Origin of the sequence: Micromonospora qiuiae, assembly GCF_016863555.1 — a bacterium.
Lineage (GTDB): Bacteria > Actinomycetota > Actinomycetes > Mycobacteriales > Micromonosporaceae > Micromonospora > Micromonospora qiuiae.
This window is the reverse complement of sequence record NZ_BOPC01000050.1, coordinates 1-57,671: the sequence shown is the minus strand read 5'-3', so window position 1 is coordinate 57,671 and position 57,671 is coordinate 1. Positions and strand designations below refer to the sequence as shown.

49 protein-coding genes and 2 pseudogenes (1 of these 51 running past the window's edge) are annotated in these 57,671 nt (G+C 70.7%); 33 read left to right on the top strand and 18 right to left on the bottom strand.

What is annotated here, in order from left to right; genetic code table 11:
• The 6 genes from Vqi01_RS18590 to Vqi01_RS18565 all read left to right on the top strand — a co-directional run.
• A protein-coding gene (locus tag Vqi01_RS18590; RefSeq protein ID WP_204036075.1) for a DUF885 domain-containing protein crosses the window boundary here: on the top strand, window positions 1-1,296 show its 3' portion. It extends 378 nt beyond the left edge of the window; the window shows 1,296 of its 1,674 coding nt (coding positions 379-1,674); its start codon lies off the left edge, out of view; the stop codon is at window positions 1,294-1,296.
• Between the two features lie 5 nt (window positions 1,297-1,301).
• The gene (locus Vqi01_RS18585; RefSeq protein WP_204036074.1) at window positions 1,302-1,676 is read left to right on the top strand and encodes a nuclear transport factor 2 family protein; all 375 of its coding nucleotides are present in this window, start codon (window positions 1,302-1,304) and stop codon (window positions 1,674-1,676) included.
• Window positions 1,673-2,008, top strand: a complete 336-nt coding sequence (locus Vqi01_RS18580) for a TIGR04076 family protein (RefSeq protein WP_204036073.1) — start codon at window positions 1,673-1,675, stop codon at window positions 2,006-2,008. Before Vqi01_RS18585 ends, Vqi01_RS18580 begins: the two co-directional genes overlap by 4 nt.
• A complete protein-coding gene (locus Vqi01_RS18575; RefSeq protein WP_204036072.1) occupies window positions 2,005-2,988 on the top strand; it encodes an LLM class flavin-dependent oxidoreductase in 984 nt (327 codons plus the stop codon). Before Vqi01_RS18580 ends, Vqi01_RS18575 begins: the two co-directional genes overlap by 4 nt.
• Window positions 2,989-3,112: 124 nt before the next feature.
• On the top strand, window positions 3,113-3,583 hold the full coding sequence (locus Vqi01_RS18570) for an SRPBCC family protein (protein WP_239098486.1): 471 nt from the start codon (window positions 3,113-3,115) through the stop codon (window positions 3,581-3,583).
• A 265-nt stretch (window positions 3,584-3,848) separates the two neighbouring features.
• Entirely contained in the window at window positions 3,849-4,454 is a 606-nt protein-coding gene (locus Vqi01_RS18565) for a hypothetical protein (RefSeq protein ID WP_239098485.1), read from the top strand.
• 511 nt (window positions 4,455-4,965) lie between these two features.
• Here Vqi01_RS18565 and Vqi01_RS31840 read toward each other — a convergent pair.
• The 4 genes and pseudogenes from Vqi01_RS31840 to Vqi01_RS18550 form a co-directional block, all read right to left on the bottom strand.
• Window positions 4,966-5,352: pseudogene (locus Vqi01_RS31840) on the bottom strand (cellulose binding domain-containing protein); the annotation flags it as partial.
• Window positions 5,353-5,382: 30 nt separating this feature from the next.
• Window positions 5,383-6,834, bottom strand: a pseudogene (locus Vqi01_RS31335) (CotH kinase family protein); the annotation flags it as partial.
• Window positions 6,835-7,064: 230 nt separating this feature from the next.
• Window positions 7,065-7,895: a polyphosphate polymerase domain-containing protein gene (locus tag Vqi01_RS18555; RefSeq protein ID WP_204036068.1), complete on the bottom strand. Its 831-nt coding sequence runs from the start codon at window positions 7,893-7,895 to the stop codon at window positions 7,065-7,067.
• A complete protein-coding gene (locus Vqi01_RS18550; RefSeq protein ID WP_204036067.1) occupies window positions 7,892-8,494 on the bottom strand; it encodes a DUF4956 domain-containing protein in 603 nt (200 codons plus the stop codon). The genes Vqi01_RS18555 and Vqi01_RS18550 overlap by 4 nt, the downstream gene beginning before the upstream one ends.
• A 414-nt stretch (window positions 8,495-8,908) precedes the next feature.
• Between Vqi01_RS18550 and Vqi01_RS18545 the strand changes: the two genes are divergently transcribed.
• A complete protein-coding gene (locus Vqi01_RS18545; RefSeq protein WP_204036066.1) occupies window positions 8,909-10,585 on the top strand; it encodes a glucuronyl esterase domain-containing protein in 1,677 nt (558 codons plus the stop codon).
• A 281-nt stretch (window positions 10,586-10,866) separates the two neighbouring features.
• Here the strand turns inward: Vqi01_RS18545 and Vqi01_RS18540 are convergent, their stop codons facing one another.
• Both Vqi01_RS18540 and Vqi01_RS18535 read right to left on the bottom strand, forming a co-directional pair.
• On the bottom strand, window positions 10,867-12,429 hold the full coding sequence (locus tag Vqi01_RS18540) for a glycoside hydrolase family 43 protein (protein ID WP_204036065.1): 1,563 nt from the start codon (window positions 12,427-12,429) through the stop codon (window positions 10,867-10,869).
• Window positions 12,430-12,485: 56 nt separating this feature from the next.
• On the bottom strand, window positions 12,486-14,312 hold the full coding sequence (locus Vqi01_RS18535) for an RICIN domain-containing protein (protein WP_204036064.1): 1,827 nt from the start codon (window positions 14,310-14,312) through the stop codon (window positions 12,486-12,488).
• A 238-nt stretch (window positions 14,313-14,550) separates the two neighbouring features.
• On the opposite strand from Vqi01_RS18535, the gene Vqi01_RS18530 reads away from it, so the two are divergent.
• Genes Vqi01_RS18530 through Vqi01_RS18515 form a run of 4 tightly spaced genes read left to right on the top strand, consistent with a single transcriptional unit; the run spans window position 14,551 to window position 19,361 of the window.
• Window positions 14,551-15,798, top strand: a complete 1,248-nt coding sequence (locus tag Vqi01_RS18530) for a sugar ABC transporter substrate-binding protein (RefSeq protein ID WP_204036063.1) — start codon at window positions 14,551-14,553, stop codon at window positions 15,796-15,798.
• 15 nt (window positions 15,799-15,813) lie between these two features.
• Window positions 15,814-16,794, top strand: coding sequence for a carbohydrate ABC transporter permease (locus tag Vqi01_RS18525; protein WP_204036062.1), 981 nt, complete (start codon window positions 15,814-15,816; stop codon window positions 16,792-16,794).
• Window positions 16,791-17,612 (top strand): carbohydrate ABC transporter permease, encoded by an 822-nt coding sequence (locus tag Vqi01_RS18520; protein ID WP_204036061.1) that lies wholly within the window; start codon window positions 16,791-16,793, stop codon window positions 17,610-17,612. The genes Vqi01_RS18525 and Vqi01_RS18520 overlap by 4 nt, the downstream gene beginning before the upstream one ends.
• Window positions 17,613-17,654: 42 nt before the next feature.
• Complete coding sequence (locus tag Vqi01_RS18515; protein ID WP_204036060.1) at window positions 17,655-19,361, top strand: amylo-alpha-1,6-glucosidase; 1,707 nt, start codon at window positions 17,655-17,657, stop codon at window positions 19,359-19,361.
• A 72-nt stretch (window positions 19,362-19,433) separates the two neighbouring features.
• On the opposite strand, the gene Vqi01_RS18510 is transcribed toward Vqi01_RS18515, so the two are convergent.
• Window positions 19,434-20,453: a LacI family DNA-binding transcriptional regulator gene (locus Vqi01_RS18510; RefSeq protein ID WP_204036059.1), complete on the bottom strand. Its 1,020-nt coding sequence runs from the start codon at window positions 20,451-20,453 to the stop codon at window positions 19,434-19,436.
• Between the two features lie 73 nt (window positions 20,454-20,526).
• A complete protein-coding gene (locus Vqi01_RS18505; protein WP_204036058.1) occupies window positions 20,527-21,303 on the bottom strand; it encodes an IclR family transcriptional regulator in 777 nt (258 codons plus the stop codon).
• A 73-nt stretch (window positions 21,304-21,376) separates the two neighbouring features.
• On the opposite strand from Vqi01_RS18505, the gene eda reads away from it, so the two are divergent.
• A complete protein-coding gene (gene eda, locus Vqi01_RS18500; protein WP_239098484.1) occupies window positions 21,377-21,988 on the top strand; it encodes a bifunctional 4-hydroxy-2-oxoglutarate aldolase/2-dehydro-3-deoxy-phosphogluconate aldolase in 612 nt (203 codons plus the stop codon).
• Window positions 21,985-23,091 carry a sugar kinase gene (locus Vqi01_RS18495; RefSeq protein ID WP_204036056.1) on the top strand — a complete coding sequence of 369 codons (1,107 nt, stop codon included), beginning with the start codon at window positions 21,985-21,987 and terminating at the stop codon, window positions 23,089-23,091. Before eda ends, Vqi01_RS18495 begins: the two co-directional genes overlap by 4 nt.
• Window positions 23,092-23,309: 218 nt before the next feature.
• On the opposite strand, the gene Vqi01_RS18490 is transcribed toward Vqi01_RS18495, so the two are convergent.
• Window positions 23,310-23,477, bottom strand: coding sequence for a hypothetical protein (locus Vqi01_RS18490; protein ID WP_204036055.1), 168 nt, complete (start codon window positions 23,475-23,477; stop codon window positions 23,310-23,312).
• Between the two features lie 145 nt (window positions 23,478-23,622).
• Here Vqi01_RS18490 and Vqi01_RS18485 point away from each other — a divergent pair, with 145 nt between their 5' ends.
• From Vqi01_RS18485 to Vqi01_RS18475, 3 genes are all read left to right on the top strand, one after another.
• A complete protein-coding gene (locus Vqi01_RS18485) occupies window positions 23,623-24,639 on the top strand; it encodes an alpha/beta hydrolase-fold protein (protein ID WP_204036054.1) in 1,017 nt (338 codons plus the stop codon).
• Window positions 24,640-24,865: 226 nt separating this feature from the next.
• Window positions 24,866-25,363 (top strand): DinB family protein, encoded by a 498-nt coding sequence (locus Vqi01_RS18480; protein WP_204036053.1) that lies wholly within the window; start codon window positions 24,866-24,868, stop codon window positions 25,361-25,363.
• A gap of 104 nt (window positions 25,364-25,467) precedes the next feature.
• Window positions 25,468-26,232 (top strand): SIR2 family NAD-dependent protein deacylase, encoded by a 765-nt coding sequence (locus Vqi01_RS18475; RefSeq protein WP_204036052.1) that lies wholly within the window; start codon window positions 25,468-25,470, stop codon window positions 26,230-26,232.
• Here the strand turns inward: Vqi01_RS18475 and prfH are convergent.
• Both prfH and Vqi01_RS18465 read right to left on the bottom strand, forming a co-directional pair.
• Entirely contained in the window at window positions 26,229-26,837 is a 609-nt protein-coding gene (gene prfH, locus Vqi01_RS18470; RefSeq protein WP_204036051.1) for a peptide chain release factor H, read from the bottom strand. The two genes, Vqi01_RS18475 and prfH, sit on opposite strands and share 4 nt — an antisense overlap.
• Window positions 26,834-28,003: an RNA ligase RtcB family protein gene (locus Vqi01_RS18465; protein ID WP_204036050.1), complete on the bottom strand. Its 1,170-nt coding sequence runs from the start codon at window positions 28,001-28,003 to the stop codon at window positions 26,834-26,836. Before Vqi01_RS18465 ends, prfH begins: the two co-directional genes overlap by 4 nt.
• A gap of 208 nt (window positions 28,004-28,211) precedes the next feature.
• Here Vqi01_RS18465 and Vqi01_RS18460 point away from each other — a divergent pair, with 208 nt between their 5' ends.
• The 10 genes from Vqi01_RS18460 to Vqi01_RS18415 all read left to right on the top strand — a co-directional run bounded on the left by Vqi01_RS18460 (window position 28,212) and on the right by Vqi01_RS18415 (window position 39,524).
• Window positions 28,212-29,063: a DUF4253 domain-containing protein gene (locus Vqi01_RS18460; protein WP_204036049.1), complete on the top strand. Its 852-nt coding sequence runs from the start codon at window positions 28,212-28,214 to the stop codon at window positions 29,061-29,063.
• Window positions 29,064-29,487: 424 nt separating this feature from the next.
• Entirely contained in the window at window positions 29,488-30,555 is a 1,068-nt protein-coding gene (locus Vqi01_RS18455; protein ID WP_204036048.1) for a sugar ABC transporter substrate-binding protein, read from the top strand.
• 109 nt (window positions 30,556-30,664) lie between these two features.
• Window positions 30,665-32,176: a sugar ABC transporter ATP-binding protein gene (locus Vqi01_RS18450; RefSeq protein WP_204036047.1), complete on the top strand. Its 1,512-nt coding sequence runs from the start codon at window positions 30,665-30,667 to the stop codon at window positions 32,174-32,176.
• Window positions 32,177-32,187: 11 nt separating this feature from the next.
• Window positions 32,188-33,198: an ABC transporter permease gene (locus Vqi01_RS18445; protein ID WP_204036046.1), complete on the top strand. Its 1,011-nt coding sequence runs from the start codon at window positions 32,188-32,190 to the stop codon at window positions 33,196-33,198.
• Window positions 33,199-33,347: 149 nt separating this feature from the next.
• Window positions 33,348-34,460, top strand: coding sequence for a glycerate kinase (locus Vqi01_RS18440; protein ID WP_204036045.1), 1,113 nt, complete (start codon window positions 33,348-33,350; stop codon window positions 34,458-34,460).
• Between the two features lie 114 nt (window positions 34,461-34,574).
• A complete protein-coding gene (locus Vqi01_RS18435) occupies window positions 34,575-35,657 on the top strand; it encodes a tartrate dehydrogenase (protein WP_204036044.1) in 1,083 nt (360 codons plus the stop codon).
• A gap of 50 nt (window positions 35,658-35,707) precedes the next feature.
• A complete protein-coding gene (locus tag Vqi01_RS18430; RefSeq protein WP_204036043.1) occupies window positions 35,708-36,382 on the top strand; it encodes a GntR family transcriptional regulator in 675 nt (224 codons plus the stop codon).
• Between the two features lie 12 nt (window positions 36,383-36,394).
• Complete coding sequence (locus tag Vqi01_RS18425) at window positions 36,395-37,765, top strand: amidase (RefSeq protein ID WP_204036042.1); 1,371 nt, start codon at window positions 36,395-36,397, stop codon at window positions 37,763-37,765.
• A 16-nt stretch (window positions 37,766-37,781) separates the two neighbouring features.
• Window positions 37,782-38,534 carry an SDR family oxidoreductase gene (locus tag Vqi01_RS18420; protein WP_204036041.1) on the top strand — a complete coding sequence of 251 codons (753 nt, stop codon included), beginning with the start codon at window positions 37,782-37,784 and terminating at the stop codon, window positions 38,532-38,534.
• A gap of 48 nt (window positions 38,535-38,582) precedes the next feature.
• Window positions 38,583-39,524: a polysaccharide deacetylase family protein gene (locus Vqi01_RS18415; RefSeq protein WP_204036040.1), complete on the top strand. Its 942-nt coding sequence runs from the start codon at window positions 38,583-38,585 to the stop codon at window positions 39,522-39,524.
• A 281-nt stretch (window positions 39,525-39,805) separates the two neighbouring features.
• On the opposite strand, the gene Vqi01_RS18410 is transcribed toward Vqi01_RS18415, so the two are convergent.
• Window positions 39,806-41,215, bottom strand: coding sequence for a short-chain fatty acyl-CoA regulator family protein (locus tag Vqi01_RS18410; RefSeq protein ID WP_239098482.1), 1,410 nt, complete (start codon window positions 41,213-41,215; stop codon window positions 39,806-39,808).
• Window positions 41,216-41,409: 194 nt separating this feature from the next.
• On the opposite strand from Vqi01_RS18410, the gene aceA reads away from it, so the two are divergent.
• The 4 genes from aceA to Vqi01_RS18390 all read left to right on the top strand — a co-directional run bounded on the left by aceA (window position 41,410) and on the right by Vqi01_RS18390 (window position 45,087).
• On the top strand, window positions 41,410-42,681 hold the full coding sequence (aceA, locus tag Vqi01_RS18405; protein WP_204036039.1) for an isocitrate lyase: 1,272 nt from the start codon (window positions 41,410-41,412) through the stop codon (window positions 42,679-42,681).
• Entirely contained in the window at window positions 42,678-44,288 is a 1,611-nt protein-coding gene (gene aceB, locus Vqi01_RS18400) for a malate synthase A (protein WP_204036038.1), read from the top strand. Before aceA ends, aceB begins: the two co-directional genes overlap by 4 nt.
• Window positions 44,289-44,431: 143 nt before the next feature.
• Entirely contained in the window at window positions 44,432-44,716 is a 285-nt protein-coding gene (locus Vqi01_RS18395; protein ID WP_204036037.1) for an ArsR/SmtB family transcription factor, read from the top strand.
• A complete protein-coding gene (locus Vqi01_RS18390; RefSeq protein WP_204036036.1) occupies window positions 44,698-45,087 on the top strand; it encodes a VOC family protein in 390 nt (129 codons plus the stop codon). Before Vqi01_RS18395 ends, Vqi01_RS18390 begins: the two co-directional genes overlap by 19 nt.
• 106 nt (window positions 45,088-45,193) lie before the next feature.
• On the opposite strand, the gene Vqi01_RS18385 is transcribed toward Vqi01_RS18390, so the two are convergent.
• Entirely contained in the window at window positions 45,194-45,586 is a 393-nt protein-coding gene (locus tag Vqi01_RS18385; protein WP_204036035.1) for an SCO5389 family protein, read from the bottom strand.
• 335 nt (window positions 45,587-45,921) lie between these two features.
• Between Vqi01_RS18385 and Vqi01_RS18380 the strand changes: the two genes are divergently transcribed.
• Complete coding sequence (locus Vqi01_RS18380; RefSeq protein WP_204036034.1) at window positions 45,922-46,080, top strand: hypothetical protein; 159 nt, start codon at window positions 45,922-45,924, stop codon at window positions 46,078-46,080.
• A gap of 195 nt (window positions 46,081-46,275) precedes the next feature.
• A complete protein-coding gene (locus tag Vqi01_RS18375; protein WP_204036085.1) occupies window positions 46,276-48,534 on the top strand; it encodes a catalase in 2,259 nt (752 codons plus the stop codon).
• A 65-nt stretch (window positions 48,535-48,599) separates the two neighbouring features.
• Here Vqi01_RS18375 and Vqi01_RS18370 read toward each other — a convergent pair whose 3' ends face one another.
• Window positions 48,600-49,343, bottom strand: a complete 744-nt coding sequence (locus Vqi01_RS18370) for an alpha/beta fold hydrolase (RefSeq protein WP_204036033.1) — start codon at window positions 49,341-49,343, stop codon at window positions 48,600-48,602.
• 57 nt (window positions 49,344-49,400) lie between these two features.
• Between Vqi01_RS18370 and Vqi01_RS18365 the strand changes: the two genes are divergently transcribed.
• Entirely contained in the window at window positions 49,401-50,357 is a 957-nt protein-coding gene (locus Vqi01_RS18365) for a helix-turn-helix transcriptional regulator (RefSeq protein ID WP_204036032.1), read from the top strand.
• A gap of 68 nt (window positions 50,358-50,425) precedes the next feature.
• Here Vqi01_RS18365 and Vqi01_RS18360 read toward each other — a convergent pair whose 3' ends face one another.
• The 4 genes from Vqi01_RS18360 to Vqi01_RS18345 form a co-directional block, all read right to left on the bottom strand.
• Window positions 50,426-53,092 carry a DUF6493 family protein gene (locus tag Vqi01_RS18360; RefSeq protein ID WP_239098481.1) on the bottom strand — a complete coding sequence of 889 codons (2,667 nt, stop codon included), beginning with the start codon at window positions 53,090-53,092 and terminating at the stop codon, window positions 50,426-50,428.
• Window positions 53,089-54,426, bottom strand: a complete 1,338-nt coding sequence (locus Vqi01_RS18355; protein WP_204036031.1) for an SWIM zinc finger family protein — start codon at window positions 54,424-54,426, stop codon at window positions 53,089-53,091. The genes Vqi01_RS18360 and Vqi01_RS18355 overlap by 4 nt, the downstream gene beginning before the upstream one ends.
• Window positions 54,427-54,470: 44 nt before the next feature.
• Window positions 54,471-55,694, bottom strand: a complete 1,224-nt coding sequence (locus Vqi01_RS18350; protein ID WP_204036083.1) for a multidrug effflux MFS transporter — start codon at window positions 55,692-55,694, stop codon at window positions 54,471-54,473.
• Between the two features lie 261 nt (window positions 55,695-55,955).
• On the bottom strand, window positions 55,956-57,548 hold the full coding sequence (locus tag Vqi01_RS18345; RefSeq protein WP_204036030.1) for a GMC family oxidoreductase: 1,593 nt from the start codon (window positions 57,546-57,548) through the stop codon (window positions 55,956-55,958).
• Window positions 57,549-57,671 lie beyond the last annotated feature (123 nt).

The window sequence follows — 57,671 nt, the reverse complement described above, 5'->3', positions numbered from 1 at the left end:
CAGCTTCCCGCCACCCTCGACCAGTACGCCGCCACGCTGCGCCGCTCCGCGCAGCGCGGGCAGCTGGTCGCCCGCCGGCAGGTGCTGGTCGTCGCCGCGCAGTGCGCGAGCTGGGCCGACACGGACTTCTATGGTCGGCTCGTCGCCGGCTACCCGAACGGGCCGCTCGCCGACCGGCTGGCGCAGGGCGCCCGGCTGGCCACCGCCGCCACCGCGAACTTCGCCGCTTTCCTGCGTACCGAACTGGCTCCCGCCGCGTCCGAGGTGGACGGCGTCGGCCGTGAGCTGTACGAGATCACCTCCCGCGCCTTCCTCGGCGCCACCGTCGACCTCGACGAGCTGTACGTCTACGGCTGGGCCGAGCTGGCCCGCACCGCCGACGAGCTGCGCGTCACGGCGGCCGACTGCGGGCACCCGGACGTGCCGACGGCGCGGACGGCGCTGGACGCGGACCCGGCCGGCCGGGTGCCGGTCGGCCCGGCGCTGGAGGAGTGGCTGCGCCGACGGGCCGCCCTGCTGACCGACGCGCTCGACGGAACCCACTTCGACATCCCGGCAGCCACCCGCCACGTCGAGTGCCGGATCAGTCCCGCCGTGTCCGGCGTCATGTACTACACCCCGCCCGATGCCGCGCTGACCCGGCCGGGTGGGATCTGGTGGTCGGTGCCGCCGGGCGAGTCGACCGTCCCCGTCTGGCGTCACGTCGGGACGCTGTGTCACGAGGGACTGCCCGGACACCACCTGCAACACGCCATCACCCTCACCCTCGCCGACCTGCACCCGTGGCAGCGCACCCTCTGCCACGTGCACGGGTACGCCGAGGGCTGGGCGCACTACGCCGAGCGGCTCGCTGACGAACTCGGCCTCTACGCCGGCCCCGCCGAACGGCTCGGCATGCTCGACGGCCAGATGTGGCGGGCCGCCCGCGTCGTCATCGACCTCGGCCTGCACCTCGACCTGCCGATCCCGGCCGGCAACGGGTTCACCGACGCTGCCCGCTGGACGCCCGCGGTCGCCGTGGACCTGCTCACCCGCGTCGCCGGCCTGGACGCGGCGACCGCCCGCTTCGAGGTCGACCGCTATCTGGGCTGGCCGGCTCAGGCCCTGGCCTTCAAGGTCGGGGCACGGCTGTGGCAGCAGACCCGCCGCGACGCCGAACGGCGCGCCGGCGCCGGGTTCGACCGCAAACGGTTCCACCACACCGCGCTGGCGCTCGGGCCGATGGGCCTGGAGCCGCTGCGCGCCCGCCTCGCCGAGACGTTGCGGTCCGGCACCCCCGCCCTCGACCGGAAGTGACCCCAATGAGCATCGACGAACTCACCAGCACCATCGAAGACATGTACCGATCGCTGGGTGACCGGCCCGCCTTCGACGCCCACCTGCACCCCGAGCTGACGATCTGGGAGTCCGACGCCGACGAGCTGCTCTGCGGTCTGGCCGCGCTGGACGACCTGCGCGACCGGCGGGCCGCGGGCGCGACGGGCCCGCCTCCGGTCGCGGTGGCGCCGGAGCAGTTGCGCGCCGACGCCTGGGGCGACACCGGCCTGGTCCGGTACGTGCTGCGCGCCCGCCACGGCGACGACCGCCCGGATGTCTGCTTCCGGGTCACCGACGTGCTGCGCCGCACGGAGAGCGGCTGGCGGATCATTCACCACCACGCGGAGGCCGTGCGATGAGCGAGCGTAGCGACGAGCAGCCCACCACCGACGTCTACGACCTGCGGGTGGTGGTGGAGCGCATCGAGGGCCGTTCGGTGTGCGGCATGAAGGTGGGGGACCACTTCGACCTGACCGAATCCTGCCGGCTGAGCATCCCGGAGGGCCAGCACTTCTGCGTGTACGCGCTGGCCGCCTGTCTGCCTCTGCTGCCGGCCAAGCAGCGGGCCCTGGCCGAGGGTGACTGGATGGCGCGGGACAGCCACGTCGCCTGCCCGGACCCGGACGAGCGGGTGATCATGCGGATCGAGCGTACTGGCCGTCGGCAGATCCCCACCGAGGAGTTGACGTGAACGGAGAACGGCTGGTCGGCATCGGCCTGCAATCAGACAAGTCCGCCGACGAGTACGCCGAGTTGGCCGAGCTTGCCGAGCGGCACGGCTTCGATGTGCTGTCGGTCTTCGGCGACCTGATGTACCAGCCGCCGATCTTCCCGCTGCTGGTGGCCGCCCGGCACACCCGCCGCATCCGGCTCGGCGCGGCCTGCCTCAACCCGTTCACCCTGCACCCGGTCGAGGTCGCCGGTCAGGTCGCCGCCCTCGACCTGGCCTCGCACGGCCGGGCGTACCTCGGGCTGGCCCGGGGCACCTGGCTACAACAGGTCGGGGTGCCGCAGGCGCGGCCGTTGCGACGTATCGCCGAGACGGTGCAGGTCGTGCGGCGGCTGCTCGCCGGTGACGGCGAGGGCTTCCAGGGCCGGGAGTTCAGCATCGAGCCCGGCACCACCCTGCGGTACACCCCGGTACGTCCGGACGTTCCGGTGCTGGTCGGCACCTGGGGGCAGCAGACGGCGCGGGTGGCGGCCGCGTTCGCCAGCGAGGTCAAGGTCGGCGGGTCGGCGAATCCGGCCATGGCCAAGACGATGCGCGCCTGGCTGGACGAGGCGGGCGGGCACGAGACCGGTGTGGTGCTGGGCGCGGTCACCGTCGTCGACACCGACGGCGAGTTGGCCCGCCGGATGGCCCGGACCGAGGTGGCCATGTACCTCGCGGTGGTCGCCGCTCTCGACCCCACCGTCGAGGTCGATCCGGAACTGCTGGCCCGGATCCAGGACCACGTCGCCCGCCGCGAGGACGACGCGGCCGGCGCGCTGATCGGCGACGACCTGCTCGACCTGTTCGCCTTCTCCGGCACGCCCGAACAGGTCGCCGCGCAGGCCGCCGCCGTGTTTGACGCGGGGGCCAGCCGTGTGGAGTTCGGCACCCCACACGGCCTCACCCCGTACCAGGGGATCGATCTGCTCGGCCGGCGGGTGCTGCCGCTGCTGCGGTAGTGACCGTACGACGAGCAGAGATCCACCCGGGGGGAGCGTCCTAGGTGTCGGGGCGCTTCCCCCGGGCCTCTACTGTGGACGGTCATCGGCGCCTGTCCCGGCTTGGGACGTGACAGGATGGGGCGTGCCCGAGGAACGCCAGGCGCCGATCGCCTTCGAGACCACCACTGTCGTCGCGGCGTCGCCGGAGCGGGTGCATCGCCACCTGAGCGACCCGTACAGCTACATCGGGCTGTCACCGTTGGTCGTCGCGGTGCGGGACGTGCGGCCCGGCCACGACGCGCAGGGGCGGGAGATCGTCGACTACCTCGCCGTCGAACGGTTCCGACTGTTCGGTCCGTTGCGCTGGGACAACCCGATGCGCGTACGCCTGACCTCGCACCGGCCCGACCGAGTGGTCAGCGACGTACGCAGCCCGGGGTGGGTGCGCCTGCGGGCGGTGGTGGAGTTGACCGCCGTGGCCGACGGCACCCGGGTGCGGGAGCAGGTCAGCGCCTTCGCGCCCGCGCCGCTGCGGCGGTTCGTGGCGGCGCAGGCACGTCAGGTCGCGGCGTACCGGGCGGCCGAGCTCGCCCGCCGGATGGCCGTTCCCTGACGGCGCGCCGGCGCCCGTTGACCGTGGTACCGGCCGACCGGTACACCGGCAGGACGGCGCACGGGGTGAGGGCCGAAGGCCACGCCTTTCGTCAGTTCCGATCGAAGTTCGTGTGGGACATGCGTAACCATCGACGTGTTACGGCGGAAGGGTTAGGCTCCGAGTCCGTACAGTCTTCGATGCGAGGAGTGTCATGTCCCGTCGAACCGGCCGGCCCTCCCATTTGCTGACCTCGCCGGCCCGGCCGGGGCGTCCTCCGGCGCGGATGGTCGCGGTGGGCATCGTGGCGGCGCTGATCGTGGGCCTCCTTGGCGGTCTGGTCGGCTACGCCGTCGGGCGACCGAGCGCGACCGAGTCCAGCATCGCGAAGCTGCAAGAGGCGGATCTCAGGCGCGACGCGCAGCAGATCGTCGAACTCACCGACATGGCACGCCGGACGGGGCAGCAACTCGGGCCGATCCTCCTTGCCGTCCGGCAGGAGCCGGCAGCCGGGCGCGCGCCCGAGGCGGCCCAGGTCGGTCAGTGGCAAGAGGTCATGCGCCGGTTGACGGCGCAGTTCGCCGACCCACCGTCGGGCATGACGGCGACCAACGTCGCCCGCGGCGGGCTGCGCAGCGCGGTGGAACAGGCCGCCGTCGCCGTCGACACGGTCGCCCTGGCCGTGGCCGCTCCCGCCGACCGGCGACCGGAACTGCTGACGCTGGCGGCGAGGCAGGCGGCGCTGGCTGTGACCACGTGGTCGGTGGCCGCGACGCAACTCGACCAGATCAACATTGATGCCGGAAACGGCCACCAGCATGTGCACCTCGACAGCGACGGCGCGGAGGGCGCTTTGGGCCCGGACGGGGCGGCGGAAGGCACCGGCGGCTGACACGCCATGGCCGGCTGGTGGCGTGGCCGGTGGCTGGCTGCCGGGATGTGGCCTGGGCCGTGCCCTGTCGAGCTGATGGCGTTAACGGTTCGCAGTGACCGGCATCGCGACGGATGCCTTGACCGCGGCGGCCGGCCCGTCTGCTCCGCCAAGACAGGAACCGCGGTCACTCCTCACACCAGCCGGAGACTGAGGGCCAGACAAAACCTTGGTCAGGTCGGCGGTGAAGGCGGGGGCTCCGGTCACCCGACAGCGAGGTCGGCTTTCAGTCGGAGCCGACACACCCGAAACCTGCCACCATGCTCGGCGGAAATGGCGTCCAGCTCCCGCCGCTTGCGTGATAGCGCAAACGGATCAGCTCGACAGGGCGCGAAGGCAGTAGTAGTGGTTCGACCATGAATCAGAGCATGGTTTCCCACGGGGGCGTCCTCCAGCGCCCGCAGGGAGAGCATGGGCAGGTACCTGGCACCGGGACGGTGATGGCCCGGTGCCAGGTACGCCCGCCGGGAAGTCAGCTTGCTGTGCAGGTCGGTGTGGGGATGCCGGGTGCCCCGGAGGAGGATCCGAGGAAGCCGAACGTGGTGCTGGCGCCCGGTGCGAGCGAGCCGTTGTAGCTGACGTTGCGGGCGGTGACCGTCGACCCCTGGGTGGTGACCGTCGCGTTCCACGCCTGGGTGATCGCCTGGCCACTGGGCAGGGTCCAGGTCACCGTCCAGTTGCTGATCGCCCGCGTCCCCGCGGTGACCCGCACCTCACCCTGGAAGCCGCCGGTCCACTGGTTGGTCACCGTGTACGTGGCGGTGCAGGCGGCGCTGGCCGGCGGCGGCGTGGTCGGTCCGGGCGGCGGGGTCGTCGGTCCGGGTGGCGGGGTGGTGGGCGGGGGAGTGGTGGGACCGCCCCAGCCCGCAGTTGAATCCAGCCAGGCCGCGCGGCGCAGCATCCAGTCCCGCATGTACTGGACCTGCCCCTGCCACGTCGACGCGGTCGGGGTGATGAAGGGCCCGATCATCCGGGTGGTCAGGTTGGGCCAACGCTGGAAGTTGCGTTGCGCGGCGTTGGTCAACGGGGTGCTGAGGGCGTTGATCCGGGACTGCAACGACGCGTCGGAGAGTGCACCACGGCGCAGCGTCTGCCAACGCAGCCGGACCTGGTTGACGAAGGCCGGGTCCCGCAAGAGCTGGTTGTACCAGTCGTTCGCCATCGGTTGGCGTACCTGCTGGTACTGCCAGCCTGAGGTCTGATCGTTGGCGAAGTAGCCACCGACGCCGAAGCTGAGATCGTAGTCCCACAGGGGACCGGCGAAGATCTTGGTGTCGCGGTCCTTGTAGAAGTACGCGCTGCGGAGGTAGGAGTCCATCTCCCGGCTCAGCTCGTTGATGATGAGCTGGTCGATGAAGGAATCCACGTCGATGTACGCTCGGTAGCCGGTTGCCGGGTCGGCGAAGTTCGGTGCCCGTAGCACGTTGTGGAACTCCTGGATGTGGTTGCGCAGCCAGTCCCGCTGCTCGGGCATCAACGGCGACGGGTCGGCGACCTCCAGGTAGTTCCAGCAACTCGCCGCCGGTCCGGTGCACGGCAGGGTCGGCTCCTCGGCGGCCATCCACTCGAACTTGAAGATGTAGCCACCGGTGATCCTCGGCAGCGTCCGGTCGTCGGAACGGAGCTTCTTGAGGTCGAGGCGGTTCTTGGAGTTCTTGATCGTCTCCACGATCATGTAGACGCCCATGTAGTCGTCGGCACCGACCGGGCCGGCATCGGTGTTGAGATAGAACTCCGCGAACGCGTACCGGGGCGCCGGCAGACCCATCTGCCGCCCGAGGTCGTAGACGAAGGCATCCCGGATCAACGCCTTGTCGCTGAACGGCCCGCGCAGAACCCAGTCGGAGTCGGCGGGCATGCCGAGCACCGGGTAGTCGGCGTCGTCGTCCTCGTTGTCCCAGAACTCGAGCCGGTACGGCGTCTTGGCGAACATGGCCGACGACTGCCCGCGCAGCCGGAACCCGGCCCGGGTGGCCACGGTGGGGGCGGCGGCCAGCGAGGTGGTCCCGCCACTCGGCTCGAAAATCATGGTGGCGGCGTCGAAGTACTGCCGGTCCGGTCGGCCGGCGCCGTACGAGTCGATCAGGATCACCGGCAGGTCGTGGGCGGCGGCGGTGTTGCGGGCGACGTACATGGCCGTGCCGGGTGCCCCGGACGCGGTCTGCCCCACGAAGGCCTGTGCCCGCAGCTGGGTGGTCCGGGTCAACCGCAGCGGGGAACCGGAGTAGAGCGGGGACTGCGCGGTGGGCAGCCGCCCGTCGGTGGTGTAGCGGATCTGGGCGCCGCTGACGGTGGTGCTCAGCGACACCGACACCTCACCGGAGAAGGTGCCGCTGGGCACGGAGAAGCGGATATCGCCGACCAGATCGTCGGCGGCGCCGGCCGCTGCGACGGCGCCGGCCGCCGAGGTGGTCGTGGTGGAGCCGGCGGCGGTGGCGGCACCGGAGTCGGCGAGCGGTTCGGCGCCGGCTGGTGACGGGGACGGGACGAGCAGCCCGGCGACCAGTACGGCGGCGGCCAGGACTCCTGCGGCGCGGAAGGCCGCCGTCGTGGTGCCGGTGCTGCGGACGGTCAGACGCACGATGCCTCCTGTTCGGAGCGAAGGGTGGTGGTCAATGCCGGGCCCGCCGACGACGGGGTGCGGTGGAAATGGCGGCGCAGGGTCCGACGCCACGGCGTGTCCGGCAGTTCCGGGCGGAGCGCGGCCAGGCCGGTGGCGTACTTGGAGATGCGGACGGGCCGGATCCCTCGCTGCCACAACATCCGGTCGGCCGGCGAGGCGGTGGAGCTGGTCTTGGTCTCGACCACGGCGAGGCCGGGCAGCCGCAGGGTGCTGTCGCCGGCCTGCCAGGTCAGCTCGGTGTCGATGGTGACCCGGCTGGCGGTGGCCGGCAGCAGCAGGGTCGCCCGACGGTAGCTGGTGACCAGCACCGGATCGAAGGCGTCGCCGACGGCCTGGTGGATCGCCTCACGCCGCAGCGCCGCGTCGACGAAGTCGCGGCCGGGGCGCACGGTGGCGCGGTCGCTCAGGTGGTACGGCAGCCGGTGCTTGGTGATGCTGTCCCGTGCCCCGTTGATCTTGACTTCCAGCCAGCATTGCGCGGAGTCGAGGTAACTGCGGGTGCGGATCTTGAAGCGTCGCCGTCGCCGGTACGCCGCGCAGTGGTAGCTGACCAGATGTGGGGTGTCGAAGTACACCGACTCGTAGCGGAACACCCGCTCGTCGTCGATCTCCAGCACCAGGGCGGACGGGACGAGCTGGTGCAACAGGTCGGGAAGTTGGTCGAGCGGTACGACGTACTTGCGGTCGACCCTGGTCTGAAGCGCGGCCCGGTCGATGAGTTCGGCCAACCCGACGGGGGCCATCTTCGCCAGGGACGCGGCGATCGGCGGCAGGCTCATCGGTGTGCTCCCGCCGGTGCCGGCCGGCTGGCCGCGGCCCTGGCGGCGCCGGGACGCACCGAGTACCGGACGTCGACCAGTGTGGTCTCGTTGACCAGGTCGAGTCGCTGCACGGTGGCGACGTGCACCCGGGCGCCGAGCAACTGTTCCAACTGGGCGACGAGCGCCACGTGATCGGTGACGGCGGAGTCGAGCACCATGATCTGGTGCCGGTAGTGGCGCAGCAGCCGGGGATGGTCACCCAGGAACATCACCACCACGATGAGTAACATCAGGCCGGCGCTGAGCCAGATCGAGGTGGTGCTCAGCGCGCCGAGGATGCCCAGGGCCAGGGCCGAGAAATAGTACGCGACCTCGTGCTGGTCGAGCTCGGTCGAGCGCAGCCGGATGATGGAGAGTACGCCGAACAGCGCCAACCCCAGCCCGAGCCCCGCGCCGACGTTGCTGGCGCTCAGCGCGCTCGCCACCGACAGGACACCGACGTTGACGCCGAGGTAGGCGACGACGAGATCGCGGCGGCGGTGTCGCGGGAAGTAGAGCCCGAAGACGAGTAACGCCACCGCGCAGATGTCGATCCCGAACAGGACGAGCTGGGACATCTTGCTTCTCCTCCTGAGTCACTGCCGCACCGGCCCGGCACCTGTCTCGTGCTGCCCCGGCACGGGACGCCCGTGCTGCCCGGGACACGGACTGGGGACGGGCGACCGAACGCCACCGGAATTTTCGGTAAACTTGCGGGAACTATTTCGCGAATAGTACGACTTCTCATCGAGAAACGTCAATGGTCGGCGCTGCCCGCCCTGGTGGTTGCCGGCGCTCGCCCCGGCGAATGGCCCGTCGGCCCACCGGTCGGCGCCAGCGGGTTGAGCCAGGGGCCCCATGGCGGCGAACGGGCCGATCCCGCGTCGCCGACCCTGCGAAACGGTATTGACATTTTTCGCTGCTCAGGCCGAAACTTGCCCCGATGAGCATCGATAATTATCGATGCTGCCCGGAGAGGAGCTTCAGTGATCATGAGATGGGGTCGTACACAGATCCGATCGGTGATCGTGGTGCTGGCGGTGACGGCACTTGCGCTCGCCGCGACGACCTGGGTGGCGGCGAGAAGCAGCCTGGCGCGGGCGGCCGCTGGCCTCGCGGCCGTCGCGCCCGCCGAGGACGAGGGGACCGATTGTCCGGTCCCCGGTGCGACATCGCCGCCGGCCAACTCCCGCCTACCGGATCCCTTCCGGAAATTGAACGGTACGCGCATCTCGGTTAAGTCCGACTGGCGGTGTCACCGCGCGGAGATCAAGCACCTCGCGCAGCGCTACGTCTACGGCGACAAACCGGCGAAGCCGCAGAGTGTCACGGGAACGGTCTCGAACACGAACATCACGGTGAACGTGACGCACAACGGTCGCAGCGCCAGCTTCTCCGCCAGCGTGCAACTGCCCAGCGGGGGGACCGGGCCATACCCGGCCGTGGTGGTCCTGGGTGGATTCGGAGCCGACACCGCCACCATCCGGTCCGCCGGCGCCGCGGTGATCAGCTACGACCCGCTCGCGGTGGGACGGGAAGGCACGCCCCGCAACAACAAACAGGGCGCCTTCTACAGCGTCTACGGTTCCTCCAGCAGCACCGGTCTGCTGGTCGCCTGGGCGTGGGGAGTGAGCCGGATCATCGACGTCATCGAGCAGTCGGGCGGCAACATCCTCCGGGCGGACGCTACCGGCGTCACCGGGTGCTCCCGCTACGGCAAGGGCGCCTTCGTCACGGGCGCCTTCGACCAGCGCATCGCGTTGACCATGCCGATCGAATCGGGCAGCGCCGGCTCGCCGATCTTCCGCGGCATCCCGGGTGAGTCCGGCGCCCAGCCGCTGAGCAGCGCGTACGGCGAACAGCCGTGGCTGGGCGACGCCTTCGGCTCCTACACCGGCAACCCGGCGAACCTGCCCGTGGACACCCACCAGACGGTGGCCATGATCGCGCCGCGCGGATTGTTCATCATGGACAATCCGCACATCGACTGGCTGGCGGCCCGGTCGTCCAGCGTCGCGGCCCTGGCCGGCGCGGAGGTCTACAAGGCGCTCGGCGCGGGCGACAACATCAGCTACTGGTCCGACGTCCAGGACGGTACGCACTGCGCGTCCCGGTCGGAGTGGCGCACCCCGTTGCAGCAGAGCATCCAGAAGTTCCTGCTCAAGACGGGCAGCGCGGCCGGGGCCTTCCGGATCTCCAGCCGCAAGGCGGGCAACCTGGCCGAGTGGCGGGACTGGCAGACGCCCACCCTCGCCGGCGGCCCGACCACCCCGCCCACCACCGTGCCGCCGACCACCCTGCCCACGACGACGCCGCCCACTACCGCGCCGCCGACGGTCCCGCCCACGACGATTCCGCCCACTACGCCACCGGCCGGTGGCGGCTGCTCGGCTTCGGTGTCGGTCAACCAGTGGACCGGTGGGTTCGTCGCCACAGTGCGGGTCACCGCAGGCGCCGCGCCGGTCAACGGCTGGACCGTCGCCGTGACGCTGCCCTCCGGTGCCAGCGTCACCAACGTGTGGAACGCCAACCGCAATGGCAGCAGCGGCGCGGTCACCTTCACCAACGTCAGCTACAACGGGGCCATCGCCGCCGGCCAGTCGACCGAGTTCGGCTTCCAGGGCACCGGCACCGGCACGGGTCTGAACCCCACCTGCACCGCCAGGTAGCTGCCGGCGCGACGAGTTCGCCAGCCCCGGGTGCGAGCACGACCAAAGCCCCAGGGGTCGTCGGGCGCAAACCACGACCAGCCCATCGGGAGCGGCCTGAAACTTCCGGGAAAACTTCCGGAAGCCATTGACGTCTGTGAAAACTCGCGAGCGGTGGCTGCACCGCGACGATCACGCCCGGCCAGGTCTGGGGTGACCGCTGTCGGCCGTGCGGGCCCACCCCGCACTGCCGACGGCTTTTCGCTGGCCTCACCGCCGGTCGGGCACCCGACCGGCGGTGGTCATTCCTGGATCGCCGTCGGACGGTAGTCGAACCAGTCGAAGGCGGCGCTGCCCTCGGTGACGTAGAGGCCGAAGACCCGGCCGGTGAAGCCGGCGGCGACCTCGGTGGACAGGTATCGACCGTCGAGTTCGGCCAGGACGACCGGCCCGTCCTCGGTCGCCACCTCGAAGCTGACCATGTCGCAGGTGGTCGGGCGTACACCGAAGGGCGTCCCGGGTGCGGCCACCTGCTCGGCCGCCGTCACCGTCGGCGGCAGCAGGTCGCCGGTCCGGGTGGCGATGGTCAGGGTGACCGGACCCGGCGGCACCCTCCGCTCGCCGAACACCTGGCGGAACGGCCCGACCCGGCCGACGACCCGCACGGTGCCGCCGGAGATCTCCAGGTCGTAGTGGTGTGCCTCGTCGATGCGCAGGGTCAGCCCGGCCCGGCCGGTACCGGCGTCGACGCGGACGCTGGCCCGGCAGTCGTGATGAAGTTGCCGGCGGGCGACCAGGGTGGCGCCGGCCCGGTCCAGGGTCTTTCCGTCGGCGTGCAGGGTGAGCCAGCCCGGCCGGTCGGTCAGCGACCAGCTCCGCGGCGACCGGCCCCGCAGCGACAACCACTGCGGCGCCAACTCGGTGCTGTCGAAGTCGTCGCGGTGCCCGCCGGGGTCTCCGGTGGCGGCGAGCGCGGGCGGGCTGCCGGCGGGCGCGGTCATCACCTCCTCGACCGGGTCGACCACCGGCCAGCCGTCCACCCACCGCACCGGCACCAGGAAGGTCTCCCGGCCGAGCACGTGGTACGGCGGCCACTGTCCCTTGGCGCGGATGCCGAGCAGGACCATCCACCAGCTGCCGTCGGCGGCCTGGACCAGGTCCGCGTGGCCGGTCGCCTGGATCGGTCGATCCGTGCTGCGGTGGGTGAGGAACGGGTTGGCCGGGCCGGGCTCGAACGGGCCACGGATACTGCGGGACCGGGCGATGGAGACCGCGTGGCCGGTGTGCGTACCGCCCTCGGAGACCAGCAGGTACCACCACTCGCCGATCCGGTACAGGTGTGGGGCCTCCGGGTACTGCCCGCCGGTGCCGGACCACATCGGCACCGGGCCCTCCAGAACCTTGCCGGCCAGCGGATCGATCCGGTACGACTGGACTCCGGAAACGGTCAGCCAGCAGTCGCCGTTGTCGTCCCAGGACAGCGAGGGATCGACGTGCGGCAGGTCGAAGTAGACCGGATCCGACCACGGCCCGGCCGGGTCGGTGGCGGTGACGAGCAGGTGCCGACCGATGCTGACATTGGTGGTGACCATCCAGAACCGACCGTCGTGGTGCCGGATGGTCGGCGCGAAGATGCCGGCCGAGGCGGGTGTGTCCGCCGGCAGGTCGAGTTGGCTCGGGCGGTCGAGCACGTTGCCGATCTGCCGCCAGTTGGCCAGGTCCCGGCTGTGGAAGATGGGCACGCCGGGGAAGTACTCGAAGCTGGAGCAGACGAGATAGTACTCCTCACCCACCCGGCAGACGCTCGGATCGGGGTGGAAACCCGGGACGACGGGATTGCGGAAGGTGACGGCGGGGTTCGTCATGCGGATCGATGCTAATCGACGTGGCCATGCCGGACCCGCCCCCCGACGGCCGGGGCTCATCGGCCCCAGAGCCGCCAGGTCTGGTTGAGCGGGCTGCCCTGGCCCGCCGGGTTGCAGGTCCACTGATGGATCGGGGCGCGGGGCGCGGTGGAAATGGTGCTGACGTCGACGCACTTGTTGCTGTGCCGGGCCACGAGCTGGTAGTCGTGCGAGTCGTTGCCCGGGTAGGTCACCTTGCGCAGCGTGAACTGCTGGTTGAGGCCGTCGTGGCAGCTCCACTGGTGCACCGCCGCGCCGTCGGCGGTGGAGACGCCGTTGACGTCCAGGCACTTGCCGGTCTGCTGGTTGACCACCGTGAAGGTGTTCGCCACGCCGCTCACCGGCCGGAAGTTCCACAACTGCTGGTCGCCGCCCTCGCAGTAGAACTGCTGCTGGACGTTGCCGTCACCGGTGTTGCGGCCGGTGTTGTCCAGGCACTGCTGGGAGTGCTGGGCCACCGCCACCGACTGGAAGCCGCCCTCGGAGGGCGGCAGCAGGGTCAGAGTGTAGGTGTCGGTCTGGTTGGCGTAGGGCAGCGAGACCGTGGCGTTGTTGCCACTCACGTTGACCACGCTGTTGGAGATGGTGATCGGGCCCTGCACCGCGCCGCCGCCGTTGTGCGGGACCCGTTGTACGAGCACACGGACCTGGTTGTTCTGCACGATGCCGCTGGTGGTGTCCAGTCGTTGCAGGTTGACGGTGAGGTTGCCGGTGGTGCGGCCCGCGCCGATGAGGATCTTCGCCGATCCGGACGTCTTGGTCGCGAACGCGTCGTACGACGGGCTGGGCGTGACCGAGACGATCTGCCCGGTCTGCGAGGCGTAGAAGCGGTAGACCCACCATTCCCCCTTGGGCTGGTGCTGCCCGGCCGAGTTGCGCACCAGCAGGTTGCCGAGGTCGTTGTGCAGGTTGCCGGCGCTGGCCCAGTTCGCCCGTAGGCCGTCGGCGCGGGCGCGTTCCAGGCGTGCGATGTACCAGGCGCCGTCGCCGGGGTTCTGCTCGTCGGGCGCGGCGTACTCGTTGATCTGGTACGGGCGGGGGTGCGGGATGCCGCGCGGGTCGAGGGTGGCGTTGGCGGCGGCGACGTTGGCCACCGGGTCGCCGGGCAGGGAGTGCCAGCTGATGATGTCCGGCACGGTGTTGGTCGAGCGGACGAAGTCCAGGTACTGGTTCCAGAAGGTGTGGTTGGTCGACGGTACGCAGGCGCAGCTCGGCCCGACGATGAGCTGGTTGGGGAACTCGGCCCGGATGCGCTGGTAGGTGCGGCGCCACAGCTCGAAGTACTGGGAGATCGGGCGGTTCCAGAACAGGGTGATGTTGGGTTCGTTCCAGATGTCCCACTGCACGGTCAGCCCGGCCGCGCGTACGTCGCTGATCAGGCGGTTGAGGAAGTTGTCGTAGTCGGTCCAGTTGCCGTTGTCGCCGGGGAAGCGGGAGATCGCGGCGCCGTCCGCGCCCCACAGATCATGTGGCAGCAGGATGAACTCGCCGCCGAGCGCCGCGGTGCGCCGCGCCTGGGCGAGGGTGGAGTTCCACCGGCGCTCGTAGGTTCCGCCGACCCAGCCGCTGCCGGGCAGTTGCGCGCCGCCGGCGCGCATGTACCGGAACTTCACGTCACGGTAAAAGTGATCGGCCGGGCCGGAGGCGTTCTCGGTCATGCCGTAGATCCAGCCGGCCGCGCGGTACGTCGGCGCGCCGCTGGTCACCGAGAAGTTGACGGTGATCGACTCATCGGCGGCGCGGGCCGGCGTGGGAAGAGCGACGAGGGCGGTGGCCGCGAGCGCGAAGACCGCGAGCCGGGCGATGGGACGACGAACGGGTCCTGGTCTGCGGGGGAGCGTCACTGGGGACTCCTTTGCGACGAAGGCGGCTCTCGGTGATCAGGGGGGCTGCGTCGAACCGATTCGCACGGAGCGTAAAAGTTGACAGTTGTGAATGTCAACGCCGCGTTGGCTCGATGACGTGGAGATTCGGGCGCTCTCCGGTGTGGAGCATCGACTCCCTTGACCGTGTCGCCGAGGTGGGCCTATCGTCGGCCGAACCGATTCGGCGAATCGGTTCGAATACGAAGCGAGGCCTCACATGACACGTTCCAGCCTGCGGGTGCGCGCGGTGAGCGCCGCCCTGTTGGCCCTCGCCATCGCCGGCACCGCCAGCGCCTGTTCCTCGAAGGAGACGACGACCGAGGGCGGCGGGACCTACACCATCTGGGACCCGTACCCGCAGTTCACCGACGACTCCGACTGGGTCAGGCTGCTCAAGGAGTGCGGGACCTCGGCCGGGGTGTCGGTCGAGCGGACCGGCTACGACACCACCGACCTGACCAACAAGGCGCTGCTCGCCGCCCAGCAGGGCAACTCACCGGACGTGCTGGTCATCGACAACCCGGTGATCTCCACGCTGGCCGAGGCCGGCGCCCTCACCACCACCGACGAGACGGACCTCGACGTGTCGGCGATGGAACCGCACCTCCTCGGTGCCGGGCAGCGCGACGGCAGGACGTACGGCGTGCCGATCGGCGCGAACACCCTCGCCCTCTACTACAACAAGGACCTGCTGGCCGAGGCGGGCGTGGACATCTCCACCGTGACGGACTGGTCGTCGCTGACCGCGGCGCTGGTCAAGGTCAAGGCCGCCGGCAAGAAGGGCATCACCTTCTCCGCGATCGGCACCGAGGAGGGCAGCTTCCAGTTCCTGCCCTGGTTCTGGGGCGCCGGTGCACAACTCACCGCGCTGGACTCGCCGCAGGCGGTGTCGGCCCTGACCCTGTGGACCGACTGGCTGACCGCCGGCCACGCGCCAAACTCCGTCATCAACAACACCCAGACCACCAGCTGGCAGGAGTTCGCCAGCGGCGACTACGCCTTCGGCGAGAACGGCACCTGGCAACTGGCCAACGCGGCGAAGCTGAGCTTCGAGTACGGCATCATCCCCATCCCGGCCCGCGCAGGCGGCACCGCACCGGCGCCCACCGGCGGCGAGTTCATCTCCATTCCGGTGCAGGGCGACACCGGCCGGTACGCCGCCTCCCGGCAACTGGTCGCCTGCCTGACCAGTGGCGACAACCTGCTCACCACGGACACCACCCTGTCCTACATCGCCCCGGTGGCCGCCGTGCAGGAGCAACAGGTCGCGGCGAACGCCGAGTTGGGGGTCTGGGTCGACGCGGTCAAGGCGGCCAAGGGGCGCACCGGCGACGACCTGGGGACCCGGTACCCGAGGATCTCGGAGCCGCTGTGGACGGCGGTGCAGTCCGCGCTCAGCGGCGCCCGGACGCCACCGGAGGCGCTGTCAGCCGCGCAACGTGCGGCCGACAGCGCGACGAACTGACCGGCCCCGGCCGACATGGGCAGCCACCTCGCCCGGACCTCGCGATCCGTGGCGGTACGCGAGCGCGATGCGGCGGCCCGGGCCACCCCGCCGGCACCTCCACCGCGCCGACGCACCGGCGGTGCTGGCTGGGCGGCGTGGGCCTTCCTGGCCCCGGTCGCCGGCTACCTGCTCGCCTTCTACGCCTATCCGTTGTATCGCAACGTCGAGCTGAGCCTGCGGGAATACACCGTCCGCTCGTTCGTCCAGGGCGGTGCGCCCTTCGCCGGGCTGGACAACTACCGTCAGGTGCTGGCTGCGCCGACGTTCGTCCCGGCGTTGTGGCACACCGCGGTCTTCACCGTCGCGTCCCTGCTCTGCCAGTTCGCCATCGGCCTTGCCCTGGCGCTCTTCTTCCACCGGCACTTCCCGCTCTCCCGTACGCTGCGCGCGCTGTTCCTCGTACCGTGGCTGCTGCCGTTGATCGTGTCGGCATCCACCTGGTCGTGGCTGCTCAACAGCGAGGCCGGCCTGGTCAACGCGGCGCTCGCGGCCGTCGGGGTGGAGCCGGTGAACTGGCTGACGTCACCCCGGTGGTCGCTGCTCTCGGTGATCATCGCCAACGTCTGGATCGGCATCCCCTTCAACCTGGTCGTGCTCTACAGCGGACTGCAGGCGATTCCGCGTCCCCTTTACGAGGCGGCGGCACTGGACGGGGCGAGCGGGTGGCAGCGCTTCCGGTGGATCACGTGGCCGTTGCTGCGCCCGGTCTCGGCGATCACGCTGCTGCTCGGGCTGATCTACACGCTCAAGGTCTTCGACCTGATCTGGATCATGACCAGGGGCGGTCCCACCGACTCGTCGACGACGCTGGCCACCTGGTCGTACCGGCTGGGCTTCGGCAACCTGCTGCCCGAGTTCGGGCCCGGTGCGGCCGTCGGCAACCTGCTGATCCTCCTGGCAGTCGGCGCCGGAGCGGTCTACATCGGCTTCGAGCGGAGGCAGCGGCTGCGATGAAGCGGACGAGGCGCGGCTGGTGGCGAAGCGGGCTCGGGGTGCTGCTGACCGGGCTGATGCTGTTCCCCGTCTACTGGATGATCAATGTCTCGTTCACCCGGGACCAGGACATGCGCAGAAACCCGCCGCACCTCTTCCCGGTCGACGGCACGCTCGACGGCTACCGGGCGGTGCTCAGCCAGCAGCTGCCGTACGTCGGCACCAGTCTGCTCGTCGGGCTCGGCACCGTGCTGCTCACCCTGGCCCTCGCCGCTCCCGCCGGCTACGCCCTGGCCAAGCTCCGGCCACCCGGCGGCGGCGCGGTCCGGTTCCTCCTGCTGATCGCGCAGATGATCCCCGGGATCATCATGGCGATGGGTTTCTACGCCATCTACCTGGACCTCGGCGTGCTCAACACCGTGCCCGGGCTGATCCTGGCCGACTCGACGATCGCGGTGCCGTTCGCCGTGCTGATCTTCACGGCGTTCATGTCGGGGATACCGGACGACCTGATCCAGGCCGCGCACGTCGACGGCGCCAACCGGCTGCGCACGTTCTGGTCGGTGGTGCTGCCGGTCAGCCGCAACGCGATCGTGACCGTGTCGCTCTTCGCGTTCCTCTGGGCCTGGTCGGACTTCATTTTCGCCTCCACCCTGGACGGCGGCGGCACCCACCGGCCGATCACGCTCGGCATCTACCAGTACATCGGCAACAACAACCAGCAGTGGAACGCGATCATGGCCACCGCCGTGGTGGCCGCCATCCCCACCACCGTGCTGCTGGTCCTCGCCCAACGCTACGTCGCCGTCGGGGTCACCGCCGGTGCCGTGAAGGACTGAGCCGACCCGCACCAACCGCACCAGGAAAGGCGGCCACCGCCCATGACCGTCGTCCACACCGGCCCGGCGTTCTCCATCCAGGACATCCCGTTCAGCCACCGCGGAGCCTGGTTCAGCATCTCCCCGGTGGTGGCCGCGCACACGCACGCCCCCGACCTGCACCTGGTCTCCCACCAGACCGGGATGCATCCGGTGCTCCGACTCACCCCGGCCGCCGACGCCGTGGTGACGGCCACCGCCGCGCTGGTGACCTGGCGTCATCACACCGGTTCGATCGAGCTCACCTACGACGGCCCGGACACCGTACGGCTGCGCGGGCGCGGTCTCGGCCTGCGGATCGCCGCCGCTCGGGCCACCCTCACCCCGTTCAGCGGCACCTACCTCCACGACGACCCGGTCACCGGCACGTACGTCTTCACCTCCTACGAGACCGGCCGCCGCTACCGGATCACGCCGCTCACCGGCGACCTGCGAGCAATCGGCGCGCAGGCGCTCGGAACCGCCGAGCGGGCCGTGCTCCTGCCCGCCGACCAGCCGTGGGAGATCGCCGTCGAGGAGTACCAGACCGCGCGCCGCCCTTACCCGGCCGACCGGGACTTCGACCAGCTCGTCGGGTTGATGGCGGCCGATTTCGCGGGCTTCGTCGACGCACTGGCACCCTGGCGGAGTCCGGAGACCCCGGGCACGGAACTCGCCGCGTACGTGCTGTGGTCGGCGACGGTCGCGCCGGCCGGCTTCCTCACCCGACCGGCGGTGCTGATGTCCAAGCACTGGATGAACAAGGTGTGGAGCTGGGACCACTGCTTCAACGCCCTGGCTCTCGCCGACGCCGACGCGGAGCTGGCCTGGCACCAGTTCCATCTGCCGTTCGACCATCAGGATCCCACCGGTGCGTTGCCGGACTCCGTCGCCCACTCGGAGATCCTCTACAACTACGTCAAACCGCCCGTGCACGGCTGGGCGCTGCGCCAGTTGCGGCGGCGACTGTCCCGCCCACTGTCGGCCGACGCGTTGTCCGACGTCTACCAGCGGCTCGCGCGCTGGACCGGTTTCTGGCTCGACCACCGTCGGGTGCCCGGCCACCACTTGCCGTACTACCAGCACGGCAACGACAGCGGCTGGGACAACGCCACCACCTTCGACGGCGACCGGGTCATCGAGACGCCGGATCTCGCCGCCCTGCTGATCCTGCAACTGCACCAGCTCGCCGACCTGGCCGCGGAGCTGCATCGACCCGAGGTGGCGACGCAGTGGCGCCGCACCGCCACGGACATCCGCGCCGAACTGCTGGGCAAGCTCTGGGACGGGCAGCGGTTCGTCGCCCGCAGCGCGCGCGACGGTCAGGCGCGGCCGAGTACCAGCCTGCTCGACCTCATGCCCATCGTCCTCGGTGCCGACCTGCCTACCGACGTCAGCGCCGCGCTCGCCGGCGGGCTCAAGCGCCACCTGACCGCGCACGGGCTCGCCACCGAGCCGGTCGACTCGCCGCACTACGTGGCCGACGGCTACTGGCGCGGGCCGATCTGGGCGCCGGCCACCATCCTGATCGAGGACGGCCTTCGCCGGGCCGGGCACGCCGGGCTCGCCGACGAGGTCAGCCAGCGGTTCCGCGCGCTGTGTGAGAAGTCCGGCTTCGCGGAGAACTTCGACGCCGAGACGGGCGCGGGCCTGCGCGATCGCGCCTACACCTGGACCGCCAGCAGTTACCTGCTCCTGGCCGCCGCCCACGAACGCCGCCGCCACCCCTGACCATCCCCCCGCCCGAGTTGATCAAAAAGTTTGCGTCACGTGCACGGGCCTGTCGCGACGCAAACTTTTTGGTCAACGCAGAGGGGACGGGGCGGGGGCGGCGCTGGAGCGCAGCGAGATCGGAGGGTGGTAGAGGCGGTGGCGGGGGGCGGCGGTGGGGGCGGCGATCCGCTCCAGCAGCAGCGCCACCGCTTCGGCGCCCATGTCGAGGGTGGGCACGTCGGCCGCGGTCAGCGGCGGACGGAAGTCCTCCGCCCAGTGGGCGGCGGCGACTCCGACGACCGAGAAGTCGCGGGGCACCACCCTGCCCTCCGCCTCCAGCGCCCGCTGGATGCCGGGCAGCGCCGCCTCGTTGATCGTGGCGGCCGCGGTGACGTCCGGGTGTGTGGTCAACAGCCGGGTCATGGCGGCCTCACCAGCCGAGGCGTCGTCGCCGCAGCACAGGTCGATGCCGGTCAGGCCCCGCTCGGTCACCGCCTCGGCGAAACCGGCCAGGGCTCGGTGACCGGGACCGTAGCCGGCGGCGACCAACTCGGCCGAACGGTTCACCAGGGCGATGTGTCGGTGCCCCAGGTCGGCCAGATGATGGACGCACCGGGCGATGAGCCCCTCGTAGTCCACGTCGACCCAGCTCGTGCCCGCCGGCTCGGCGGTGCGGCCGATGGTGACGAAGGGCAGGCGGCTGCGCCGCAACCGGGTGACCCGGTCGTCCTCCAGCCGGATCTCCATCAGGATCACGCCGTCGACTCGGCGCCCGGTCACGATCCGCTCGAACGACCGGTCGTGGTCGCCGCCGGAGGGGGAGAGCAGCACGTCCAGGTCGGCGCGGGCGGCGGCCTCGACCACGCTGGCGACGAAACCGAGCTGCATGTCGGTCAGGCGCTGGCTGGCCGGGGGAATGACCAGCCCGAGGGTGCGGGTGCGTCCCTCCTTCAACGCGCGGGCGTTGGCATTCGGGCGGTAGTCCAACTCGTCGATGACAGCCTGGATCCGTTGCCGGGTCGGCTCCGACACCGCCCGCTTGCCGCTCAACACGTACGACACGGTGCTGCGGGACACGCCCGCGCGGCGGGCGATCTCCCCGATGTTCATCCCGCTCCTCGTTGTCGAATCGATTCAACCCAGGTTATGAGGGGTGCCGGGCGGGGTCAACGAGGATGCCGGGCTATGCGATCAGCATGCTGCGGGCCTGGGTGAGGCCACCGACGGTCTCCCGCAGCGCCGCGACGATCGCCACCTCCAGGTCCGGCCGCAGCCGGCTCACCGGCACCGAGACGCTCACCGCGTCGACCGCCGGGGTGGCCAGCGGCACGGCCATCGCGAAGCACATGATGCCCTCGGCGTTCTCTTCCCGGTCGACGGCGTGCCCGGCCGTGCGCACGGCCGCCAGAACGGCGTGCAGGGCGTCGCGGTCGGTGACCGTGTGCGGGGTGAGGCGGGGCAGCGGGAAGGTCAGGATCCGGTCGACGGCGTGCTCGGGGTGCTCGGCCAGCAGCGCCTTGCCGAGCGCGGTGGCGTGCGCGGGCAGCCGACGGCCGATGGCGCTGTAGAGGCGCAGCCGGTGCACCGACTCGCGTTTGGCGAGGTAGATGACCTGGTCTCCGTCGAGCCGGCCAAGGTGCACGGCCTCACCGAAGCGGCGGGACAACTCGTCCAGGACGCCGGCGAGCAGGTCGACCTGATCGTCCCCGTCCAGGTAGGCGGCGCCGATTCGCAGGGCCCGCAGGCCGAGCCGGTACCGCGTGCCGGTCTCGTCGGTCCGCACCCAGCCGCGGCTGGTCAGCGTACGCAGCAGGCCGTGCAGGCTGCTCTTCGGGATGCCCAGGGCACGGGCCAGGTCGCCCAGCGCCCAGGGCCGGGGCTGGTCGGCCAGCAGTTCGAGCAGGTCGAGGGTGCGCCCGGCCGACTTGACGGGCTGGAACTCCTCGGGTGTGGCAGACACGCGGCCACTGTAGCGAAGCCGAGACGACTCCAGTAAGGTCACGTATGTGATTAGCGTTCACAGACTTGAACAGTTGGATGTTGGTCGGGTGCTGCCCGTCGTCGTCCTCGACGATGCGCGGCAGGCCGACCCCCTCGGCGAAGCCCTGGTCAAGGGCGGCCTGCCGGCGGCCGAGGTGACCCTGCGTACCGCCGCCGGGCTGGACGCCATCGCGGCGCTCGCCGGTCGCGGCGACCTGACCGTCGGCGCCGGCACGGTGCTCACCGCCGAGCAGGCCGAGCGGGCCGTGGCGGCCGGCGCCCGGTTCGTGGTGACTCCGGGCTTCGCGCCGAACGTGGTACGCGTCTGCCAGGAGGCCGGCGTGCCGGTGGTGCCCGGCGCGGCCACCGCGACCGAGATCCAGATGGCCCTCGACGCCGGCCTGAACGTCGTCAAGTTCTTCCCTGCCCAGCAACTCGGCGGGCCCGCGATGATCAAGGCACTGGCGGCGCCCTTCCGCGAGGTCCGGTTCATCCCCACCGGCGGCATCACGCCGGCCGTGATCACCGATTACCTGGCCCTGCCCGCCGTGCTGGCGATCGGCGCGAGCTGGATGGTGGCCCCCGAGTTGATCGCCGGCGAACAGTGGGACGAGATCACCGCCCGGACCCGGGCGGCCGTTGTCGCGGCAGGAGGCCCGGCATGAGTGTCATCAACCCCCGATCGAAGGACGACTGCCGCTACGACCTGGTCTCACTCGGCGAGGTCATGCTGCGGCTGGACCCGGGCGAGGGACGGGTCCGCACCACCCGCCAGTTCCAGGTGTGGGAGGGCGGCGGGGAATACAACGTCGCCCGCGGCCTGCGCCGCTGCTTCGGCCTGCGGACCGCGATCGTCACCGCGTTCGCGCAGAACGAGGTCGGTCGGCTGCTGGAGGATCTGATCCTCCAGGGCGGCGTGGACACCAGCTTCATCACCTGGATGCCGTACGACGGGATCGGCCGCAGCGTACGCAACGGGCTGAACTTCACCGAGCGTGGCTTCGGCGTACGCGGCGCCATCGGCACCTCCGACCGGGGGCACTCGGCGGCCAGCCAGCTCCGGCCGGACGCCGTCGACTGGGATCACCTCTTCGGCACCCTCGGCGTGCGGTGGCTGCACACCGGCGGCATCTACGCGGCGCTGTCCGAGACGGCCGCGGAGACCGCCGAGGCCGCCATGACCGCCGCCCGCCGGCACGGCACGATCGTCTCGTACGACCTGAACTACCGGCCCAGCCTCTGGAACGCCGTGGGCGGCCAGGACCGGGCGCAGGAGGTGAACCGGCGGCTCGCCGGCCTGGTCGACGTCATGATCGGCAACGAGGAGGACTTCACCGCCTGCCTGGGCTTCCAGGTGCCGGACACCGACATCCACAGTAGTGGGGCGTTGGACGCCGGCAACTTCAAGGCGATGATCGAGACGGCGGTCCAGGCGTACCCCAACTTCAAGGTCGTGGGGACCACCATGCGCGGCGTACGCAGCGCGACGGTGAACGACTGGGGTGCCGTGGCCTGGGCCGGCGGCACCTTCGCCGAGGCGACCCACCGGCCGGGCCTGGAGATCCTCGACCGGGTCGGCGGCGGCGACAGCTTCGCCTCCGGGCTGATCTACGGGCTGCTGGAACGCGACGGTGACCTGGCGCTGGCGGTGGAGTACGGCGCCGCACACGGCGCGCTGGCGATGACCACGCCGGGCGACACGTCGATGGCCAGCCTGGCCGAGGTGGAGGCGCTGATGCGCGGAGCCGGCGCCCGGGTGCAACGCTGAGGACGCCACCGATGAGATCGTCCTCGACGATCTCATCGGTGCACTCGCCTTCGACCACGATCGCGAGGACCCGGCCGGCCGTCTCTCTCAGTGAGCGTCCGCTGACCTCCGCAGCCAGTTGATCGACTCCGTTCCGTCGGTATGGCGGTGTCCGAGCGCCGGGGCTGGACACCGCCATTACGGCGAAACGGCGATGATCACGTGGGATGCCGGTCCGATCAGACCGTGGTGTCGTTCCTGGACCGATCGACCGGCAACTCCACCCAGTAGCGTCGGATCCGGCCGAGTTCGGTGTCGCGGACGTCCTCAAGCGCACCGCCGTGGCGTTCGATGACCCGCGCGGAGGCCAGGTTGTGGTCCTTGCAGGTGATCAGGCAGCGGCTCATGCCACGGCGATGCGCTCGGTGCAGGGCTTTGCCCAGCGCCCAGGCCGCCCGCCCTCGGCCCCGCGTCGACGGGCGCATTCCGTTGCCTGCGGCGGGATCGAATAATGCGTGTCGGCTGTCCCCCCGCTGTGCGAGGGTGACGACCATGAGTAGCCGGATCATCCGCGACACGTTCCAGGATCCGCTGGTCGAGGGCGAGGTGGCGTACGCCGTTCTCACCCCGGGCGGCTGGGCGGGGGACGAGCCGCGGCCACTCATCCTGGTGCTGCATGGTGCCAATTCGTCCCGAGAGTTCCTTGCCATGTTGCAACCGGTGGTCGACCAGCTGTGGGCCGACGGATCGCTGCCCGAGTCGGTGATCGCCTGCGCCTCCACGCCGACAGCCGGCGGCTTCTACATCGACCGGCCCGGCAACGCCTGGGAAAGCCTGATAGCGGAGGGTTTCCCGCAGGCACTGGCGAAGCGGTACGCCGTCGACCTGAACCGCGTCTCGCTGCTGGGCGCCTCGATGGGTGGCTATGGCGCTCTCAAGATCGCCTTTGCGGAGCCGGCTCGTTGGCTCTCCGTCGCGGCTGTGGCACCAGCCCTGCTTCCCGCGTCGGCGCCCACCCAACTGCGTCCCCGAAACACCCTCGACGTGCTCGCCCAACTGGGTAGCGAGATGTCCGGCGAGGGCGCCGGGTTCGCCGCCAACAGCGTCCTGCATCGGCTGCGGGGCAATGCCGAGGCGATCCGAGGCAGCCGGTTGCCCATCTTTCTGCGCTGCGGAGGCCGGGACGTGTTCGCCCTGCACGACGGCACCGAGCAACTTCACCGAGCACTCTGGGATCTGGACGTCGGCCACGAATACCACCTCGTCCACGACGGTGACCATCTGGGACCCGAGGCGCTCGCCGCTCAGCGCGCCGCGTTGGCGTTCATCGCCGCGGCTCAGCGCGCCGCCGTCGGGCAGGACCGCAGCGAGGCCGACCGCCAGCGCGAATCGTCCTGGCGGGACTGGGCCGCCGGTGGACGCCAGGGCGCACCGCCGGAGCTGGATCCGAGCGCGCCCAGCGCGTCGGTGGCGCTGCGGGTCATGCTCGAACCACAGTTGACCGAGGCGACCCGACGCGATCCCACCACCAGCCGCCGCTACGGCATCCTGCCCGAAACCGACAGCTGACCGTCGGCGGACGCAACTCGTCGCGCAACGGCCCGACGAGACGACCGAACGCTTCGCCGTCACCGGTCCGCGCCGCCGCCAGCAGTTCCGCGTACGGCTGTTCGTGCCCATGCTCGCGGTCCAGACTCACCTGCGTCACGCTACGCCGGCCAGGGCCGGCCCCGCCTGGTGTTAGCGGTGGGGCGTGCTCGTTGCCAGCCAGCGGAGACCTTGGGATGCTTCGTCCATGTCTGCTCAAGGGACGACCATCGCCGAAGACGTGTTCCACCAACCGATGCGGGCCCAGTTCGAGGTGTTCCTCGACGAGCACCGCGCCGCGCTCAACAGCTGCCTGGACGGGTTGACCGAGGAGCAGGCCCGCCGGTCGCTGGTGCCGTCCCGCACCACCCTGCTGGGCCTGGTCAAGCACGCGACCGTCGTGGAGAAGGTCTGGTTCGACGAGGCCGTCACCTGCCGGTCACGGGACGAGATCGGCATCCCCGCCACCCCGGACGAGTCCTTCATCCTCGACGACGCCGACACCATTGCCGACGTCCAGCGGGCCCACCGGCAGGCCTGCGAGGAGTCCCGGCGGGCGACGGCGTCGCTCGACCTCGACGACCTGGTGCACGGCAACCGGCGCGGCCCGCTTCCACTGCGCTGGGTCTACCTGCACGTGCTGCGCGAGCTGGCCCAGCACTGCGGGCACGCCGACATCCTCCGCGAGCAGATCCTCGCCGACTGACGCGACCGGGCTGCCGCGCCGCGCGGTGATGCTCGGCTGCCGACACCGTAGGGGAGCCCGGGCGTTCGATCCGTCCGTGCTCAGTGTGAGAGGAGCGCGTACGGATGGCGGAGTCGGACCTGGTCGCGGCCGCGACAATGCTCGGGCAGGCCAGCCGAGTGGTGATCTTCACGGGTGCGGGCATGTCCGCCGAGAGCGGCGTGCCGACCTTCCGCGACGCCCTCACCGGGCTCTGGCAGCGTTACGACCCGCAGGCTCTCGCCACACCGGAGGCGTTCCACGCCGACCCCGCGCTCGTCTGGAGCTGGTACGAGTGGCGACGCAGGACGGTACGACGAGCCGAGCCGCACGACGGGCACCGGGCGGTGGCGGCGATCGAAGCCCGTGCCCCACACGCCGTGCTGATCACGCAGAACGTCGACGACCTGCACGAACGGGCCGGCTCGGTCGCCCCGCTGCACCTGCACGGCAGCCTCTTCGCACCGCGCTGCTCCGCCTGCGCCCACCCGACACCCGTGGTCGACGACACAACGCCCGAGCCAGCCGAGGGGCGTCGGATACCGCCACCGGCCTGCCTGCGATGCGCGGCACCCGTCCGCCCCGGTGTGGTGTGGTTCGGCGAGGCGTTGCCGCCCGAGACGCTGGAAGCCGCCGTCGAGGCCGCCGCCAACTGCGACCTGCTGCTGACCGTGGGCACCTCCGGCCTGGTCTATCCGGCCGCCGAGATCCCCCAGGTCGCCGCGCGATGCGGCGCCACGGTGATCCAGATCAATCCGCTGCCGACGCCGCTGGACGCGGTGGCCCGGGTCAACCTGCACGGCCCGGCCGCCGACCTGCTTCCGGCCCTGGTGCGCGCCGCCTGGGACTAGGGACGTTCGACCCGGGTGGGGTTGCCGCGTACCAGCTGGTCGTGAAGGCGCCAGCGAGCCGTGCCGGCCTCGCGGCTCGTCGCCTCGTCACCTTGCGCGATGCGCTGCCGCAACAGTTGCAGGGCGATACGGCGGTTGAGGCTGAACTGTCGCTCGGTGTCGACCACGACGACCGTCCCCGACGGGCGGTGGGTGGCGCGCACCGCCGTGCTGGCCTTGTTGCGGTGCTGGCCACCCGGACCGCCGGTGCGGCGGGCCACGATCTCGACGTCCGACTCCCGGAACGGGGTGATGGCGGTCTCCAGCCGGCACGGTCGGGCGGTGACGTACCAGTTCTTCCGGCCAGCGCCGGTCCGGTACGGGCTCGGTGCCTGCCAGCACAGCGTGCCGGTCCACGTGGCGGCGAACGCCTCGGCGCCGGCACCGTGGATCTCGACCACGGCCGACCGGAAGGTGCCGGGCCGGTCACCAGGGACGGTGTCCACCCGGTGGGTGGTCAACCGTCGCCGGGTGGCGTCGGTCTCCAGGCGGCGCAGCAGCCGGGCCACCGCCCAGGCGCATTCCTCCGGTCCACGGCCGGCGGACAGCAGCAGCTGGGCGCTCACCGCCGCCCCCGTTTGCGGCGTTCCCGTCCCACCCCGACGTCGGCCGTCTTGTACGTGACCAGTGGGATCGTGGTCGCCACCGGGGTCGCCAGCCGGTGCTCGACCAGGTCGGCGATCACCTGCTCGATGCGCTTGTAAGCGCTCGGCGCCTCCTCGAAGAGCAGTTGGCGGTCACCGCAGACCACCAGCGACCCCACCGGCGTACGGCGCAACTCCTCGACGGTGTGCTTGACCCGGCCCCGGCGCAGGGCGTCGGCCCGGGACATCTTGCGGCCGGCGCCGTGCGCCACCGAGTGGTTGGCCTCCGGCCCGGCATGCGCCGCCACCAGGTACGACGGCGTGCCTCGGGTGCCGGCGATCAGCACGTCCCGGCCGTCGCCCGGCGCCGCTCCCTTGCGGTGCAGGTAGCTCCCGTCGCGCACCTCGACCAGGTTGTGGCACTGGTCGACGATCGGCTCGGTCGGCTCGGCACCGAGGGCGTGGGCGACCCGGGCGGCGAGCAGCCGTCGGTTGAGTGCTCCCCAGCGCACGGCCTCGTCGTGCCTTGCCAGGTACGCGTCGGGGTCGGGGGCGGGGCCCGCGCCGTACCGCTCGGTGTGTTCTCGCAGGATCCGCTCGCCGAGCCCTCGGGAGCCGGTGTGGACGACGAGCACGAGGTCGCCGGCGGCCAGCCCGAGCCGGCTCGCGTGCGCCGGGTCGAGGACGGTGCCGACGCGCGCCAACTCGACGAAGTGGTTGCCCCGGCCGACCGTGCCGAGGCCCTCGGTGTGGCCGGCGGGAACGTCACCGGTCAGCACGGCCCAGGCCGGATCGTCGGCATCCTGGTCCGGGTCCAGCGGGCGGTCGAGGTCGGGGAAACGCGCGGCCAACCTTTCCGGTACGGGCCGCTTGAGCTTGATCGGGAAGACCGCGATGCCGCAGCCGATGTCCGAGCCGACCAGGAACGGGTACAGCACGGTCGACGCCATCGCGGCGCCGATCGGGGCAGCCTTGCCGGGATGCAGGTCGGGCATGGCGGCGACGTGGATCATGCCGTCGAGGGCGGCGACCTGGTGGCACTGGTCGACGGCGTCGGATTCGATCCAGCTGGTGGGGGAGGCGAAGACGGTGATCGTGGCCGGGACGGACGCAGGCGGACGGGACTGCCGCAGGCTTGGCTGAGACAAGGACAGGCTCTCCTGGAGAAGATGATCACGGACGGCGGGCGCGATGGCACGGGTGGGCGCCGCAGGGAGCCTCGGCGCGCCAGGGTGCGGTCCGTCAGAACGTCATGGCGCACACCATGCCGGAGCCGTACCGCACCGGCAACCGACTTTTCCGCCGATCGGCCCGTCGGCCGGGGACTGTCCGGCCCGATCGCTATCCTCACGCCTCGTGACGTCGCAGCTGAACCAGATGCCCGCTGACCTGGTGGAGTTGTTCGCGGACGAGGAGTCCCGCACGCGGACGCTGACCGTGCCGCTGCCGCCCGGGCGGACGGTACGCGGCGACGAGGGCGACGGTGAACGACCGGTGTTGTGGGTGAGCAACGGCCCGGCGCCGGCCGGGCTGTGGCCGCGACTGCACGCGGCACACGTCGCCTCCGGGCTCTGGCCGTTGCTGCTGGACAGCCTCCCCGGTGACCCGTCCCGCCCATGGGACGACGGCGAGCTCTGGCCGGACGGCCTGTCCTCGCCCGCGCAGCATGATCCCAGGCAACTGCTCGCCGACTGGTGGGCGTCCTACGCCGGGAGCGATGACGGGGAGGGCGTACGCGCCTCGGCGCAGCGGGCCACCGACCCGTACGGCCGGGACTGGCCGGGCCTTGCGCCGGCCGGCCGACAGCGGATAGCGCCGCGGCAGCACGCCGACCACTGGGCTGAGCAGTTGGTGCAGGCACAGCCGACCATGCGCCTTGGCCTGGTCGCGGCAAGCCGGGGCAGCGACGCCCTGACCACCGCCGGCTGGCAGGGTGCCCTCAACTACACCAACGACACGGGCAAGCTTGCTGCGGTGTTGCGTAGCTGGGAGGACCGGTTCGGGGTGCGGGTGATCGGCGTCGGCTTCGCCGAGCTGTACCTCAGCGTCGCCGCGCCGCCGAAAGACCTCGCCGAGGCGTTGCCGATCGCCGCCGAACACTTCGCCTTCTGCCCGGACAACATCTGGCAGGGGCAGCATCCGCACACGCTCGGCGCCTACGCTGACCGCCTCGTCGACGCCCCGACCTGGGCGTTCTGGTGGGACTGAGCGACCTGCTCAGGCAGCGGGATGCTGCTTCCGACCGATGCCCGCTGCTCCGGGTCCGCCGGGTCCTGCGCCGGGTAGGACCCGTGGCCCGCCCGGCCAGCGTCATTCGCTGCGGGATTCCTGCTCTCCGAGCCAGCCGCTGAACGTCCCGTGCAGCCCTCTCAGGCTTCCTGCGATCTTCACAAGTCGGACTTACCTGCCGCGACGATGGGCTTCGGATAGTCACGGCAAACATGCTGATTGGGCCTGATTCGGCTACAGAACGTGCCTGCGCGAGGGCTGGTTCTCCCCGTTTTCATAAAAGCCAGGTGAAGACTGTTGACTTTATACAATCTCCAATCCAACCTAGGCGGGACATGAAGCTCGGGTGGCCCAGGCAACACCCTGTTGGGCTACGCATAGGCAAGGAGGACATGTGCGGCGCATGATGAAAGTGCAGGTGGGAGCCCTGCTACTCGCCGTCGGCCTCGCCGCGACGGGATGCAGCGGAGGTGCCACGAAGGCCGGCTCCGGCAACGGCTCGGACGAGCAGATCACCATCGGCTTCGCCCTACCGGTGCTCGCCAACCCGTTCTGGCGCAAGGAAGCGGACTTCGCGAAGTACGTCGGTGAGCAACTGGGCAACGTCAAGGTTGTCATCGTCGACGCCGAGTCGGACGAGGGCAAGCAGGTCCAGCAGGTTGAGTCATTGATCTCGCAGGGCGTCGACGGCATCATCGCTTCGCCCGTGACGCAGGCGGTCGGGCCGGCTCTGCTGCGGGCGGCCGAGCAGGCCGACATCCCGATGGTGTTCGCCGAGCGCAACCCGGGCCTGAAACCGGAGGACTACAAGGGCGAGGCGTACGTCGGTTACGTCGGTGCCAACGGCCGGCAGGGCGCGACCGACGCGGCGGAGCAGCTCTACAAGACCGGTGCGCGCCGGGTCGTGGCCATGGCCGGCAAGAAGGGCAGCTCGGTTGCGGACGAGCGCGTCGGCGGTCTGATGGAGTTCGCTGAGAACCACCCCGACTTCGAGGTGCTGCAGGTCCAGTACGACGCGGAACTGCAGGCCGAAGGCCTGAAGATCGCCGAGAACTACCTCTCCGCCTACCCGGGCCCCGGTTTCGACGCGGTCTGGTGCTACAACGACGAGGGTGCCCTCGGGACCGCCCAGGCCATCAAGCAGGCGAGCCTGCAGGACAAGGTGAAGATCACCGGGTTCGACGGTACCGCCGAAGCCACCGCCGCCATCATCAACGGCGAGATGCTTGCGACCGCTGGCGGCCAGTTCATCGACGGTGGGCTCGCCCTGATCATGCTCTACGACGCGATCCACGGGAAGAAGCCGAAGAACGCGTACGTCGAAATGCCGCTGCTGCTCATCGAGCCGTCCAACGCCGCTGCATACAAGGAGCAGTTCGTGGACAGCCTGCCGCAGTACGACGTCAAGCAGCTGTCGCAGGTGTTCAACGAGTCCGCGAGCACGGACGACTACAAGATCGAGCTGAAGTAGCTCGCTGCTCCGGCCGCCCCGCCCGGCCCGGCACCGGTCGGGCGGGGCGGCCGGAGCCCCTCCCACGCGCCGCCGTCTTGTTACTCATCGGACCGAAAGGGGAAGCGGAATGTCCGACCAGCCCTTGCTGCAGATCCGGCATCTTGTGAAGAAGTACCCGGGTACGGTCGCGGTCAACATTCAGCCGGGGCACGGCGTCAGCTTCGCCGCCGGATCGATCCACGCGCTGGTGGGTGAGAACGGCGCCGGCAAGTCCACGTTGATCGGGACCCTGGGCGGAGTGGTCTCCCCCGACGAGCGCGGCATCTCGCTCGACGGTGTCGCCTTTTCCCCGAAGTCGGCACCGGAGGCCCGCGACCTCGGCATCGAGACCGTCCGTCAGGACAGCGGTCTCGTACCGACCCTCACCGTCGCGGAGAACCTCTTCCTCGGCCGCGAATCGGCGTTCAAGAAGGCCGGTTTTCTCTTCCCTGCCAAGCGGCGGGCGCTCGCGGCCCAGGCGCTTGACGCGCTGGAACTGCACGACGTCCGCCCGAACCAGCTGGCCGGCTCCCTCGACCTGGAGCGGCAGAAGTTCGTCGAACTGGCCCGAGCGCTCTTCTTCAATCCCCGGGTGCTGATCGTTGACGAGATGACCGCGAGCCTGTCGCGACGCGGCGTGCAGCGCCTCTTCAAGGTGCTCCGCGAACAGGCCGCTCGCGGTGTACTCATCATCTACATCTCTCACTACCTCGAAGAGGTCTTCGAACTCTGCGACCGGATCACCGTGCTGAAGGACGGCACGGTCGTGACGACCGTCCCCTCCGGCGACGTCGACGAGGACCAGCTCTCGACGCTGATGGTGGGCCGGTCCACGCGGGAGAGCATGTTCCACGAGGAGCTGCGCCCCGAGGAATCCTCCGATGTGGTCCTTCGAGTCGACGGTGCCGGGATCTCCGGAGCCTTCGAAGACGTGTCGTTCGACCTGCGCTCCGGTGAGATCCTCGGCGTCGCCGGGCTGGTCGGCTGCGGCAGCGAGGAACTCGGGCTCGCGGTTTTCGGCGCTCGCCAGCTGGACGCCGGCTCAATGCAGCTCGACGGCGTGCCGTACGCGCCGAAGAACCCGCGGCAGGCGATCGCCCGCGGCGTCGCCCACGTCCCCTCCGACCGGGACACACACGGGGTCGTGCTGCGGATGCCGATCGCGGAGAACGTCGTACTGGCAGCCCTGCGGTGGCTGTCCCGCCTCGGATTCCGGGCCCCGGGCCAGGACCGGCACCGTTCCCGGGACCTCATCCGGGAACTCGGCATCTCCTGCCGCGGCCCCCGCGACCTGCCGCTGAACCTCAGCGGCGGCAACCGGCAGCGGGTGGTCATCGCCAAGTGGATGGTCCGGGACAACCGGGTCCTCGTGCTGCACAACCCGACCCGCGGGGTTGACGTCGGCGCGAAGGCCGAGCTCTACCGCGTCATCCGCTCCTTGAGTCAGGCGGGTCAGGCCATCCTGCTGATCTCAGACGACCTACAGGAGCTTCTGGGTCTCAGTGACCGGCTCATCGCCCTCCGACGCGGCCGAATCTCGACCGAGTTCCCGAAGGACAGCAGTCCGACGGAGGAACTCGTCGTGTCGCACATGATCTAGGAGATATCACAATGACGCAGAACAGATCGATGGTTGCCGACGAAGGCGAGGCCCTGGCAGTCCTGCCGCAGAGCGGACTGGCCCGCCTCGTCGGGACGGTCAGCGGCGGGCGCTGGCAGCAGAACGTGCTGCCCTTCGCAGCCCTCATCCTGCTGGTGATCACCTTCAGCATCGCGGCGCCGGACCGCTTCCCTACCGTCAAGAACCTGAACTTCATCCTGATCCAGTCGGCGGTCGTCGCGATCGTTGCACTGGGAGTCACCTTCGTGGTGATCTCCGGGAGCATCGACCTCTCCGTCGGCTCCGTGGTCGCGCTGTCGGGAATCTGTGCGGCGCTGGTGGCGGTAGAGCATGGCGCTGTCGCGGGAGTGATCGTCGGACTCGGCACCGGAGCCCTCGCCGGACTCTTCAACGGCATCTGCTTCGCGTACCTGAAGGTCCCCTCCTTCATCGTGACGCTTGGCACCCTCTCCATCGCCCGCGGACTGACGATCCTCGTCTCCAAGTCCCAGCCGGTCCTCGTCCCCGAGGGCATCGCGCAGCTCGGTGTCACCCCCGGCATCTACATCGTGGCGGCCATCGCCCTGGTCGCCGGCGCGATCCTGCTTCGCTACACCAGCTTCGGCCGCTACACCACGGCCATCGGTGGCCAGGAGACCGTCGCCTCCCACTCCGGCGTTCCGGTCCGCCGCGTCAAGATCCTGCTCTTTCTCCTCTCCGGGGTGGCGGCCGGACTCGGCGGCCTCGTCCTCGCCGGTCGGGTCGGCGCCGCCACCCCGACCGCGGCGATGGGGATGGAGTTGACGGCGATCGCTGCGGTGGTCCTCGGTGGCACGCCCCTCACCGGCGGCATCGGCGGCGTCATCAACACCGTCGTCGGCGCCCTCATCATCACGATCCTGCTCAACGGTCTGGTGATCCTCGGGGTCAGCTCGGAACTGCAGATGGTCTGCCAGGGCCTCGTGCTGATCACTGCGGTGCTCATCTCCTTGGACCGTCGCAAGATCGGCATCATCAAATAGCTGATCGTCAACCCCGACGCGATCCGCTCGAAAGACGTCAACCCGAGAAGAAAGGCCACCCCGTGCTGATGCAATCCCCCGCACCTGTTCCCGGCTTCCAGGCTGAACCTGGGTCCGGCCAGCTGACGGGCGGACGGCAGGAGCCGGTCGTGGTGATCGCCGTCGACAAGTTCAAGGGATCCTTGTCGGCCGACGAGGTCGCCGAGGCGCTGTCCCGGGGACTGACCGAAGGGGCGACACCGGTCGAAATCGCCTCCCACCCGGTCTCCGACGGGGGCGAGGGCATGGTCCCGCTGCTCACCCGCTTCGGGTACGTGCAGCGGACGGTCACCGTCTCGGACCCGCTCGGGCGGCGCGTACCGGCGCAGTTCGCGGTCTGCGGCCGATCCGCCGTCGTCGAACTGGCTGAGGCCAGCGGGCTGTGGCGGCTCGCCGAGGACGAGCGGGACCCGCGGGTGACCTGCAGCGGTGGCACAGGCGAACTCCTCTCGGCCGCCGTTGCGGCCGGCGCCCGGGACGTGCTGGTGGCGGTCGGTGGCAGCGCCACCAGCGACGGCGGGGCCGGTCTCCTGCGGGCGCTCGGCGTGTCGGCCTACGACGCACAGGGGCGGCCGCTGCCCCCGGGCGCGGCTGCCCTCGCTGAATTGCATGAACTCGACCTGGCCGGGCTCGACGCCCGGCTGGCCGACGTGACCGTCACGGTGGCTTGCGATGTGGACAATCCCCTCCTGGGGCCGGAGGGGGCGGTGCACACCTTTGCCGCACAGAAAGGTGCCCGCCCACAGGACCTCGACGACCTCGAATCGGCGCTGCAGCGATGGGCAGATGTCGTGGAAGACAAGGTGGGGGGTGTCTCTCGGAACGTTCCCGGTACGGGCGCCGCCGGTGGGGCCGCCTTCGCTCTCGCCGCCGTCCTCAACGGGCAGCTCACCTCCGGCATCGAGGTCTTCCTTCAGGTGACCGGTTTCCGGCAGCTCGCGCGACGGGCCCGGCTCGTCATCACCGGAGAAGGGTCGCTGGATCTGCAGAGCCTGCGGGGCAAGGCGCCGATCGGGGTGGCGCGGGCCGCCACCGAAGCGGGCGTACCGGTCATTGCCGTGGTGGGACGCAGCGACGTGAGCGCCGAACAGGCGCAGGAAGCCGGGTTCGCCCAGGTCTACAGCCTGCTGGAACGAGCCGGTGATCCGGAAACTTCTATGCGGGAAGCCGCCCGGCTGCTGGTTGAGGTCGGGCGCGAGATCGCCACGGAGCTGTCGCCATGACCTGATGAGCCAAGACCAGAACGTCGCCGCCGGCATTCGCCGCGGCCCGGCGAGCTACACCCCCGATCGTGTTCGGGAGCCGACATCGGGCTCCATTTCAACGGAGGAACTGAGATGAACTCGGGTAAGACTATTCGGATCGCTGCCATTCCTGGCGATGGGGTAGGACAGGAGGTGGTCGCAGCGGGCCGGATGGTGCTGGACGCCCTTGCGGAGGACTCCAACGGCGCCTTCGCCTTCGAGTGGACCGAGTTTCCGTGGGGTAGCGACTACTACGCCCAGCACGGGCGGATGATGGCCGAGGGCGGCTTGGAGCAACTGCGGGACTTCGACGCCATCTACTTCGGCGCGGTGGGCTGGCCGACCATCCCGGACCACATCAGCCTCTGGGGGCTGAGGCTGGCGATCTGCCAGGGCTTCGACCAGTGGGCCAACATCCGACCGGTGAAGTTCCTGCCCGGGGTGACGAGCCCGATGCGCAAGGCCGACGACACCGAACTGGACTGGGTGGTGGTCCGCGAAAACAGCGAAGGCGAATACGCCGGTATGGGGGGACGGAACCTCGGCGGCCGGCCACCCGGCGGTGAGGTCGCCGTCCAGTCCGCGATCTTCACCGAGGTCGGCTGCGAGCGCATCATGCGTTTCGCCTTCGACCTCGCCCGTACCCGGACGCGTAAGCACGTCACCAGCGTCACCAAGAGCAACGCCCAGCAGTACGGCATGGTCCTCTGGGACGACGTCTTCAACAGGGTCGCCAAGGACTATCCGGACGTCGAGGTCGACAGCTGCCTGGTGGACGCCATGGCAGCCCGGTTCATCCTGCAGCCGGAATCGCTCGACGTGGTGGTGGCCTCCAACCTCCACGCCGACATCCTCTCTGACCTGGGTAGCGCGATGGCCGGCAGCCTGGGGCTGGCGGCGAGCGCCAACCTGAACCCGGAGCGGCGTACGCCCAGCATGTTCGAGCCGGTACACGGCAGCGCGCCGGACATCGCCGGTCAGGGAATTGCCAACCCGATCGGGGCCGTGGGGAGCGCGGCGCTGATGATGGAGCACCTCGGCTTCCCCGCTGCGGCGGAGCGGTTGAACAAGGCGATCGAGGGGACGACGGCCGCCGGTGTCCTGCCCCGTGACCTGGGTGGCAACGCGACCACGGAGGAAGTCACCAGCGCGATCATCGACAATCTGCAGGCATGACGACCTACGCCCGCGAAGTCCCCTCCGAATACGACCTTCGAGGAGGGCAGGTGAACCGCCAGCCCCGGAGTGTGCGCCGGCCGCAAACGGCGCAGGAGGTGGCGCTTGTCGAACTGCGGGAGTTGATCCTCACCGGGGGTGTCCGCCCCGGTGAACAACTCATCCAGGACGCCATCGCCAACCAGTTGGCGATCAGCCGGGTGCCGGTGCGTGAGGCGTTGAAGATCCTGGAGGGCGAAGGGCTGGTGACCTATTCGCCGCACCACGGGTACATCGTCACCAAGCTGACCCGCGAGGAGATCCTCGAGGTCTACCGGATCCGGGACCTGCTGGAGGACGAGGCGGCGGCCAAGGCGGTCGGACGGCTGACCGAGGACGACTTCGCGGCCATGGCACAGGCCAACGAGCAGCTTTCGGAGGCGTACGCCAGCGGCAATCTGACCGACATTCTCTGGGCCAACCGGGAGTTCCATTACATCCTGTTCCGTCGCGGCGGCACTGAGCGGCTGTCGAAACTCATCAGGATCGTCTGGGATTCCATCGAGCCGTACCGTTCGCGGTACTTCGCGGACACGGAGCACCACGCGCGGCAGACTGCCGAGCACCTGGCGATCATGGAGGCGGCCCGGGCCGGGGACGTCGAGCAGGTGCTCGCCCTGTCACGGGCGCACCGGCACCAGGCCCTGGCCGCGATCCAGGAACTGCTGGCCGATGAGAGCGGCTAGGGGTTCCAGGCGATGTCGGTAGCAGAATCGGCCGCCGCGGGCACCGGCCCCGCGGCGGCGCTGGCCCGCCAATGCCTCGACCGGATCGAGGAACTGAACCCGCACCTCAATGCGGTCGTGGCGGTTGATTGGGAGGGGGCGCTGGCGGCTGCGGCCCGCTGCGACGAGATCGCGGCGGCGGGCGGCAGCGCCGGTCTGCTGCACGGCGTACCGATCGTGGTCAAGGACAACATCGACGTGCGGGGGCTACCCACCACCAACGGCTTCGCCGGGGCCAACGCCACCCCGCGTGAGCAGGACGCCGAGGTGGTGGCCCGCGCCCGGGCGGAAGGCGCCATCATCCTCGGCAAGGCGGCCATGGACGAGTTCGCGCTGGGGATGACCGGCAACAACTCACGCTTCCCGCGCTGCCGCAACGCCTGGGATGCGGACCGGATCCCAGGCGGCTCGAGCGGAGGATCGGCCGTCGCCGTCGCCGCCGGGCTGGCCCGGGCGGCCCTCGGCACCGACACCGGAGGGTCGGTGCGGGTACCGGCCGCCCTCAACGGCATCGTCGGTCTGCGGCCGACGATCGGCGGGCTCGACCTGCGGGGCGTCACCCCGCTCAGCCCCACCTTCGACACCGTCGGGCCGCTGGCCCGCGACGTGGTCGGCGTACGGCAGTTCTACCTGGCCACCAGCAACGGGCATCCGCGAAGCACGGGCCGCTGGCTGGCGGAGCTGCCGTCCGGCACCGGAACGGCGGGGGACCTCTTCGCGGGTCTGGTCGTCGGCCGGCCGGCGCAGTTCTTCTTCGAGGTCGCCGACCCCGAGGTGGCGGCTGCGGTAACCGCCGCCGTCGACGTGCTGGCCCGGCACGGCGCCACCATCGTCGAAGTCGACCTGCCCGAGGCCGCGGCAGCCCAGGAGCAGATGTCGACGATGATGCTCGCCGAGGCTTTCGGCCTGCTGCAGGAGACGATCCACGCCGACTCCGGGTCCTTCACCCCGACGGTGCTGCAGCGGCTCCTGCTCGGACAGACGGTCAGCGGCCCGCAGTACGCCGCCGCCCGTGCCTGGGCCAAGGCCTGGCGCGGGCGGCTCCGGCAGGCGTTCCGCGTCGTGGACGCCCTCGTGGTGCCGACCACCCCGACCATCGCCCCGCAACTCGTGCAGGACACCGACGCGTTGGCCCGCACGATGGGGGTCACCCGGTTCACCTTCCCATGGTCACTCGCCGGTGTGCCGGCGCTCTCCCTGCCCTGCGGCTTCGACCAGGGCATGCCGATCGGGCTGCAGCTCGTCGGCGCGTGGCGCTCCGAGCTGCAGCTACTTGAGGTCGGCCGCCGCTACCAGCGGGTGACGCGCTGGCACGAAACTCCGTTCCCAGATCACCGTTACTAGCGCAAAGGGCATTCCCATGCAGAACAAGTCAGTCCTCATCACCGGTGCGGGTATCGGGATCGGCGCCGCCTGCGCCGAGGCTTTCGCCAAGGCCGGCTACCGGGTCGTCCTGACCGACGTACTGGTGCAGGAGGGACATGCAACCACCGAGGCGCTGCGCCAGGCCGGTTACGACGCGGAGTTCGCCGAACTTGACGTCATCGACTCCGAACAGGCGGCGGCCGTGGTGCGGCGCACGCAGCGCGACGGATTCTCCGCGGTGGTGGCCAACGCGGGCATCGCCAAGCGGCAGCCGTTCGAAACGATGAGTGATGCGGAGTGGAACCGCACCATCGAGGTGAACCTCAACGGCTCCATGCGGGTCTTCCGCGCCGCAGTGCCCGCCATGGTGGCCCGCGGCGGCGGGTCGCTGATCTCGCTCTCGTCGATCAGCGGGGTGGCGTACGGCTGGGGCGAGCACGTGCACTACTCGTCCTCCAAGGCTGCGGTCATCGGGCTGGCCCGCGCGCTCGCCGTGGAGTTCGGCCCCAAGAACATCCGCTCCAACGCCATCGCCCCCGGTTTCATCCGCACCGCCCAATCGCTGGACCCGAAGCACTCCCTCGGCGAGGAGGGGCTGCGTAAGGCCGTGGATGCCGTACCGCTGGGGCGCGTCGGCGAGCCGGCCGAGGTCGCCGATGTCGCCGTCTTCCTGGCCTCGGATGCCGCCCGCTACGTCACCGGCCAGGTCATCGTCGTCGACGGCGGGCTCCTGGTTCGGCAAGGCTAACCGCGCCCCGACGCTGCCGCGAAACAACTTCGACTCGATGGGGATCTCATGACGAAAAAAAAGATTCAAGTCTCGTTCGGCGTCGACCTCGACGCGGTGGCCGGGTGGCTCGGCTCCTACCAGGGGCAGGACTCTCCGGGAGACATCTCCCGCGGTGTCTTCGCCGGCGAGGTCGGGACTCCGCGGCTTCTGGAGCTGTTCCGGCGGTACGACATCACCTGCACCTGGTTCGTGCCCGGTCACTCTATCGAGAGCTTCCCGAAACAAGTGGAAGAGATCGTCGCCGCTGGCCACGAGATCGGGCTGCACGGCTACTCGCACGAGAATCCCCGGTCGATGTCGTTGGAGCAGGAGCGGGCCGTACTCGAGAAAAGCCTGGAGTTGGCCGAGGGGATCACCGGCCAACGGCCGACCGGATACGTGGCCCCGTGGTGGGAGTTTTCCCGCAACACCGCGCAACTGCTTCTCGACGCCGGCATTCAGTACGACCACAGCCTCATGCACCGAGACTTCGTCCCGTACTACGTACGGACCGGCGACGTGTGGTCCCCAATCGACTACTCGAAGCCGGCCGAGACCTGGATGCAGCCGCTGCAGCGGGGTGAGGAGACGGACCTGGTCGAGATCCCGGCCAACTGGTATCTCGACGACCTGCCGCCGATGATGTTCATGAAGAACGTCCCGAACAGCCACGGCTTCGTCAACCCCCGCGACATCGAACTGCTCTGGCGTGACCAGTTCGACTGGGTCTACCGGGAGATGGACTACGCCGCCTTCACCATCTCCATCCACCCAGACGTGAGTGGCCGGCCTCAGGTGCTGCTAATGCTGGAACGGCTGATCGAGCACATCAACAGGCACGAGGGGGTGGAGTGGAAGACCTTCCACGACATCGCACAGGACTTCGTCCGGCGCCAACCGCGCGGTGCGGGACAACACTTGGAAGAGTGCGACATATCGGCGATCGACAAATTGGGGGGCCTCCGATAGCTGCACTGCCCTGCCTTCATGCCCATCCCTCGTGGCAGGGTGGACACTGTCGAGCTGAGGGCGTGAACGGATCGCGGCCTTTGGCTGCGGCGACGACGAGCGGCCCTCGTGTGATGGCGTCAACGGTTCAGCTCGACAGGGACAGCAGAACGGCATCCAGGGCTGGGCTTGCCGGAACCGATCGTGCTGGCAGCAGCCCCCTCACGGCGCAGATCTGAGCATCGCCCGGTGAACCCATGGGCCTTGCGGGCCTATCCGCCGACCATGGGCGGCGGCCCAGGTTAGTCGCGTAAAGGGTACGGGACGAAGGTGCTGCGGTTTTCGTCGAGGTCGAGTTGGCGGCTGATGGGTGGGGCGGCCCGCTGGGGACAGGTCATCCGGTCGCAGGTCTTGCAGCCGGGGCCGATGGGGGTGGCGGCCTCGGCGGCGTGCAGGTCCATGCCGGTGGAGTAGACCAAGCGGCCGGCGTGCCGGGTCTCGCAGCCCAGCCCGATCGCGTACACCTTGCCGGGTTGTCCGTAGCCGCCGTGGTGTCGGGTGATGGTGCGGGCGATCCAGAGGTAGCGCTGCCCGTCGGGCATGGCGGCGACCTGGGTGACCACCCGGCCGGGGGAGCTGAACGCCTCGTAGACGTTCCACAGTGGGCAGGTGCCGCCGGTGCGGGAGAACGGGAAGCCGGTGGCGGACTGCCGTTTCGACATGTTGCCGGCCCGGTCGACCCGCACGAACGAAAACGGCACCCCGCGCGCCCGGGGGCGTTGCAGGGTGCTGAGCCGGTGGCAGACCGTCTCCCAGCCCATCGCGTAGTGCTGGGTGAGCAGGTCGATGTCGTACCGGCGCTGCTCGGCGGCGGCCAGGAACTGCTCGTACGGCAGGATCAGCGCCGCCGCGAAGTAGTTGGCCAGGCCGACCCGGGTGAGTATCTGGATCTGCACGTCGTCGAACTGCTCCGACTCCACGATCTCGTCGATCACGTCGGCGAACTCCAGCAGCGCGATCTGGGCGGCCATTCGCATGGCCTCCTGCCCGGAGCGCAGTGACGCGGACAGGTGCAGGGTGCGCGTCTGTGGACGGTACCGGTGCAGCTCGTCGCCGAGGGCGGCGGCGTCCTCGCGGCGTACGCGGACGCCGTGCTGCTGCGCCAGCCGGTCGCGCAGCAGCCCGCGGACCTCGCCGCGGCGCAGCCCCATCCGGGCGGCCAACCGCTCCGCCTCCTCGTCCAGCTCCGGCACGTAGTTCTGCCGCCGGTAGAAGAACTCGGTGACCTGGTCGTGCGGGCTGCGGCCGAGCCGTTCGCGGTCGCCGACCAGCTCGGCGAGCTGCTCGTCGACCTGCTGGTAGCGGCGGTGCAGCTCGATGACGGCGGCGGCGACCTCGGGCAGCCGGGTGGCCAGCTCGGTCAGCTCGGCGAGACCGGCCCGGCCGGGTAGCGCCTCCCGCAGGCCGGTGACCAGCCGCGGGGTGTCGTGCGCGGCGAAGACCGCCGGGTCGACGCCGAACAGCTCGGTGATGCGCAACAGCACCGGGACCGTCAGGGGTCGGGTGTCGTGCTCGATCTGGTTCAGGTAGCTGGGGGAGATGTTGAGGTGCCGGGCCAGCTCCGTCTGGCTGAGCGCCCGTTCCTCGCGCATCCGGCGTAGCCGGGCCCCGGCGAAGGTCTTGGCCACCGCCCACACCTCCCTGGTCGCCACCAACGGATTCCGGCCACATTAACACTGCTGCGAATGAAGGCTTTCGCAACTTCGCAAAATCGCCGGTCGACTTTTCAATAATTGGCCTTTTCCGTATCTCGACCTGCCCCGACCAGCCGTGTGACCGTGGGAAACACATCGGCGACCCGGCGTCGGCGGGTGTGCCGAGCAGGACGTGAAGGGAATGAGAATCGATGGTTACCGCAGTCGAGCAGGTGCAGCACGAATGGGACACCAACCCTCGGTGGCGGGGTGTGCGGCGTAGCTACCGCGCCGAGGACGTGGTGCGGCTGCGAGGGGCGATCCAGGAGGAACACACCCTGGCCCGGCACGGGGCCAACCGGCTGTGGCGGCTGCTGAACAGCGAGGACTACGTCCACGCCCTCGGCGCGCTGACCGGTAACCAGGCGGTGCAGATGGTCCGGGCCGGGCTCAAGGCCATCTACCTGTCCGGCTGGCAGGTGGCCGCCGACGCCAACCTGGCCGGGCACACCTACCCGGACCAGAGCCTCTACCCGGCCAACTCGGTGCCCGCGGTGGTGCGCCGGATCAACAACGCCCTGCTGCGCGCCGCCCAGATCACCACCGCCGAGGGGGACACCTCCGGCATCGACTGGCTGGCGCCGATCGTTGCCGACGCCGAGGCCGGCTTCGGTGGCGTCCTCAACGCGTACGAGCTGATGAACGCGATGATCGCGGCCGGCGCGGCCGGGGTGCACTGGGAGGACCAGCTCGCTTCGGAGAAGAAGTGTGGCCACCTTGGCGGGAAGGTGCTCATCTCCACCGGTCAGCACATCCGCACCCTGGAGGCGGCGCGGCTGGCCGCCGACGTCGCCGGGGTGCCGAGCGTGGTGATCGCCCGCACCGACGCCCAGGCCGCCACCCTGCTCACCACCGACGTGGACGAGCGGGACCGGCCGTTCGTCACCGGCGAGCGCACCGCCGAGGGCTTCTACCGGGTGCGCAACGGCATCGAGCCGTGCATCGCCCGGGGCCTGTCGTACGCCCCGCACGCCGACCTGCTCTGGATGGAGACCAGCACCCCGGACCTGGAGGTGGCCCGCCGCTTCGCCGAGGCGATCAAGGCCGACTACCCGGACCAGCTGCTCGCCTACAACTGCTCGCCGTCGTTCAACTGGCGCAAGCACCTCGACGACGCGACCATCGCCAAGTTCCAGCGCGAGCTCGGCCACATGGGCTACAAGTTCCAGTTCATCACCCTGGCCGGCTTCCACGCCCTGAACTACTCGATGTTCGACCTGGCCCGCGGCTACGCCAGCGACGGCATGTCGGCGTACGTGTCGCTGCAGGAGCGGGAGTTCGCCGCCGAGCCGGCCGGCTACACCGCCGTCAAGCACCAGCGGGAGGTGGGCACCGGCTACTTCGACCTGATCAGCACCGTGTTGAACCCCGCCGCCGAGACCACCGCGCTGCGCGGATCGACCGAAGAGGAGCAGTTCGCGTGAGGTACGAGATCATCGGCCCGATGGCCGAACGGTTCGACGAGGTGCTCACCCCGGAGGCGCTGGAGTTCCTGGTCACCCTGGACAGCGAGTTCGCCGCCCGGCGGGTGGCCCTGCTGGACACCCGCCGCGCTCGCCGCGATCGGTACGCCACCGGCCAGTTTCCCGACTTCCTGCCGGAGACCGCCGGCATCCGCGCCGACCCGACCTGGCAGGTGGCCCCGCCGGCACCCGGGCTGAAGGACCGGCGGGTCGAGATCACCGGGCCGCCGGACCGGAAGATGACCATCAACGCGCTGAACTCCGGCGCCAAGGTGTGGCTCGCCGACTTCGAGGACGCCACCGCTCCCACCTGGCACAACGTCATCCGTGGGCAACTCAACCTGATCGACGCCCTGGACCGCCGCATCGACTTCACCGATCCGCGCGGCAAGCGCTACGCACTGGGCGAGGATCTGGCCACGATCGTGGTCCGGCCGCGCGGCTGGCACCTGGTGGAGAAGGGCATCGTGGTCGACGGACGGCCGATCTCGGCCAGCCTGGTCGACTTCGGGCTCTACCTGTTCCACTGCGCCCGCCGGCAGCTCGCCGCCGGCGCCGGCCCGTACTTCTACCTGCCTAAGCTGGAGGGCCACCGCGAGGCGCGGCTGTGGAACGACATCTTCGTCTTCGCCCAGCACTACCTTCGCCTGCCGCAGGGCACCATCCGGGCGACCACGCTGATCGAGACGATCACCGCCGCCTTCGAGATGGAGGAGATCCTCTACGAGCTGCGGGAGCACTCGGCGGGACTGAACGCCGGCCGGTGGGACTACATCTTCAGCATCATCAAGAACTTCGGGCAGTGGCCGGACTTCGTCCTGCCGGACCGTGCCGAGGTCACCATGACCGTGCCGTTCATGCGCGCGTACACCGAGCTGCTGGTGCGGACCTGCCACCGGCGCGGCGCGCACGCGATCGGCGGGATGGCCGCCTTCGTGCCCAGCCGCGACCCGCAGGTCAACGAGACGGCCCTCGCCCGGGTGCGGGCGGACAAGCAGCGGGAGGCCGGCGACGGGTTCGACGGCTCCTGGGTCGCCCACCCCGGCCTGGTCGACACCTGCCGCGAGGTGTTCGACGCGGTGTTGGGCGAGCGCCCCCACCAGATCGACCGGCGGCGCGACGACGTGACGGTGGCCGCCGCCGACCTGCTGTCGGTGGACAAGACACCGGGCCAGGTCACCGAGGCGGGACTGCGCTCCAACATCGCGGTGGCGCTGCGCTACATCGACGCCTGGCTCGGCGGCGCCGGCGCGGTGGCGCTGTGGAACCTGATGGAGGACGCGGCGACCGCCGAGATCGCCCGCTGTCAGGTCTGGCAGTGGCTGCACCACGCCACGCCGCTGGCCGGCGGCGGCTGCGTGCGTGAGGAACTGGTCCGGTCGATGCTGACCGAGGAGTTGGCAACGCTGACCGAGGGGCGCGAGGGCGCCGAGCGGGAACGCGCCGAGCAGGCCGCGCGGATCGTCGAAGAGACCGCGCTGGGCGAGGACCTGCCGTCCTTCTTCACCACCCCTGCGTACGCCCGGCACCTGGGCCCGCGTCGCAAGGACGCCGGAGCGGCCCGCTGAGGTAACCGGGGCGGGGCTCGTCGCCCCGCCCCGAGGCGGGGCGTGGGCCAGCCCGGGCCGTGCGTCACGGAGGCAGTAACTCTGCCTGGTAACGGAGGCGTCACGCTTTGACATGCAAGCAGAGGCTTGCCTATCGTCTCGGTGTGGGCGACGTGTACAAGGCGCTGGCGGATCCGACCCGGCGCGCCATCCTCGACGAGTTGCAGGACCGCAGCGGCCAGACGCTGTTCGAGTTGCGCGTCCGGCTGACCGGCAAGGGGTTCACCTCGACGCGGCAGGCGATCTCCCAGCACCTCGCCGTCCTCTCCGAGGCCGGCCTGGTGGTGGTGCGGCGCGAGGGGAGATACATGTTCATCGACCTCGACACGTCCCCGCTCCGACAGATCTACGAGCGGTGGAGGGTTGGCACATGCGAATCGGACACATGAGCATCTTCGTCGACGACCAGGACAAGGCGTTGGCGTTCTACACGGGCGTGCTCGGCTTCGTGAAGAAGACCGAGGTCCCGCTCGGGGAGCACAGTTGGTTGACCGTGGTCTCCCCGGAGGACCCGGACGGCGTGGAACTGGTCCTCGAACCCGACCAGCACCCGGCGGCGGCAGCCTTCAAGAAGGCCCTGGTGGCGGACGGGATCCCGTTCACCATGTTCGGTGTGCCGGACGTGCCCGCCGAGTGCGAGCGACTGAAAGGGCTCGGGGTGACCTTCACCCAGGAGCCGTTGAACATGGGCAACGTGACGACCGCGGTCTTCGACGACACCTGCGGCAACCTCATCCAGATCGCGGCGATGCACACCTGAGGCGCCGCCGTCGGCGCCCAGCGCGTGGCCGGGTTTCCTCGCCCGGCGGGCAGGCGCCGGAGCGCTTGTGCGCCCCCGTGTCGCCCGCCGGGCCAGAGTGTATGGATCAGCAGTTGACCATCTCGGGGGACTGGTTGAGCAGTTGGCTGCGGACGGAGACGAAGCGGCGGTAGGTGTCGGAGTCGACAGCGGACGGACGGAACGCCGCGACCCGGTGGCAGTTCTGGAAGGCCAGTTTGACGTCGAAGTGCCGCTCCAGGCTGGACCGGATCGCGTCACTGGCCAGCGCCCGCAGCAACTGGCCCCGCTCCACCTCGCCGGGCGGTGGGATCTCGTTGTCCGCGAACTCCGCGTCGGATGCCGTCAGCTCCGCCGCCACTCGGGCGACGGTCTGCCAGGCGTACGGCAGGGACTCGCGTACGCAGGCCACGAACTCCTCGTCGGTGACCGGCCCCGACTCGGCGGCGCGCAGCAGGTCGGGTGAGACGGTGAGCGACATGCTTTCCTCCACTCGCTAACGACAATCATTGTCATTTGTATTGCGGATTGAGCACATCACGTCACCCGCAGCGATGTCAATGCCCCTGGCGGCGTGCCGCGGCGCCGGGGACGCGACGCTCGACGGTCAGCCGCGTTCGCGCAGCCCGTCGGCCGAGGCCGCCCGTCAGTCGAGCGCGCGCAGCCGGTCGGCGAGGACGTGTGGTCGCTGATCTCCACGAAGTCGAACCCGACCTGCTCGGCCCGGACCCGGTTAGACCGGCCAGGGCGCGGGAATGCGACGGCCGCGTGGCGGATGGATACGGCCGCCACCGCCCAACCCACGGGGAGGTCGACATGGGTAACCGGGAGAAGCTGCACCAGATGCGGCAGCAGGCCCACAAGGCGGGCATCGAGGGCAACTCCAAGATGACCGAGGAACAACTGCGCGAGGCGCTGCGCAAGGTCGGCAAGGGCGAGCAGCCGCAGATGGCCAAGCATCAGGCCGGACGCTGAGCCCGGCCCGGCGCCGGCACCGAGCGGTGCCGGCGCCGGCTTGTGTCCGGTGGATGCCGAAGGAGGCAGTCGTCACCTGCGCGTACTTCGCGAGAGCGGTCTGGTGCGCGACACCATTCGCTCCGTTTTGCACTCTCTGACCCGGGTACCGCCCTGAGGATCTGGTCGTTGTTCCCCAGGGAGGTACCCGTGGAGATGGAATCGCGAAACCCCGCCAAGGCGGTCAAGGACGTGGTGGAGTCCGCTGCGGAGAAGGTGTCCGACGTGCTGACCCCGAAGGTGCCCGGTGCGCCGGGCATGCCGCCGCCCCTGGAGGAACCGACCACGCCGCACGACCCGCCGCCGCCGAAGCCGGAACAGGGCGCCCCGCAGACCCGTACGCCCACCGGCGCGCGGACCGGCACGCCGTCGAGGGCAAGGGGACAGCAGGGGGCCTTCCTCACCACCGCCCAGGGGGCGCGGCTACGCGACACGGACCACTCGCTGAAGGCGGGACCGCGCGGCCCGGTGCTGCTCCAGGACCACCACCTGCGGGAGAAGATCACCCACTTCGACCACGAGCGCATCCCCGAGCGGGTGGTGCACGCCCGGGGCGCCGGCGCGCACGGCACCTTCAGCGCGTACGGCACCGCCGAGAACGTCACCCGGGCGGGCTTCCTCAGGAAGGGTCGCGAGACCGAGGTCTTCGTCCGCTTCTCCACCGTCCTCGGCTCGCGCGGATCGGCCGACACCGTCCGCGACACCCGGGGCTTCGCGACGAAGTTCTACACCGACGAAGGTACCTTCGACCTGGTCGCCAACAACATCCCGGTCTTCTTCATCCAGGACGCCATCAAGTTCCCCGACGTCATCCACGCCGGCAAGCCGCACCCGGACCGCGAGATCCCCCAGGCGCAGAGCGCCCACGACACCTTCTGGGACTTCGTCTCCCTGCACACCGAGGCCCAGCACCACACCATGTGGAACATGTCCGACCGGGGCATCCCCCGCTCGTTCCGAACCATGGAGGGCTTCGGCGTCCACACCTTCCGCCTGGTCAACTCCGCCGGCGAGACGGTGCTGGCCAAGTTCCACTGGAAGCCGAAGCTGGGCGTGCACTCCCTGGTCTGGGAGGAGGCCCAGATGCTCAGCGGCATCGACCCGGACTTCCACCGCCGCGACCTGTACGACGCGATCGAGGCCGGGGCGTTCCCCGAGTGGGAACTCGGCATCCAGGTCTTCCCGGACACTCCCGAGGAGACCTTCGCCGGCATCGATCTGCTCGACCCGACCAAGATCGTGCCGGAGGAGTTGGCCCCGGTGCAGCCGGTGGGCAGGTTGACCCTCAACCGCACGCCGACGAACTTCTTCGCCGAGAGCGAGCAGGTCGCCTTCCACGTCGGCAACCTGCCGCCGGGCATCGACGTCACGAACGATCCGCTGTTGCAGGGCCGGCTCTTCTCGTACGTCGACACGCAGTTGACCCGCCTGGCCGGGCCGAACTTCCCGCAGATCCCGATCAACCGGCCGCACGCCCCGGTCAACGACATGCTGCGCGACGGCTTCCACCAGCAGGCGATCCACACGGGAGTAGCGCCCTACCGGCCGAACTCGCTCGACGGCGGCAACCCGTTCCCGGCCGGCGACGACGATCACCCCTTCACCGACCTGCCCGTGCGGGTGGCCGAGGCGCCCAAGGTACGCCAGAGCCCCGCCTCGTTCGACGACCACTTCAGCCAGGCCCGACTGTTCTGGCTGAGCATGTCCCCGGTCGAGCGGGAGCACATCATCCGCGCCTACACCTTCGAGTTGGGCAAGTGCTACCACCAGACGATCAGGGAGCGCCAACTCCGGTGCCTGGCCAACATCGACCCGGTGCTCTGCGCCGAGGTCGCCGCCGGCCTCGGGCTGCCCGCGCCGCAGCCGGCGATCCCGCTGCCCGACGTCACGCCCAGCCCCGCGCTGTCGCAGATCGGTCGCGAGTGGCCCGCCGACGGCCGGATGATCGGCATCGTGGTCGACTCCGACGCCGACCTGGACACCGTCCGTGAGGTGCGCCGCGCGGTCTTCGGTGCCGACATGGTGCCGCTGCTGATCGCCCCGCACGGCGGCATGATCGGCGACCTGGCCGTGCAGCGCAGCTTCGCCACCGGCCGCTCGGTCGAACTCGACGCGCTGCTGCTCGCCGCCGCCCCGCCCCCGGCGCCGGACGCGCTGCCGGCCCGCGACGCCAAGGCCGGCGCGGCACGCCCGGTCCCGGTGGACCCGCGGGTGCTGCTGCTGGTCGAGGAGTGCTGGCGGCACGCGAAGGCGATAGGCGCCTGGGGCCCCGGCGTCACCGTGCTGGAGCAAGCCGGTGTGATCGGCAGCCCCGGCGTGGTCACCGGCGGCTCCGGCGACCAGGTCCTCACCGCCGTGCAGCACCTGCTCGCCACCCACCGTGTCTGGGACCGCTTCCCCGCCTCAGTGTCCTGACAGCGTTGTGGGAAGCGGCCATCGTCGCCGGGTGACCTCGGTGCGCGGTCACCCGGCACCGCAAGCTACGCCGTCGGCCTGGCTTGGTGCAGGATCTGGGCGAGCTCGGCCGGTCGGCTGAGCATCGGCCAGTGCCACGTTGGCAGTTCCTCGTACCGCCACGAGTCGCCGGCCATGTGCCGGCACAACGGAACGGTGGCGGCCATCTGGCGTGCCTGCTCGACGGTGAAGCTCGACAGCACGCCGAGGCGCGGCAGCTTCTCCCACGCCCCGGTGAGCCGCACCGGGGCCGTGGCGGTTGCCCACGGTTGGGCCACCGACCGCTCACCGAGCAGCGCGATCACGGCCTCATCCACGTCTGCTGCTCCCGCCGCCAGTTCGGCCCACGGGGGAGGCGGCAACCGCCAGCCGTCGCCGTGTTCGGCGACCACCGCCGCGTTGCGTTCACGTTCCTGGGGTGGGCTGAACTCGTCGTTTGCCACCCCGTCGGGTAGCGGGCCGGTGTCGACGAAAACCAGCTGGCCGATGCGGTCGGCCATGTGGTCGGCGGCGGCGGTTGTCACGACCGCGCCGGCGTAGCTGTGTCCGACGAGAACCACGTCATGTAGGTCCTCGTAGCGAAGCAGGTTGATCACGTCGGTGACGTGGACGTCGAGGTCGGTGTCCGGGCGGGCGAGGTGGGCGCGCTCGCCCAGGCCGGTCAGGCTCAGCGGGTACACCTCGTGGCCGAGCCCACGCAGTGCAGCGGTGACCGGGCGCCAGGCCCATGCGCCGAGCCAGAACCCGGGAACTAGCACGAATGTCGTCATGCGCTACACGCTACGATCAATACCGGACAGATTCCGCCCGGATTAGGAGTCAGATCATTGGCCCGGCCAACCGCGCGTGTGCTGGCGCTGCTGGAGATCCTTCAAGCCGGTGGCAACTTCACCCTCGGCGACCTGGCGGGCCGGCTGGGCGTCGACGAGCGCACGGTGCGCCGCTACGCCGCGCACCTCGCCGACCTCGGCATCCCGGTCGAGGCCCGGCGCGGTCGATACGGCGGGTACCGGCTCGCACCCGGATACAAGTTGCCGCCACTCATGCTCACCGATGAGGAGGCGGTCGCCGTCCTGCTCGGTCTTGGCGCCGCCACCCGGGCAGGGCTGGCCAGCGCCGAGGGCGCGGCCGCCGAGAGCGCGACCGCGAAGATCCGCCGGGTGCTGCCGGCCGTCCTTGCCCGGCGGATCGATTCGCTGCTGGCCACCGTGGAGTTCACCGCACCGGTCCGTCTGCGTGCCTCGCCCGACATCGAGGTGCTGCTGGTTCTCGCCGAGGCGGCCCGATATCAGCAGCCGGTGGACATTGCCTACACCACCTGGCGCGGCCGGTCCGGCGAGCGCCGGATCGACCCGTACGGGCTGGTCTTCCACGCTGGCCGGTGGTACGTCACCGGGCACGACCACAACCGCGGGGCGGTACGAACGTTCCGGCTCGACCGGATCGGGGCAGCCCGCCCCGCTGCGGGGAGGTTCGACATCCCGGCCGGTTTCGACCCCGCCACGCAGGTGCTGGCCGGTCTGGCAGCCGTGCCGTACGCGCACGACATTTCCGTGGTGCTACACACCAGCCTCGCGCAGGCGCAGCGACGGATCCCGCCGTCGGTCGGCACGCTCACCGAGGTGCCCGACGGAGTGCGCCTCACAGCTCGGGTCGAACGGCTCGACGGTGCGGCACAGATGCTCGCCGGGCTCGGCTGGCCATTCACGATCGACCGACCGGACAAACTCAAGGACGAGATACACGCCCTAGCCACCCGACTGCTCACCGACGCCCGCGGATAAGCAGCGGGTGCGTTCAGCGGAGATCTTGTTGCGAAAGTGCCCCTGGGAGGGCGTTTTCGCAACAAGATCTACAAATCGGCGCACGCCGCCCGGCGCCCGGCGCGGTGCAGGCGACGGGCCTCGGTCGCCAGGCGGCTCGACCCGCCGCGTGCGGCCACCTCGGCCAGGCCGGGCAGATCGATTCGTACGCCGGTGGCGGTGGCCGTCTCGGCGGCCAGGGTGAGCAGGTCCGGCAGGCCGCGTGGGGCGGTGGCGGCGGCGAGAATCGCCGGCAGCGCGGCGGCCAGCAGCCGCCACACGGTCAGCGGCGCACCCGCCTGCGCGGCGTCGCGCAGCGGTTCGACCACCCGGGTCGCCTTCACCATCCGCCCCGCGACGAGCGTGCCCAACTGTTCACCGAGCCCCCTCGGGTCGAGCTGGCCGGCGGCGGCGAGGGCGAGCAGCGCGTCCAGGGCGGCCACCCGATCGGCGACGTGCCGGGCACCGAGGCCGTACGCCACGGCCAGGTCGAGGGCGATCCCGCCCGGGCCTGCGGTCTCGGCGAGCAGCGGCAGCACCGCCGTGCCGTCGGGGGAGTCCATGTCCGCTGTGGCGGCCACCATGGGCAGCAGGTACGCGGCGACGACGCCCCGGTGGTGGGGCAGGACCGACGGCCACAGGTGCGAACAGTAGTGGTGATCCACATCCAGCGGGGCCGGATCGGCGCTCAACAAGCCGTACCGGTCCTGATGTCCGTCGGGCGGACGCAACTCGATCAGCACTCGCTTCGCCGGCAGATGGTCGTACTCCCAGTCGTAGCCGGAGTGCCGCGGTCGCCGCTCGATCGTGCTCGCCCGCATGACCGGCTGCGGCAGCCCGCCGTCGCGCAGCCACGCGGCGAGCCGCTCGCCGGCCGGCGTGCCCAGCGCCGCCGCCTTGCCGGCCGCCGCCTCGTCGCTGCCGGTGGGCAGCCGCAGCAACGCCTGGTTCAGGTCCCATGGCCACGGGGTGTGGTCGCCGAGCGCGGCCAGCCGGTCCACCAGGACGAACGGGTCCAGGGATCCGTTCGCCGAGGTGGGCGCGGCGAGCAGGCCGGGCATCCCCGGCTCGCCGAGACGCAGGCCGATCTCGGCGAGCCGGGCGCGGAGCACCCGGTGCGGCCCCGGCACCCGGAAGTCGCTGCGGACCGGCTCCGACTCCGGGCGGGCCGGGTCGAACCGGCGCAGGGCGGCGAGCAACGCCTCCCAGCGGCCGAGCCGGCGGGGATGCCGCTCGGTGGCGGTCTGGAACACGCCGACCACCAGGCCGCAGAGGCACAGCGGATCGTCGTCGTCTCCGTCGCCCCAGGACCAGTGCCGCCGTTCGAGGATCGGGCCCAGCGTGTCGGCGACGGCGGCGCCGTCGCGGGCGGTGAGCCGGACCAGGCCGTCGAGGATCCGGTCCAGCCCGGTGCCCGCCGCCGGATTGCCGAACAGGGCGGCAACCTCCTCCGCCAACTCGTCCACATTGGCGATCGGCTCGGGGGCCGGCGCCGGTGGCGGGGACGCGGGCAGGTCGTCGCCGCGCGGCTCGGCGACCGCCGGGCCGAGAGCGTCCGGGTCGAGTCCGTGCCGGGCGGCCAGGGCGATTGCCCGGTCCCGCAGCTCGACGGCGGGATGCTTGGCGGCGACCGTGATCACCTCGGCGATCTCGGCGGCCCGGTCCGGCTGCTGGCGGGCCAGCCGGTCCAGCCAGGTCAGCTGGGTACGCACCAGAGCCTTCTCGGGCCGGGTCAGCACCTGCCCGGATGCGTCGATGATCGACTCGACCGCCAGGTCGGGCAGCTCCCGTAGTGCCTTCTGCGCCATCGTGGCGACCGGAGCGGGCGCGTCGGTGAGCAGGCGCAGGTAGTCGGTGCGGCGGGCGGTGATCTCGGCGGCGGTCGGCTGGAGCAGGCCGAGCAGGGTGGTGAAGGCGCGTAGCGCGGTGGGTCGGTCGCCGCGCAGCAGTCGACCGATCGCGCCGTCGATCAGCATCGCCCGGTCGATGCTGCTCTCGGCAGCGAGCTGGACGAGCGCCGTCAGCAACGCGTTGCGCTCCCGGTCGTCCCAGTTCCCGTTCTCCGCCTCCACCGCGAACATCATCTGGGTGCCGATGCCGTCCACCTCGAACAGCCGAGGCAGCATCATCGGCAGGAACGGGTCGGCGCGCAGCCGATCCGCCACCGGCACCGGCCGCCCCCGGTGGCGGCGGTCGGGAAACTCGACCGCGCTCAGCCACAGCTGCACCGACCGGTCGTCGGTGGGCGGCGCGGCGCCCTCGGCGTGCAACAGTGTGGCGACGAACTGCCAGCGGTCGGTCCAGGTCTCCTGGCCGAACCGGGCCGCCATCCGGTAGGCCAGGTCGACCAGCCAGTCCACCCCGCGCTCCTGCGCGACGCCGCGGACCAGTTTCGCCGCACGGGCGCCGTCCAGGCCGACCGATTCGCGGGCGAGGATCGCCGCGGCCTGGGCGGCGGTGGGCAGGCAACCGACCACGAGGACCGCCAGGGCGGTGCCGGTGCCGTCGTCCCACCAGGTCTCCCGGTCGCGCTTTTTGAACCAGCCGGTCAGCTCCGCGCCGATCTCCCGGCGGCGTTGCTCGGGCAGGCCGGTCAGCGCCGCCGCGATCACCTCGGCGTGCCCCTTCGACACCAGGTCGAACAGGTCGCCGGTGCCGCCGGCCGCCAGCTCCCGCTGCCGCCGCGCGGTGCCCAGGAAGAACTTGACGCCCGTCACGCCCGCTCCTCGACCTGGTTGCGGACCGACATCCGGGCGGCCAGGGCATGCCGGCACGGTCCCCGCTGCCCGCGGTGCTTGGCCCACCAGTGGCAGGTGCAGGTGAGGCTGCCGTCGGGAAGTTCGCGGACCCGGTACACCTGGTCGTCGCTGCGGACCGTGACCGCCGTGCCGTCGCGCTGCACCGCCCCGGCGTCGAGCAGTGCCCGCGCCCCGACCAGCCGGGGATTGTCCCGCTCGGCGCGCCCCGCCTCGTAGGGCATGACCCGATGGAAGTACGCCGCCTCGGCCACGTCGTAGCCGACCCGACCGGCGGTGCCGAGCTGTGCCAACGCGCCCCGGACCCGGCCCGTGTCGAGGCCGGCCTGGGCGGCCAACCGGTCCACGTCGATGGTCGGGTCCCAGGACAGCAGCGCGGAGACCAGGTCGGCATCGTCGACGACGTCGTCACCGGCCAGCGCGGTGAGCGCCGCACCCTCGCCGGAGAAGCCCCGGTACGGCTCGGGGGAGAGGGTGAGCGAGAGCCGCAGTGCGCCGGTGTCCAGTTCCCAGACGCTCGGCACCGGGGCCGCGCCGGCCGCCACCGTCGGCCCGTACACCCGCAGGGTCTTCGCGAAGCGCAGCATCGGGCGCAGCGCGACCAGCCGGCTCGGCCCGGCCAGGCAGACCGCCCCCGGGACCGGCCGGGAGGTCAGCCGCAGGGTCCGGCCGGCCGGCACCACCCAGAGCACCGAGCGGTCGTTGCCGCTCGGCAGCCGGCGCAGGAAGGCCGCCGCCTCGGCGGCCGGCAGCTCCGCCCGGGGCTCGAAGCGGGCGGCCAGCACTTGCACCTCGGCGAAGCCCCGCAGCCAGCGCGCCGGCAGCGGGACCTTCTTCTCCACCACCTCGCCGTCCATCGTGGACACGGTCAGGTCGTCGGGGCCGACCGACAGGTGCAGCGGGTCCAGGCCACCGACCCGGCTCAGCGCCTCCCGAAGCGGGGTGTTCACGTCGACGTTGGTGGTGCCGTGCTCGACCACGTCACCGTCGAGCCCGGCCGGCAGCGCGTCGAGCCGCGCGTACACCCCGCAGCAGCCCGAGAAGGACTCGAAGCGGAGGCGGTCACGACTGCCGGTGACCACCGGGTCGAGGCTGGCCGGACTGACCGGCCGGTGGTACCGGGTGCGGGCCACCTCCGCCACGGCCAGCAGGCCGGCCGCGGCCGCCTGCGGGGTGGTGAGGAAGCCGGTGAAGAAACGGGGGTTCGGCGCCGGCCCGCCGCTGGTCTGCAGGGCCAGCGCCCCCGCGCCGAGGGTGGAGGAGGCGAGATAGCGGTACGTCTGCACTGCGTTCACGCCGCCGGACGGTAGAGCAGCCCACTGACATCGGTGGCGCGTCGTCAGTGCACCACGACGACGGCCGGGTCGGGTTCCGTTGAGGCGAGGCGGGCCGGGCGTACCACGAGCAGCAGCACGACCAGCGCCATGACCAGGCCACCGGCGATCAGCAGGGCCATCGCCACCGCGCCGTTGCCCAGCATCCCGACCAGGGGCGCGGTCACCGCGCCGACGCCGAACTGAACCGCACCGAGCAGGGCGGAGGCCGTGCCGGCCGCCTCGCCGTGCCGGCTCAGTGCCAGGGCCGGGGCGTTCGGCATCACCAGGGCGATCGCGGTCAGCGCCAGCCACAGTGACGCGAGCAGGGCCGGCAGCCCGCCGAACCCGGTCGCGGCGACGCCGAGCAGCACCAGCGCGGCAGCCGAGCCGATGAGCAACGCGACCGTCAGGATCCGCTGCGGCGAGTAGCGGCGCAGCAGCCGTACGTTGCCCTGGGTGGCGATGATCAGGCCGATCGCGCCTGCCCCGAACGCGAACCCGAACTGCTGCTCGCTGAGCCCGTACTGCTCCTGCATCACGAACGAGGAGCCGGCGACGTAGGCGAAGATCGCCGCCATGGCCAGCGCCGCCACCAGCACCAGCCCGACGAAGGCGCGGTCGCGCAGCAGCGAGCGGTAGAGCCGGGCGGTGGGCAGCGCACCGCCGCGCTGACGACGCCCGGGTGGCAGCGTCTCCGACAGGCCGAACGTGGCGATCAGCATCAGCAGTACGCCGAAGACCACCAGCGCCGCGAAGATGCCCCGCCACTGCGTCCAGCGCAGCAGTTCGCTGCCGAGCGTCGGGGCCAGGATGGGCGCGGCGCTCATCACCAGCAGCAGGCGGGAGAGCAGTTGGGCGAAGGCCGAGCCGCTGAACAAATCGCGTACCACCGCCATGCCGATCACCGCGGCCGCCGCCGCGCCCAACCCCTGCACGATTCGCAGCGCACCGAGCGCCGCGATGTTCGGCGCGAGAGCGCAGCCCAGCGAGGCCACGATGTGCAGCGCGATGCCCGCGATCAGCGGTCTGCGGCGGCCGAGCGCGTCGGAGAGCGGGCCGATCACCAGTTGGCCGAGGGCGAGGCCGACCAGCGTGCCGGTGAGGGTCAACTGCACCGTCGACGAACTGGTGGCGAAGTCGTCGACGATCGCCGGCAGCGCCGGCAGGTACATGTCGATGGTCAGCGGACCCAGCGCGATCAGCGAGCCGAGCACGAGGACGAGCCGCAGGCGTTGCCGGCGGCTCATCAGGTCGCCGGGCATCAGCGCGCGCGGCGGGGCGGCGGTGTCGGCGGCGGTCATCGGGGCGTCGTCGCCCGAGCCGGACACGGGGCAGGTCGTGGTGCGAAGGTCATATCTGGCTCCAACCCGCAATCGGCCGGCTGATTCCCGGCCGGTGCTTTGGTGCCGCAGCTCACAGCCGTGGAGCGGGGCTCGGCGCTCGGCCCGAATGCTACTCCTTCGATGGCTGTCGAGCTGAGCCGTTTGCGCCATCGGGCCGACGGCGCGTCAGGCGGCCCGGATCAGGTCGGCGGCCCGCCAGGCCAGCGCCATCACCGGCGCGTTGAGGTAGCCCGAGACGATGATCGGCAGCACCGAGGCGTCCACCACCCGCAGACCGGTCACACCACGGACCCGCAGTTGCGGATCCACCACGAAGTCGTCGTCCGGGCCCATCGCGCAGGTGCCCACCGCGTGGTAGCCGCAGTAGCCGAGAGCCAACCCGGCCTCGACGATCTCGTCGTCGTCCTGGACCGTCGGGCCGGGTAGCGTCTCGGCGGAGATCCGCTTGGCGATCGGCCCGGTGGCGAAGAGTTCCCGGGCCCGGCGCAGGGCACCGATCGCGACCCGACGGTCGTGCGCGGCGTCGAAGTAGTTCGCCACGATCCGGGGCGCGGTGCCCGGATCGGCGGAGGTGATGGTCAGGCTGCCCACGCTCTCCGGGCGGGCCACCGTGACCTGGGCCATCAGCCCCGACTCGGGCTCCAGCTCCAGCGCGCGTCCGGGCCGCCGGGGCGCCGCCGAGAACGGCGCGATCAGCAACTGGGCGTCGGGGTGCTCGGCCTCCGGTGTGGATCGGATGTACGCGCCGAGGTCGTACACCGGCAGGGCGAGCGGCCCCCGGCGGGTGAACAGGTAACGCAGCATCTCCCTGGCCTGCCCGAGCGGGCTGCTCAGTCGCGGGTTGTAGCCGGCCCTGCCGACCAGCCGGAACTGCATCGGCGTGGTCCGGTGCTCCCGCATGCCCTGGCCGACCCGGCGCCGGTCGAGCAGCACCGGGACACCGGCTTGGCGCAGCGTGTCGGCCGGGCCGATGCCGGAGACCTGCAACAGCTGTGGCGTGGCGATCGCGCCGGCGGCGAGCACCACCTCGGCGGCGGCCCGGTAGTCGACCGTGTCCCCACCACGGCGGGTCCGTACGCCGACGGCACCTCCGTTCTCGACGAGGACACGCAGCACGACGGTGTTGACGACGACGGTCAGGTTGGGTCGGTGGCGAACCGGATGCAGGAAGGCGTCGGCGGCACTGCTGCGTCGACCGTCGCGGATGGTCGCCATCAGGTAGCCGATCCGCTCGTCCTCGCTGGCGTTCAGGTCGTCCACCCGGCGCCAGCCCAACTGCTCGCCAGCGACGATGATCTCCTCGCAGATCTCGTCGGTGCCGACGGCGGTGGAGAGTCGCAACGGACCGCCGGCGCCGCGCACCTCGGAGGCGCCGAGCGGGTTGTCCTCCAGCCGCTTGAAAATCGGCAGCATGGTGTCCCAGCCCCATCCCGGGTTGCCGAGGCGTTCCAGCTCGTCGTAGTCGAGCCGGTCGCCGCGGGCGTACACCATGCCGTTGATCGAGCTTGACCCACCGATCAGCCGGCCGCGCTGCCAGGTCTCCCGCTGCCCCGGGCGTACCTCGGTAGGGTAGTGCCAGGCGGTGCGCCGGTCGTCCATCAGCCGGCTGAATCCCTTGGGGATGCGGACCCAGGGGCTGCTGTCCCACCCGCCGGCCTCGACGAGCAGGACCCGAACGCTCGGGTCCTCGGTCAGCCGGTTGGCCAAAACGCACCCGGCCGTACCCGCACCGACCACGATGTAGTCGAACTCCGTCATCCGGACCCCCTCGGTTCCCGCCGAGTGACTCACAAACCGTAGTGCCTTGATCACCCCATGGGAAGGCCTCAGCTCGTGCAAGGAAGGGCCCCCTCTTAACGTCTGGTGTAGAGGAAGGGCCCC

Excerpts from the sequence above, each read along its gene's own strand:
- Vqi01_RS18585 (WP_204036074.1), top strand. The coding sequence starts at position 1,302 with ATGAGCATCGACGAACTCACCAGCACCATCGAAGACATGTACCGATCG.
- Vqi01_RS18580 (WP_204036073.1), top strand. The coding sequence starts at position 1,673 with ATGAGCGAGCGTAGCGACGAGCAGCCCACCACCGACGTCTACGACCTG.
- Vqi01_RS18565 (WP_239098485.1), top strand. The coding sequence starts at position 3,849 with ATGGTCGCGGTGGGCATCGTGGCGGCGCTGATCGTGGGCCTCCTTGGC.
- Vqi01_RS18555 (WP_204036068.1), bottom strand. The coding sequence starts at position 7,895 with ATGAGCCTGCCGCCGATCGCCGCGTCCCTGGCGAAGATGGCCCCCGTC.
- Vqi01_RS18550 (WP_204036067.1), bottom strand. The coding sequence starts at position 8,494 with ATGTCCCAGCTCGTCCTGTTCGGGATCGACATCTGCGCGGTGGCGTTA.
- Vqi01_RS18545 (WP_204036066.1), top strand. The coding sequence starts at position 8,909 with ATGAGATGGGGTCGTACACAGATCCGATCGGTGATCGTGGTGCTGGCG.
- Vqi01_RS18540 (WP_204036065.1), bottom strand. The coding sequence starts at position 12,429 with ATGACGAACCCCGCCGTCACCTTCCGCAATCCCGTCGTCCCGGGTTTC.
- Vqi01_RS18530 (WP_204036063.1), top strand. The coding sequence starts at position 14,551 with ATGACACGTTCCAGCCTGCGGGTGCGCGCGGTGAGCGCCGCCCTGTTG.
- Vqi01_RS18525 (WP_204036062.1), top strand. The coding sequence starts at position 15,814 with ATGGGCAGCCACCTCGCCCGGACCTCGCGATCCGTGGCGGTACGCGAG.
- Vqi01_RS18520 (WP_204036061.1), top strand. The coding sequence starts at position 16,791 with ATGAAGCGGACGAGGCGCGGCTGGTGGCGAAGCGGGCTCGGGGTGCTG.
- Vqi01_RS18515 (WP_204036060.1), top strand. The coding sequence starts at position 17,655 with ATGACCGTCGTCCACACCGGCCCGGCGTTCTCCATCCAGGACATCCCG.
- Vqi01_RS18510 (WP_204036059.1), bottom strand. The coding sequence starts at position 20,453 with ATGAACATCGGGGAGATCGCCCGCCGCGCGGGCGTGTCCCGCAGCACC.
- Vqi01_RS18495 (WP_204036056.1), top strand. The coding sequence starts at position 21,985 with ATGAGTGTCATCAACCCCCGATCGAAGGACGACTGCCGCTACGACCTG.
- Vqi01_RS18490 (WP_204036055.1), bottom strand. The coding sequence starts at position 23,477 with ATGAGCCGCTGCCTGATCACCTGCAAGGACCACAACCTGGCCTCCGCG.
- Vqi01_RS18485 (WP_204036054.1), top strand. The coding sequence starts at position 23,623 with ATGAGTAGCCGGATCATCCGCGACACGTTCCAGGATCCGCTGGTCGAG.
- Vqi01_RS18480 (WP_204036053.1), top strand. The coding sequence starts at position 24,866 with ATGTCTGCTCAAGGGACGACCATCGCCGAAGACGTGTTCCACCAACCG.
- Vqi01_RS18475 (WP_204036052.1), top strand. The coding sequence starts at position 25,468 with ATGGCGGAGTCGGACCTGGTCGCGGCCGCGACAATGCTCGGGCAGGCC.
- Vqi01_RS18455 (WP_204036048.1), top strand. The coding sequence starts at position 29,488 with ATGATGAAAGTGCAGGTGGGAGCCCTGCTACTCGCCGTCGGCCTCGCC.
- Vqi01_RS18450 (WP_204036047.1), top strand. The coding sequence starts at position 30,665 with ATGTCCGACCAGCCCTTGCTGCAGATCCGGCATCTTGTGAAGAAGTAC.
- Vqi01_RS18445 (WP_204036046.1), top strand. The coding sequence starts at position 32,188 with ATGACGCAGAACAGATCGATGGTTGCCGACGAAGGCGAGGCCCTGGCA.
- Vqi01_RS18435 (WP_204036044.1), top strand. The coding sequence starts at position 34,575 with ATGAACTCGGGTAAGACTATTCGGATCGCTGCCATTCCTGGCGATGGG.
- Vqi01_RS18425 (WP_204036042.1), top strand. The coding sequence starts at position 36,395 with ATGTCGGTAGCAGAATCGGCCGCCGCGGGCACCGGCCCCGCGGCGGCG.
- Vqi01_RS18420 (WP_204036041.1), top strand. The coding sequence starts at position 37,782 with ATGCAGAACAAGTCAGTCCTCATCACCGGTGCGGGTATCGGGATCGGC.
- Vqi01_RS18415 (WP_204036040.1), top strand. The coding sequence starts at position 38,583 with ATGACGAAAAAAAAGATTCAAGTCTCGTTCGGCGTCGACCTCGACGCG.
- aceA (WP_204036039.1), top strand. The coding sequence starts at position 41,410 with ATGGTTACCGCAGTCGAGCAGGTGCAGCACGAATGGGACACCAACCCT.
- Vqi01_RS18390 (WP_204036036.1), top strand. The coding sequence starts at position 44,698 with ATGCGAATCGGACACATGAGCATCTTCGTCGACGACCAGGACAAGGCG.
- Vqi01_RS18385 (WP_204036035.1), bottom strand. The coding sequence starts at position 45,586 with ATGTCGCTCACCGTCTCACCCGACCTGCTGCGCGCCGCCGAGTCGGGG.
- Vqi01_RS18380 (WP_204036034.1), top strand. The coding sequence starts at position 45,922 with ATGGGTAACCGGGAGAAGCTGCACCAGATGCGGCAGCAGGCCCACAAG.
- Vqi01_RS18375 (WP_204036085.1), top strand. The coding sequence starts at position 46,276 with ATGGAATCGCGAAACCCCGCCAAGGCGGTCAAGGACGTGGTGGAGTCC.
- Vqi01_RS18370 (WP_204036033.1), bottom strand. The coding sequence starts at position 49,343 with ATGACGACATTCGTGCTAGTTCCCGGGTTCTGGCTCGGCGCATGGGCC.
- Vqi01_RS18350 (WP_204036083.1), bottom strand. The coding sequence starts at position 55,694 with ATGAGCCGCCGGCAACGCCTGCGGCTCGTCCTCGTGCTCGGCTCGCTG.
- Vqi01_RS18345 (WP_204036030.1), bottom strand. The coding sequence starts at position 57,548 with ATGACGGAGTTCGACTACATCGTGGTCGGTGCGGGTACGGCCGGGTGC.